Source organism: Janthinobacterium sp. TB1-E2, from assembly GCF_036885605.1.
GTDB lineage: Bacteria > Pseudomonadota > Gammaproteobacteria > Burkholderiales > Burkholderiaceae_D > Janthinobacterium > Janthinobacterium aestuarii.
In genome coordinates this window covers 115,343-173,013 of the sequence record NZ_CP142523.1, presented here as the reverse complement: position 1 = coordinate 173,013, position 57,671 = coordinate 115,343, and the positions used below count along the sequence as shown (strand labels likewise).

Sequence of the window (57,671 nt, the reverse complement as noted above, 5' to 3'; positions counted from 1 at the left end):
GGGTGGCTGCCGGTTCATGGTGTTGCTATTCGGCAATAATTTTTCATTCAAGCAAGACATCGACTGCGTGCGCTGGCCACTGACTTCCACCTCCACGCAGCCCTTCTCCGGCGCGGGAGCCTTCACGACAACGGTGTGTTCGTCCGCCTGCGCGGGCAGGGCGGCGCAAGCGAATAAGCAAGCGAATAAAACAGTCAAGAACAGGCGTGCCATGGCGGCTCCCGGAACGGTGGAATCAGCGTCCAGCATAGCAAGGTCATGTGTCGCGGCGATGACACAGGCCGGGGTGCGGGCTGATGCCATGTCATGCAGTTGTCATTTTATGAAGCTACCATCTTGCCATTCTGCTTGATCTATTGCAGTCAAGACACTTCATGAGCAGGACTTTTCGTTGCGTCCCCTGGAAAATGACACTAAGCCACCGCCGCGCCGCAAAGGGCAATGCCCTGTCCGCCTGCTTGCTGATGACATTGATGACATTCATGACATTCGTGCGGCCGGCTGCGGGCGCGGACGGTGCTGACGCCGCCGCGCACGCAACCCTGCGCTTCGACTTGCCCGCCCAGCCGCTCGACGCGGCCCTGGTGGCGTTTGGCGAAGTGACCGGGTATTCCGTGCTCGTCAGCAGCCAGTTGGCGGCCGGCAGGGTGGCCTCGCCCGTGCGCGGTGACTACACGCCTGCCGAAGCGCTGCAGCGTTTGCTGGCCGGCACCCAGCTGGGCGCGCGCTTCAGCGGCAGCAATGCGTTCACCTTGCTGGCGCTGGCCGATGCACCCGTGACGCCGGCGCCCGTGCCGGCCGAAGCTGCCCCCGCCACCGCACCATTGCAAGGCTATGCGGCCGTCCTGCAGCGCTCGCTCACGCGCGCCCTGTGCCGTCTGCATCCGGACGCCTTCGGCCGCTACCGCCTGGCCTTCCAGCTGTGGCTCGACGAGCGGGGCAAGGTGCGCGCCGTGCACGTGCTCGAACCGAGCGGCGTGGAACAGCGCGACCGCGCCGTCCTGCAGCGCCTGCGCAGCCTGCTGATCGATGGCGCGCCGCCGGCCGGCTTGCCGCAGCCGCTGACGATTTTATTGACGCCGCGGCCCGATCCCGATGCCGATTGCGCGCCCTACCTCGTGGCCGGAGCGCCCTGACCATGTCGGATTTGCTGAAAGCCACTTTGCGCAAGCTGTTCCTGGAACGCTACGGACAGTTTCGCCGCCATTTGCAGCGCCGCCTGGGCTCGGAAGACCTGGCCAATGACGCGCTGCATGAAACGTATTTGCGGGTGGAGCGGATGACGGCGCCCGAGGCGATCAGCTACCCGTCCGCCTACCTGATGCGCATCGCCATCAACATTGCGGAAGATCAGCGCCGCGACAATGCGCGGCTGCTCAGCCTGCCCGATATCGACGATCTGTACGAGATGGCCGATGAGCTGGCCGACCCGGCCCGCACCTTCAGCGCGCGCGCCGAGCTCGAGGAACTGGAACGGGCCTTGCAGGAGTTGCCGAAACGCCGGCGCGCCATCGTCATCGCCGCCCGCGTCGACCAGTTGCCGCACCGCGATATCGCCGAGCGCTTCGGCATTTCCGCCCGCACCGTGGAGAAGGAATTGCGCGCGGGACTCGAACATTGCTGCGAACGCATGGGACGCGATTTCATCCAGCGCTTCGGTCCCGGCGCGGGAAAAACGTCTAAACATCATGATTGAACAAACGGAAGACGACATGGGTGTCATCCAGAAGGAAGCGCAGGCGTGGGTCGTGCGCCTGGCCTCGGGCCAGGTCAGCGAGCGCGACGCGCAAGTGTTCCGTCACTGGTGCGCGCGCAGCCGCAGGCATGCGACGGCGTTTGCCGAAGCGCGCGCCGTGTGGGGCGCCATGGTGCCGGCCGCGCGCGCCGTCAAGCGGGCGCAGGCGCCTGTCAACGTGGCGCGGCGCGCCTGGCTCGGCGGCGCCGTCGCTGCCTCGCTGGGCTTGCTGGTATTGCGCCCGCCGACGGACCTGTGGCCGGCCGTGGCGGGTCTGGCCGCCGACTATGCCACGGGCACGGGCGAGCAGCGCGAAGTGGCGCTCGATGGCGGCGTGCTGGTGCAGATGAATACGCAGACGCGGCTCGATGCGGCGCCCGTGCAGGACGGCGCCGCGTCGCTGGTGCTGCTGGCGGGCGAGGCGGAATTCCAGGCCGGCTTGCGCGGCGCGGCAAGCGTGCGCGTGCAGGCGGGCGACGGCACCGTGTCGGCCGGCAGCGCGCGTTTCAATATCCGCCTGTTCGGCCAGGAAGTGTGCGTGACGTGCCTGGCGGGCCGCTTGCGCGTGGCGCAAGCCGGCAACGATGCGGAACTGGCCGCCGGCCAGCAGCTGCGTTACCGGCCCGAGCATTTTGGCATCGCCCGCGCCGTGACCAGGGGCGACGTCAGCGCGTGGCGCCAGCGCCTGCTGGTCTTCAAACAAAGCACCCTGGCCGAGGTGGTGGACGAGGTGAACCGCTACCGTCCCGGCAAGCTGATCCTTAATGGCGACACATTGAAACACACGCGTGTGCAAGCGAGCTTTTCGCTCGACCGCCTCGACGACGTGATCGCCCTGATCCAGGACGCGTATGGCGCACGCGTGACGCGTTTGCCTGGCGGTATCGTGCTGTTTGGTTGAGCGCAAAGGCCTGGCGCCAATTATGACATTTTCATGACCTTTTGCAGTCCCGGACCTTGTTCCCTGTCAATGCTGCTGGAAGCCGCGAATCAGTGCCTGCCGCCCGCCCCGTGCGTGCCGCGCGCCGCCTCGCGATATCGGTCAGCAACGGAACATGAAAAGGGAATGTCGCCATGCAGCGAAGCAAGTCGGTCACGAAACACGCATCCTCCTCCGCCATGGCGGGCAGCCACAACGCTCGCCCGGTGCGCTTGAAACCGCTGGCGCTGGCCATCGCCATGCTGCTGCAGGCGGGGGGCGCGCAGGCGCAGCAGCCGTTCAGCGGCGCCTGGTTCGCGGGCAAGGGCGCGCAGCAGGGCACGGCCGCCGCCACGGGACGCTTGCCAAATGGCCAGCCGGCCACAGCGCTGAACAATCCTTTGCTGCAGCAGCAAAAGGCCGAAGGCAAGCTGCAGCAATCGCTGAACAATCTTTTGCTGGCCGCGCGCGGCATCGCCGCCGAACAGGCGGTGCAGGCGGCCGCGCGCCAGGCGGCGCTGGCGGCCGGTGGCGCGCCCGATGGCCTCGTCAAGGGCGGCTTGCAGGTCGACAGCAACAGCCTGACGGCGGGCTGGCTCAACGCCCAGGGCCCCGTGCAGAGCCAGGCCGATGGCAAGACCGTCGTGAAGGTCGTGCAGACGGACGACAAGGCCATCCTGAACTGGGAAAGTTTTAACGTCGGCAAGAACACCACCTTGCAGTTCGACCAGAAATCGCATTGGTCCGTGTTGAACCGCGTCAACGATCCGCTGGCGCGCCCCAGCCAGATCCAGGGCCAGATCAAGGCCGACGGCACGGTGATGATCGTCAACCGCAACGGCATCGTATTTACGGGCAGCAGCCAGGTCGATACGCGCAGCCTGGCGGCGGCCGCCATGGGCATGAGCGACAGCCAGTTCAAGAGCGGCTTGTATGGCAAGGCGCAGGGCACGGGCGCCGTGCCGACCTTCGCGAATGATTTGTTGCTGGACCAGAATACCTTTACGCATGCGGCGGCCGAGGCGGACGTCGTCGTCGCCGCCGGCGCGCGCATCGACACGCGCAAGCCGCAGACGGTAACGGAAGGCGGCGGCTACGTGCTGCTGGCCGGCCGCGCCGTCGAGAATGCGGGCGCCATCACCACGCCGAACGGCCAGACCACCCTGGCGGCCGGCGACGCCATCGTCGTGCGTCAGGGCATGGGTACGGACAAGAACCAGTATTCGAGCACGCGCGGCAATGAAGTCGAGATGCTGCGCGTGGCCGACAGCGGCGCCGGCAGCGTCGTCAACAACGGCCTGATCCAGGCGGCCACGGGCGACATCACGCTCAGCGGCAATAGCGTGCGCCAGGATGGCGTGCTGTTGTCGAGCACGACCGTCAATGGCCGCGGCACGATCCACCTGGCGGCGGCGGGCGAGAATGCCGGCGTGACCCTGGCGCGCGGCAGCGTCAGCGCCATTGTCATCGATGACAACGGCGCCACGGCGCTCGACGTGCAGCGCGATACCTTGCTGAAAGACACGGGCAAGGGTACGGACACGCCGCAGGACCGGCGCGACCAGTCGCTGGTGCGCATCGTTTCCGCCGGCAACATCGAGTTCGAAGGCGATTCGCTGACCCTGGCCACGGGTGGCCAGGTGCTGGCCGATGCGGCCCGCCGCAGCCACGTGGCGCGCGGCGCCGCCATCGACGTCTCCGGCGCCGTCGGCGTGAAGGTCGACATGAGCAGCAACAATGTGCTGATCAACGTGCAGGGCAACGAACAGCGCGACGCACCGGGCAGCCGCGACGCCAAATACCTGAACAACAGCGACGTGTGGGTCGACCGCCGCGACCTGGTGCTGGTGCCGGCCGGCACCAACGGCTACGCCACGGACCGCTGGTACACGGCGGGCGGCTTGCTGGAAGTGAGCGGCTACCTCAATACCAGCGGCCACGGCATCGGCGAATGGGCGGCCCAGGGCGGCACCGTCGGCTTTGGCGGCGGCGAAGTGGTGACGCAGGCCGGTTCGCGCATCAACATCGCCGGCGGTTCGCTGGACGTGCAGACGGGCATGGTCAAGCAGACGTGGCTGAAGGGCGCCGATGGCGCGATGTACAAGCTCAGCACGGCCCCTGGCGACAATCTGTACACGGGCTTGTACCGCGGCTATGAAAGCACGCATGCGCGCTGGGGTGCCAACACGACGGAAACCCATGCGAATGCCTTGATCGGTCCGCGCGAGCGCCTGGAAAACGGCTATACGGTGGGCCGCGATGCGGGCCGCCTGATCGTTTCCACGGGCGCTGCCGTGCTCGAAGGCGATATCGACACGTCCGTGTTCCAGGGCGAGCGCCAGCAGCGCAAGCGCGATGACGGCGTCGATAGCTACAAGCAGGCGCAGACGTCGGCCGCGCGCGCCGGTCAATTGATCGTCGGCAAAATGACGCCCGTCTTCGATACGAAGGCGGGCCAGCTGCGCGACAGCCCGCAAGCCGTGCTGGAAAACGTCGAGATCGGCAAGGTGGCACCCGTCGCCGATGGCCAGCTGCTCAGTGAAGCCTTGCCGGCCGCGCGCAGCAAGACCTTGCAGCTCGATGCCGACTGGCTCAATGGGCTGGAACTGGGCGCCCTGAATATCTACGCCTACGACAAGCTCGACGTCAACGCGGACGTGCGCGTGGCCGATGGCGGCGACATTGCCCTGCACGCCACCGACGTGGCCATCAAGGCGAACGTGAGCGCGCGCAGCGGCAGCATCGCCGCCGGTGACATCATCTCGCGCTACCTGGCGAACGCGGGCGCCGTGTGGGTGGAAGGGACCGTGTTGCCGGAAGGGCGCGCCGCGGGCTCAGCCGGCGTGCGCGTGGCGCCGGGCGTGCGTCTCGATACGCGGGGCCTGTGGAGCAACCTGGAACTGGACCCGGGAGCGGTCGCCGGCCTGCCGTACGTGAATGGCGGCAAGGTCACATTGAAGAGTTCGGGCGGCATCGAGCTGGCCGGCGGCAGCGTCATCGACGTTTCGTCGGGCGCTGCTTTGATGAGCAATGGCAGCCTGCAGGGCGGGCGCGGCGGCGACATCGCCCTGGCCGTCGACTTGCCACGTGAAAAAACGCCGACGGGCGCCTTGCTCAAGCTTGACGGCGAGTTGCGCGGCCATGGCGTGAAGGGCGGCGGACGCCTGACGATCGACAGCGGCACGGCCGTCAGCATCGGCGGCAAGCTGCAGGACGGCGACGTGCTGCCAGGAGGAAGCAGCGCCCCCGTCGGCTTGCGCCTGGCCGATGAATTTTTGATTGCCAAGGGCGAGAAGATTCCCTTCGATTTCGCGCTCAGCACCAGCGTGATCAAGCCGGGCCAGACCTTGAGCATGCCCGTGACGGTGGACGTGTCGGCGCAGAAACCGTTGGTGCTGGGGAGTGATTTGCTGGTGCCGCCGGGCGCGAGCTTCTTCATCGACGGCACGACGTATGTCTGGAGTGGTTCCATCGTTCCCGCAGGCAGCGTGGTGACGGCCATCAATGGCCTCGCTACAGGCTTCGAGGTTTCGGCGGCGGCTTTTCCGAATGGCTTGCCCATCGTGCCGATAACGACCCAGTATGCGGCCGGCAGCATCGCCGCCGACGACGTGCGCGCGCCACGCGGCGTGCTGCTGCCGACCGGCACCATGCTAGGCCGTGACGTTGCCGTCCAGCCCATGCTGGCGCTGGACGCCAGCCTGTTCCAGAGCGGCTTTGCCGACTACGCCGTCACGGGCCGCGACGGCGTCGTGGTGGTCAAGGATGCGCGGATCGATGTGAAGATGCCCGTGCTGCGCTTCAATCCCGCCACCGGCCACACGGTGGCGAGTGGCACCGATCCGGCTGCCGCGCTGGAAGTGTGGACGCCGGAGCTGTACCAGGAAGATGCGCGCAAGGGCCGCTTGACTCAGCGCGCCGGCGCCGACCTGACGCTGACGGCCGGCAGCCCGTACGTGAAGGGCGCCCTGGCCGTGGCGCAAGGCGCCGTCGTCACGGTCGATCCGGGCCGCCAGATCAGCATAACGAGCAATGGCCAGGTCAGTATCGACGGCCGACTCGACGCCTGGGGCGGCAAGATCGCCATCCTGCCCGGCACGTTGGGTACGGGCAGCGATGCCGATGTGCCGAACGGCAAGGGACAAGCCACGTCGATCTGGATCGGCGAACACGCGGTGCTTGACGTCGCCGGCCGCGCCACCGTCGCCACCGATATGCGCGGCGGCCGCTATGGCCGTGCCGACAAGGGCGGCAGCATCGAAATCGGCGCCCGCTACAAGGCCGATGCGGCCAGCGTCGACGCGGCCGACGCCTTTGTCGTCGTGCGTCCGGGCGCGCTGCTCGACGCCAGCGGCGCGCAAGCCACGCTGGACTTGCCGAACCAGGGCGCCGTCAACGTGGCCGGCAGCGGCGGCTTGATTTCGCTCAGTTCGTACAACGGCATCTTTGCCGACGGCACGCTGCGCGCGGTGGCCGGTGGCGCCGGGGCGGCCGGCGGCACCCTGGCGATGGCGCTCGACACGCCCAATTACGGCCAGGTGAACCGCCAGACGCTGGAAGGCGATAGCGTCGACAATGCGGTGCGAGTACCGCGCGAATTCGTGCTGGCGCAAGTGCAGGGCGACAGCGTCTTGCCGGTTGATTTGCGCGCCGGCCAGCAGGATGAGGCCTTGCGCTACGGCAGTGCGCGCCTGGGCGCCGACCGTGTGAAGGCCGGTGGCTTCGATAACCTGGCCATGCATGTGAACGGCATGCTCAGCGTCGATGGCGACGTCAGCCTGGCGCTGGGCCAGAGCCTGCGCCTGAGCGCCAGTTCGCTGGGGCTGGCGCAGCAGCCGCCGCAGACGCCGCCGCCCGATGCGGACGGCCAGGACAAGGTGCCTAGCCTTGCCAGCCAGGTGCGCCTGGCGGCGCCGTATGTGCGCCTGGGAACGGCCGCGCGCGCGCAGAAAGACAATTACATCGTGCCCAATGCCGTGAAGGGCTCGAAAAACTCGGGCAAGGGGCGCGGCATGCTGGGCGTGCCGCTGGTGGCCGACGGCTCGCTGCTGCAGATCGATGCGGGCATGCTCGATCTCGCGGGCGAGGTCAACATGGGTACGCGCGGCGAGATCGTGCAGAGCAGCGGCACGCCGCTGGCCGTCGAACGCGATGCCTTCGAACAGCTGACCCTGAACAGCCGCGGCGACTTGCGCATGTCGAACAACGCCGCCCTGTACCAGCCGGGCAACGCGACCCTGGTCGCCGCGCAAATCTACCCGGCCACGGGCGACAGCGGCATGGTCACGGTGGGCCAGAGCAGCCGGGTCGATGAATACGGCAATATCCGCGTCACGCTCGATCCGCTGCGCACGCTCACTGTTGAGCGCAGCGCCGGCAGCGCCACGCCGAACCAGCCGTTTTCCGTGTTCGGCAGCCTGAGCCTGATTGCACCCACCATCAATCAGCATGGCGTGCTGCGCGCGCCGCTGGGCCAGATCACCCTGGGGGCCGAAGGCTTTGAAGCCAATACGGGCCATGTCAATCTGTTGCCGGGCAGCCTGACGTCCGTCAGCGCGAAAAGCTTGACGATGCCGTACGGCGGCACGCTCGATGGCCTCAGCTACCTGTATGACGGCAACGACGTCGTCTTCAAGGGCGTGGGCAACGGTCCCGAGATCGCCTTGGTCGGCGCCGCCGTCGACGTGCAAGCCGGCGCCGTGCTCGACCTGTCGGGCGGCGGCACCTTGACGGGCGCGGCCTTCCTGGCCGGACGGGGCGGCTCCACCGATGCGCGCCTCAATCCGCTGGTGCAGATGAAGCCGAATGGCGGCTTTACCTTGCCCGGCCTGAATACCAACCCCGTGTACGCCATCATTCCCGGCGTGCAGCCGGACGTGGCGCCGTTGACGGCCGAGCAGGGCGCGGGCAAGCCGGCCGTGGGACGCCAGATCACCATCGCCGCGGGCGTGCCCGGCCTGGCGGCCGGTACCTACACCTTGCTGCCATCGAATTTCGCTTTGCTGCCGGGCGCCTTCCGCGTGGAGCTGAATGGCCTGGCCGGCGCCGTCGAGGCGGGCGGCATGGTGGCCATGCGCAATGGTTCGTATGCGACGGCGGCGCAGACGGGCATCGCCGGCACGGCCATCCGCGACGCCGTGCCGAGCCAGGCCATCCTGACGCCGGCCGACGTGCTGCGTACCTACTCGCAATACAATGAAACGGGCTATGCCGCCTTTGCCGTGGCGCAAGCCACGCGCGACGGCGTGCCGCGCGCCACGCTGGAACGCGACGCCAAGGGCGTGCGGGTGCAACTGATCGCCCCGTCCCTGCACAGCGTCGAAAATAACCACACGCCATTGATGATGGATGGCAGCGCCCTGTACACGCCGGCCGAGGGCGGCTTTGGCGGCTCGCTGCTGCTGGGCACGGGCGGCCATGCGGGTACCCGCTATCAAGTGCTGGCCGACGGTACGGCAGCGCAGGCGGAATTCGATGGCGTCTCCGTGCACGCTTCGCAGATCAACGCCTTCGGCGCCCAGCGCCTGGGTATCGGCGGCTTGCCGCGCGTCACCTACAGCGATTTCGCCACGGGTACCAATCAGCGCGCCAATATCGCCGCCATCAACGAATCGGCGGGCGGCATCGTGCTGCGCGACGGTGCCGTGCTGAAGGCGGCCGAAGTGTTCCTGGTGACCACGAAAACCGACGACGGCATCTTCCTCGAGCAAGGTTCCGGCATCAATACGCTGGGCCGCGGCAAGGCGGCCTGGGATTCGCGCGACGGCTTTGTGTACCAGCCCATGGGCAGCGTGCTGGCCGTCTCGAACGGCTGGCTGGACATGCTGCCGGCCGTGCGCACGCCGTCCGATTCGGGTGGCCCCGGCATCATCGACATCGGCACGTGCGCCAAGGCGGGCGGCGCCTGCACGGGCACCACCTCGCTGTATTCGGAAGGCACCATCGCCGCCGTCACGGAGCGCGCGTTTACCCTGCGCGACAACGTGCGCTACGGCACGCGCAATCTGGTGCTGGGGATGGGTTCGATCAATATCGGCAGCGCAGCCTCGCTGGCCGATGCCAGCGCCCGCGGCGCCCTGCCGGACGGCTTGGCGCTGAACCAGGACGTGCTCGACCGCCTGCTGCGCGGCGATACGAGCACGGGCGCACCGGCACTGGAAAGCCTGGGCTTGACGGCGCGCAATTCCTTCAACTTCTACGATTCGTCGCAGCTGTCGACCATCGATGCGGCGACGGGCAAGTCGTCGCTGTCGCGCCTGGTGCTCAACACGCCCGCCATCTACGGCTATGGCGGCACGGACGCGCTGGCGCGCATCCACACGGACACCCTCGTGTGGCAGGGCGCGACGAATGCGCCCGGCGCCGTCGTTGCCAACGGCCCCGGCACGGGCAGCGGCCGCTTGCAGATCGACGCCAAGCGCATCGAGTTCGGCTTCACGCCGGACAGCCGTCCCGACACCATCCACAACCTCGACCGTTTGATACTGGGCTTCGGCCAGGTGGCGCTCAATGCCAGCGAGCAGCTGACCGCCAACAACAAGGGCAGCCTGTCCGTCTACCAGTCGCAAAGCGCGTGGGATACGGCCACCAATGGCTACCGCTACAGCGGCGGCGATCTGCTGATCAACACGCCGCTGCTGACGGGCGCGGCCGGTTCCGTCAACCGCATCACGGCGGGCGGCGACCTCAAGGTGAGCGCGCCGGCCGGCGCTACCCCCGCCACACCGACGAACGCGGCGCTGGCCGGCGCCCTGGGCGCCGAAGTGGCGCTGAACGGCAATAGTGTCAGCGTGGATACATCCGTGGTTCTGCCAAGCGGAAAACTGACCCTGTCGGCCGAGCGCGATGTGCTGCTGGGCGACAAGGCCAAGCTGGACCTGGCGGGCCGCAAGATCGATTTCTACGACACCAGCAAGTACAGCTGGGGCGGCGACGTGATCCTCGACAGCCGCGCAGGCGACGTGCGCCAGGCGGGCGCTTCCGTGATCGACCTGTCGGCCGTGAACAACCGCGCCGGCAAGCTGAGCGTGATCGCCACGGGCGACGCGGCCGGTACTGCCGACTTGCGCGGCAGCTTGCTGGGCGGCGCCAGCGGCCATTATGACGCAGGCGGCACCCTGGTGCCGTACGCGGCCGGCGGCGTGGAGGTGCGCGCCCAGCAGATCGGCGACTTCGCCGGCCTGAACCAGCGCCTGAACACGGGCAAGGTATTCGGCAGCCGCAGCTTCCAGCTCAAGCAGGGCAATTTGACCATCGGCGACGAGGTCAAGGCGCGCGAAGTGAGCGTCTCCGTCGATGGCGGCAGCTTGACCGTGAGCGGCCGCATCGACGCCAGCGGCGAGCAGGTGGGCAGCATCCGTCTGGCCGGGCGCGATGGCGTCACCATCCAATCGGGCGCCGTGCTCGACGCGCATGGCACGGTGCTGCGCACGGACAGCTACGGGCAAGCGATCGAGGCGCCGAACCGCGCCGTCATCGAACTGGCCGCGCCTGGTGGACGCCTGAGCCTGGAAAATGGCGCGCGGTTCGACTTGCGCAGCGGAGACAAGGGCGGCAACTACGGCAGCATCGACCTGAACGCGCGGCGCCTCGGTGGCGCCACGGGCGACGATGTCGACATCGATGCGGCTGGCGCGCTGAACATCGCCGGCGCGCGCACCATCAACGTCAACGCTTTCTGGCAATACAAGGATGCCCCGGCCGGTACCGGCAAGGATGCGGACGGCCGCAGCTACCAGGGCATCAACCAGGCCTATCTGGACGAGAAACACGGGGACAGCCAGCTCTTCATGGCCCACGCGCTGGCCAACGGCAACTTGATGGACAGCAAATTGCGCGGCTTGCGCGGCGATGCCAACGCTTTCCACCTGCGCCCTGGCGTCGAGATCGTCAGCGCCACGCCGGGCGGCGACTTGCACATCGATGGCGACATCGACCTGTCCGGCCACCGCTACGACGGCGTCAATCCGCTGGCGCGCCTGAGCGGCGTGTACGGCTCGGGCGAGGCGGGCGCGCTGGTCGTGCGCGCTGGCGGCAAGCTCAGCGTCTTTGGCAGTATCACGGATGGCTTCGATACCCGCACCTTGCCCGTCACGTCGGACGACAAGGGCTGGCAACTGGTGAAGGGCCGCCTGCCATGGGGTGGCGAGGTCGTTGTGCCGCAAGCGGGTCTGGTGACCCTGGCCGAAGACACGTATTTCCAATCGGGCACGAGCGTCAATTTCGCCGTGCCGATGAAGGCCATGCAGCTGCGCGGCGGCACCTTGCTGGCGGCGCGCGCCACCCTGACGGCGGAGTTGAACCTGCCTGCCGGTAGTGTGCTGGGCGGCGCCGTGCGCGATGCCGCCGGCAAGGTGCTGTACGCGGCCGGCACGGTCTTGCCGAAGGCGCTGGCCTTATCGAGCGGCATGCAGCTCGATCCCGGCCTGCGCCTGCCCGGCGCGGCCAGCGTGGCGGCCATGCTGTGGCCGGCGAATGTGGCTTTGCCTTTCCCCGAAGGCAAGCCGCGGGACACGGGCGATAGCGTCAATCCCGTCAACGGCGTGGTGCTGGCGGCGGCGCTGGCGCTGGACAAGGGCAGCGTGCTGCCGGCCGGCACGCTGGTCAAGCTGCCTGGCGACGCGACCATGGTGGCGCTGCGCGCCGAGGATGGCGCGGGCCGCCAGGGCCGCAACCTGGCGCTGGCGCCCATGCTGGCCCAGGGTTCGCAAGCGTGGTCGCTGCGCCTGGTGGGCGGCGCCGATACGGCCGCCGCCGATACGCGCGCGCTGCGCCCGCATGCGAAGGACGCCCATCTGATGCTGGCCGATACGCATTACGGCATGGAGGAACGGACGTCGGTCAAGCCGGGCACGGGCTTGCCAGGCACCTATATTTTCAACGAGTACGCCACCATGTTGGGGTTCCCGGAAGGCGAGGTCGATATCACAATGTGGTTTGGTACCGAAGCGAACATGCTGGAGAGTTATGCGGATCTGGTGACCAAGATTGCCGACGGCACGCCGCCCGAAATGGTGACCAAGGATGAGCCGGCGCGCCAGCTTCTGTTCAGCGTGCTGCGCACGGGCATGGGCGACCTCGATTTGCTCGCCGCCGGCGATTTCGACATGCGTTCGCTGTATGGCGTCTACACGGCGGGCACGCAGTCGGCCTCGCCGCTGGTCGATGGCAAGGATCTGTTCAACCTGCCGCGCGGCCTGAACGCCAAGGGCAAGCTGCTCGGCGCGCTGGGCGACGACAAGTTGACGCGTTTCGTCGATGGCGGCAGCGAGAGCCTGTACCGCGCCTGGTATCCCGAGCACGGCGGCAACCTGCTGCTGCGCGCCCAGGGCGACGTCAAGGGCGACACCGTGGGCACCGCCCTGCAGCGCCGCGAGGATGCCATCGGCACCCTGAGCGCGCAGCAGGACACCAGCGACATCGGCGCCTGGTTGTGGCGCCAGGGCAGCGGCAGCACGGGGGCGGGCGTGCCGACGGCATGGTGGATCAATTTCGGCACCTATGTCGCGCGTCCCGAAGGCGGCGACCTGTTTGCGGGTCTGCCGGTCGTGTCGGGCTTTACGGGCATCGGCACCCTCGGCGGCGGCAATGTGCTGCTGCAGGCGGGCGGCAACGCCGGCATGCTGACCTCGCGCGCCGATCCGGGCGGCGTGTTCGCGCCGCGCAGCCAGGGCCTGAACGTGGCCGTGGGCAGCACGGGCAGGGTGACGCCGGACGGCAAGCTGCTGCTGACGGGCGGTGGCGACCTCGATATCCGCATCGGCGGCGGGCTCAACCCTGTCGCCGAGGTGCGCAGCTTCGATGCCAACAGCGATGCCCCGAATGCCGACACGCGCTTCGAGCGCCAGTATCCGACACTCAACAGCACCTTCACCAATCTGCGCGGCGCGCTGCGCATGGAGGCGGGCGCCGTGGGCGGCGTAGAACTGCGCTTCGACCGCGCCGATCCGAAGGAATCGCGGCCGTATGAAACCTATGCGGCGGGCACGGCCATTGCCAGCGGCGGGCCCATCCTCGTGCCGGGCGACAGCGGCGTGCGCATCGATGCGCGCGGCGATCTGGTGCTGGGCGGTACGGCCGATGCGGGCCGCGTCAAGCAGTTGGGCAATGGTTCGCCGTTCAACTACCAGGGCGTCGAGCGCCAAGGCGAGGGCTGGAGCTGGTTCTCGCTGTGGACGCCGGCCACCACCATCGACCTGTTCAGCGCGGGCGGCAATCTGACGCCGACGTCCGCCTGGATACAATCGGACATGGGCGATAACCACGCGCCAACGGATGCACGTTTCGTCATGCCATCCGTGTTGCGCGCCGTGGCCGCCAGCGGCAGCCTGTATTACGGCAATGCCAGCCTGGGCAGGCTGGGCGAGGGCGGCAAGGTCGACATGCCGCAAAACGGCATTATCCTGGCGCCGTCGCCGGTGGCGCCGCAATTTGTCAAGACGGGCACGGGCCAGCTGGAAATGCTGGCGGCCGACTCCATCCATGCGGCCGGCTATCCGATCACCGCATCGGGCGCCGATCCGCGCCTGTTGCCAAGTCCATTCAACCCGGGCTTCGTCGGCGCCCTGGACCCGGTCTGGTTCGGCCTGCTGCCCTTGCATAACGTCAGCGCCAACGGGCTGGCGCCCGGCGCGCTGAAATGGTTCGGTTCGTCGTCGAATGGCGCCAGCGATGCCTCGCAGCAACTGTATCCGCTGTTCAGCATGACGGCGCCGACGGTGTCGGACTACGTGCCGGTGGGTCAGCAGCCCGCGCATTTCTATGCCAACAGCGGCGACATCGTTGGCTTGCGCACGGGCGGCATCGTGTACCGGGGAACACTGAAGGGCGAAACGGGCCCGCTGGGCGTGTGGTACGAAGGCGGCGGCGCCGTGGCCGTGCGGGCCGGACGCGACATCGTCAATTCCGGCACGCCGCTCGGCAGCGTCGAAGGCGTGCCGGAAGGCGCGGCCGGATGGACCAGCCAGGGCTTCGTCGGCCGGCCCGATTTTCCGGACAAGCCGGTCATCTCCGGCGCCTCGTCCACGCGCGGCAACCTGTTCGTGCACCGCCATGCCGACGACGTCTCCGTCGTCAGCGCCGGACGCGACATCCGCTACAGCACTTTCTATGTGGCGGGACCGGGCCAGCTGAACGTGAGCGCCGGGCGCGACCTGTACATGGCCGACAAGGCGGAATTGCGCAGCCTCGGCGCCATCGTCAACACGGGCCCCGGCGAGCGCGGCAATGGCGCCGGCATCAGCGTGGCGGCCGGCGTGGGCCGCAATGGTCCCGACTATGCGGCTTTCGCGGCGCGCTACCTGGACCCGGCCAAGCTGGCCGATCCGGCCAAGCCGCTGGCCGACCAGGCCGGCAGCGCCGTGTACGTCTACGGCGGCAAGCTGACCCTGGCCGACTGGCTGCGCGGCCAGTTCGCCTACAGCGGCGACGAGGCGGGCGCGTCCGCCTTCCTCGGCACGAAGCAGGCGGAACTGGAAAAGGCCGGCCAGGCATCGGGCGCCGTGCGGCGCGACCTGGCGCGCGAGTATGCGCAGGTCAGCCAGCTGCACCTGGTGAACTGGCTGACGACGCGCTTTGGCGGCGACAGCGGCCTGGGCATCCGCTACGACCCGGCCACCGATGCGCGCAGCTTCTTTGCCGCCTTGCCGAAGGAACAGCAGCAGGTCTACCTGAGCAATGTCTACTTTGCCGAACTGAAGGCGGCCGGGCGCGAGTACAACGATCCGGACGGCATGCGCCGCGGCAGCTACCTGCGCGGCCGCGAAGCCATCGCCACCCTGTTCCCGGCGCAGGACAAGGCGGGCCAGAAGATCGAGTACAAGGGCGACCTGACGATGTTCAGCAGCGCGCTGTACACGGTCAACGACTATGACGGCGTTTATACGAAGCGGCCGGTGGCGGGCGTGCGCTACCTGAGTCCGCAGGAGTGGGCCGAAGCGGGCCGTCCGACGGTCAACGTGCCGCACGTGATCGTCAACGACGCGGGCATCCATACGGATGTCGGCGGCGATATCGGCATCACGGTGCCGGGCGGACGGGCGCTGATCGGCGTCGATGGCGGCTATGCGCCGGGCGAAGGCTCGGGCGTGCTGACGCAGGGCGCGGGCGAGATCCAGATGTATGCGAAGGACAGCATCCTGCTGGGCCAGAGCCGCATCTTTACCACCTTCGGCGGCAACATCCTGGCCTGGTCGGCAACGGGCGACATCAATGCGGGCCGTGGCACCAAGTCCACCGTCGTCTACACACCGCAGCGCCGCACCTACGACAGCATCGGCCTCGTCAGCCTGTCGCCGAGCACGCCGGCCACGGGCGCCGGCATCGCCACCCTGAACCCGATCCCGGAGGTGCCGCCCGGCGACATCGACCTGATCGCCCCGCTGGGCAGCATCGACGCGGGCGAGGCGGGTATCCGCGTCTCGGGCAACGTCAACCTGGCGGCCTTGCAGGTGATCAATGCGGAAAACGTCCAGGTGCAGGGCAAGTCGGCGGGCCTGCCCGTGATCGCTACCGTGAACGTGGGCGCGCTCAGCAATGCCAGCGCGGCCGCCACGCAAGCCGTCACGGCGGCGCAAGACGTGCTGCAACGCGAACGGGCCGCCACGCGCCAGGCGCTGCCGTCGCTGTTCACGGTGAAGGTACTGGGCTTTGGCAACGAGCAGGCGGACGACGCCGGTGTTGGCAAGGGCAACGGCGGCGAGCCGCAGGCGTCCAGCTACCAGCCGGCCGGCGTGGTGCAGGTGCTGGGCGCGGGACCGTTGACGGCGCCGCAGCTGCAGGCGCTCACGCCGAATGAGCGGCGCGGCTTGCAGCCTTGAGCGGAGTTTTATGAACATTTGATGACATTCGGCAGTCGCCGCGCGCGGCGGCTGTCTAGGCATCAGTAGATCAGCATTAACAGAAAAAACGCCGGCCCAGCGCCGCAACACAGGGCAACCGTTTGATTTTAAGGTGAATGGAAGATGCGTGAAATGAAAAAACAGGGCAAGGGGGCAGCACCCGCGGCACCCGCGACCGCCTTGACGATGCTGTGTCTGGCCATGCTGGCGCTGCCCGGCATGGCGCGCGCGCAGGACGCTGTGCCGGCCGCCGCCCCCGTGGCCGCCCCGGAACGGCAGGTGACGATCGAGGAATACCTGGTGCGCGGCAATACCGTGCTCGACGCGCGTGCCATCGAAGAAGCGGTCACGCCCTTCCTGGGGCCGGGCCGCACCCTGAAGGACGTGGAAGGGGCGCGCGACGCCCTCGTTGCTGCATATCAAGCGCGCGGCTACCAGTCCGTCTACGTGGACTTGCCGGAGCAGCAGGTGGAGCAGGGCGTGGTGGTGCTGCAGGTGAGCGAAACAAAGGTGGGGCGCTTGCGCGTGGTCGGTGCGCAATACAACTCGCCGCTCGACGTGCGCCAGCAAGTGCCGGCCCTGACGGAAGGCAAGGTGCCCGATTTTACCCAGGCGCAAGTGGAATTGACGGCCCTGAACCGGGGTCCCAAGCGTCAGGTGATGCCCTTGGTCAAGCAGGGCAGCCTGCCCGGCACCATGGACGTGGACTTGAAAGTGGAAGACAGCAGCCCGTGGCGCGCCAGCGTCGGCTTGAACAACGATTACAGCGCCGATACCAAGAAGCTACGCAGCAGCATCTCGCTCGGTCACGACAACCTGTGGCAGATGGGGCATAGCGCCACCATCAGCTTTTTCGGCACGCCGGGCGACTTGAACCAGACCAAGGTGTGGTCGGCCTCGTACGTGGCGCCGATCGGCACGCAGGGCTGGAGCGTGGAAGCGACCGGCTATCAGTCGAACAGCAACGTGGCCAGCACGGGCGGCACCAGCGTGCTGGGCAAGGGCCATGCGCTGGGCATGAAACTCAATTACACGGTACCCAACAGCGGCATCTGGTGGCACAGCTTTAGCGGCGGCATCGATTTCAAGGATAACCAGGAAGCGTTGCAGCTGAATGGCGCCGGCTCCAGCGTTCCTCTGAAATACGTGCCGCTCAGCGTGGCCTACAACGGCTTTGCGCAGACGGAGACGGCGACGTATGGCCTGGGCCTGTCGCTGGTGGCCGGCACGCGCGCCGCGTTCGGCTATGGCAGCAACAGCGCCGCCTACGACAACAAACGCTACAAGGCTTCGCCCAGCTTTCTCGTGCTGAAGGGCGACGCCAACGCCACCACCACCCTGGGCAGCGGCGCGCAGCTGTACGGCAAGCTGGCGGGCCAGCTGGCTGACGCGGCGCTCGTGTCTGGCGAGCAGATGGCCGCCGGCGGCGCCAATTCCGTGCGCGGCTACCTGTCGGCCGAAGCGACGGGCGACTACGGTGTTTCAGGCACCGTCGAATGGCGCACGCCCCAGCTGACGTATTTCAGCCGCCTGGAAAACTGGCGTCTGTTTGCCTTTGCCGATGGCGCGCGCCTGCGTCTGCGCGACCCGCTGCCGGAACAGAAAGACCTGTTCGGCCTGGCTTCGGTGGGCGTGGGCAGCAGCTTCCAGTTCCTGCGCTACCTGAATGGCCGCATCGATTTCGCCTACCCGCTGCGCGATGGCCCGCGCACGCACAAGCACGTGCGCCGCATCAATTTCAACCTGTCGGCCAGCTACTGACGGGCCAGCTCACCAGCACCGCACTTTTTTAGACTTTTCTTCGGAGAATCACTGTCATGCAACGTCTTTTTTTCCTGCTCACGATCCTGGGCACGCTTGTTCCCGGCCTGGCGCATGCCTGGTGGCAGCCCGACTGGGCTTACCGCAAACCCGTCACCGTCGACGCCGGCCCGAAGGCGGGCGCCGTGGGCGGCGATCCCGGCCGCATTCCAGTGCTGCTGCGCTTGCATTCGGGTAACTTCAATTTCGAAGGCGTCAGCGACAACGGCGCCGACCTGCGCTTCGTGGCGGGCGACGATAAAACGGTGCTGAACCACCAGATCGAGCAATTCAATCCGCTCTTGGGCATCGCCCTGATCTGGGTCGACGTGCCGGCCCTGACGGCTGGTACGCCGCAGCAACTGTGGATGTACTACGGCAATCCAAAGGCGCCCGCTTCCGGCAATGGCCAGCGTACTTTTGATCCCGACTACAGCCTCGTGTACCACTTCACCGAGCCTGGCGTGCCCTCGCGCGACAGCACCGCCTATGGCAACCATGCGCAGACGGCAGTGCCGGCGCTGGACGGTTCCGTCATCGGCGCCGGCGCCCGCCTGGGCTCCATGCCGTTGATGCTGCCCGCCTCGCCATCGCTGGCGCTGGCCGCCGGTGCGCCGTTCACGTTTTCCGCCTGGGTGCGTCCCGACAGCCTGGGCGCGCAGCAAGTGCTGTATGCGCGCCGCGATGGCGCCAATGAATTGCTGATCGGCATAGACCAGGGCGTGCCCTTCGTGCAGGTGAATGGCCAGCGCAGCAAGCCGGGCCAGCCGATCCAGGCCGCGCAATGGTCGCACCTGGCCGTCAAGGCCGACAAAGCCAACGTGGCCCTGTACGTGGGCGGCCGTCCGGCCGTGTCGCTGGCCACCGCGCTGCCAGCCTTTACGACGGCCGCTTCGGTGGGCGCCGATGCGCCGCCGGTCGCTTCCGGTACCGCCACCCTGGCCAACTTCACGGGCGCCATCGACGAGCTGCGCCTGTCGCGCACGGCCCGTCCCGACGCCCTGCTGCTGGCCGACGCCGTCTCGCAAGGTTCCGAATCGCGCCTGGCCGTGTTTGGCGCCGATGAACAGCAAGCGGGTAAAAGCCATTTCGGTTTCATCATCGCCGCCATGCCGCTCGACGCCTGGATCGTCGTCGGCGTGCTGGGCCTGATGATGGTCTTGTCGTGGATCATCATGATCGGCAAGGGCCGCAGCTATGGCGCCATCTCGCGCGCCAATGCGCAATTCATGCAGTCGTTCCACGAAGCGGCCGGCGCGCCGCTCGACCACTTGTCGCGCAACGGCAAGCTCAGCGCTTCCGTGAAGGCCGATTCCTCGCTGTGGCGTCTGTATGACGTAGCCATCGACGAGATGCGCCGCCGCCACGACCGCGGCTACGACCTGAACGCCGTCTCGAACGCGACCATCGGCGCCATCCGCGCCGCCATGGATGGCGTGATGGTGCGCGAAAGCGAACGCATGTCGAAACGCATGATCTGGCTGTCGACCACCATCGAAGGTGCGCCGTACGTCGGTCTGTTCGGCACCGTGATCGGCATCATGCTGGTGTTCGTCGTGGCGGCCATGGCCGGCGCCGTGGACATCAACTCGGTGGCGCCGGGCATGGCTGCCGCGCTGCTGTGTACGGCAGCCGGCCTGGGCGTGGCCATCCCCGCCCTGTTCGGCTACAACTGGCTGTCCTCGCGTTCGGATGCCATCGTTGCCGACATGGCCGTCTTCGTCGATGAATTCGCCACGCGCCTGGCTGAAGAGCAGGGCGACGGACGCCAGATGCGTCCCGTGCTGCAGCAGGCGTGAGGGGCGCATAACCATGGCCACCTCCGCCAAGTTTACCCCCCGCAAGCGTAGCGGCGGCATCAACATCACGCCCTTCGTCGACGTGCTGCTGGTGGTGCTGGTGATCTTCATCTTGACCAGCAACGCCAGCATTCCCGGCATCAAGGTCGACCTACCCAAGGCCAGTTCGGCCATGGCGCTGGAAAAACCGAAGACCAAGGCCATCACCATCGACAACGCGGGCCAGGTCTTTCTCGACGCCTATCCCGTCACCCTGCCCGAGCTGGAAGAGCGCTTGCGCACGGAAAAGGCCCTGACGCCCGACTTTCCCGTGATCGTGCGCGGAGATGCCGCCGTGCAGTACGCGAAAGTGGTCGAAGTGCTCGATTTGCTGCGCCGCATCGACCTGAACCAGGTGGGCCTGGTGACCGGCAAGCCGGCATGAGGAGCGCAAGGTGAAGCGTGACGACATGATGAAGATGGCCGCGCCGGAATCGTCGGGCGCGGCGCAGTGGTGGCGCCGCTGGGGCGGCGTGGCCGGCGGCGTGCTGCTGGCCGCTGCGCTGGCCGCGCTGGTCTGGTATTTGCTGTCGGACACGGCCGCCACCAAGCGCGAAGTGGCGGCCCCGCCGATGCTGATGCTGCCCCCTCCGCCGCCACCGCCGCCGGAACCGGAAAAACTGCCGGAACCGACACCGGACAAGGTGGTGCCGGAAGTGTCGGAGCCGGAACCGACGCCGGCCGACAAGCCCATGGATGACGCGCCGGAAAGTCCGTCGCCGGACAAGGGCGACCCCGTCACGATCGACGGTGCGGCGCAGGCCGGCAGCGACGCCTTCGGCATCCAGGCCGGACGCGGCGGCGGCATGACGGGCGGCGGTGGTGGCGGCGGACTCGGCGCGGGATCGTATGGCCGCTATGTGGCCAACGCGCTGCAGCTCGCCTTTGCCCGCGATCCGCGCACGCGCCAGCTGGCGTTTAGCGATATCCGCGTTGACCTGTGGCTCGATGCGGAAGGCAGGACGACGAAAGTGCAGCTGGTGCAGGGCACGGGCAATGCGCAGACGGATGAACAAGTGCTGGCCATGGTGCGCGATTTCCGTGCCGATGAACGGCCACCGGCATCCCTGCGGTTCCCTGCCCGCGTTTCCATTAAAGGTCGGCGCCCGTAAGCGCATGAACTAATTCCTCATTTACCGAAAGAAGCGATGAATTCCTTATTTTCTTCCCCACAGCGTGCGCGCCGCCTTCCGCTGGCGCTGGCTGCCCTTGCCCTGAGTGTGGCGGCAGGCGCGGTACAAGCTCAGACGGCACCGGCCGACAGCACCATGGTCAAGCTGATCCGCGGCCTGATTCAGAGCGGCGCCCTGAACAAGGATGCCGGCGAAGCGCTGCTGGCGCAGGCGCAGAGCGAAGCGCTGGCACAAGCGCAGGCCCGTCCGGCAGCCGCGCCGGCCGCCCTGGCGCAGGTGCAGCCGGGCGACGTGCGCGTGCCGTATATTTCGCAAACCGTGCGCGAACAGATCCGTGACGAAATCAAGGGCCAGGTCATGGCCGAGGCAAAAGCGGGCGGCTGGGCGGCGCCGAATGAAACGCCGGCCTGGACCAAGCGCATCCGCCTGGAAGGTGATGTGCGTGCGCGCTACGAATCGCGCTATTACGACATGGCCAACAGCAATATCGAGATCGACTGGCGCTCGCTCAACAGCGGCAGCGGCTACGACGTCAATTCGAACACCAACCTGGCCCTGCCGGCGTTGCTGAACACACGCGAAGACCGCAAGCACTTGCTGCGCGCGCGTGCCCGCCTGGGTATCCTGGCCGATATTTCCGAGACCACGCAAGCGGGCATCCGCCTGGCCAGCGGCAACGACGACAGCCCCGTGTCCACCACGCAAACCCTCGGTGGCGGCCTGGGCAAGAAAAACATCTGGCTGGACCAGGCCTGGTTGTCCTACCAGCCCGCTTCCTGGCTGAAACTGACGGCGGGCCGCTTCGACAATCCATTCGTGTCTGGCGACGAACTGTTTTCCAGCGAACTCAATTTCGACGGTATCGCCGCCAAGGTGCAGCAACCGGTCGGCGAGAGCAAGGACGTCACCGTCTTCGGTACCCTGGGCCTGATTCCGCTCGAGTATTCGTCCGACAATGCGCCTAGCCGCAGCCAGGCAAAAATGGCCAGCGAAAACAAATGGCTGCTGGGCGCGCAAGTGGGCGCGTCGTGGAAGATCAATAGCGACCATCAGCTGCGTGGCGCCTTGGCCTACTACAACTTCCGCAACATCAGTGGAGAATATTCGCAGCCGTGCGCGCTGTACGCGGGCGCCGATGGCTGCAGCACGGACTGGTCGCGCCCATCGAGCATGCAAAAAGGCAATAGCTTGATGCTGCTGCGCAATATCGCCTTGAACCCGCTGGACCCGGCCAATACCCCGCAGCCGCAATTCGTGGGTTTGGCGTCGAAATTCCGCCTGGCCAACCTGAATGCGCGCTGGGATAGCAAGGTGGCCGGCGGCACGGACTTGCGCATCGAAGGCGATTATGTGCGCAACATGGCTTACGACAAGAACGAAATGTGGGCGCGCGCCAAGGGCGGCATCATGAACAACTTCGGCGGCACGGGCGGCGTCTCGCAAGCCGATTTCAAGAGCGGCGGCAATGCCTACATGCTGCAAGCGACCCTGGGCAAGGCCAGCCCGGCCGCGCGCGGCGACTGGAACGTCTTGCTTGGCTACAAGCGCATCGAACCCGATGCCTTGCCTGACGCCTACAACGATTCGACTTTCCACCTGGGCGGCACGAATGCGCGCGGCTACTACCTGGGCGGCGCGTATGCGCTCGACAAGAATACCTGGCTGAACGGCCGCTGGACGTCGAGCCGCGAAGTGTTCGGTTCGGCACTGTCGATCGACACCTTGCAAATCGAATTGAACGCGCGTTTTTAAGGAGCCATGATGTTGATATCCAACAAAATGCGCCTGCCTTTATTGCTGCTGAGCTTGCTGGCCGCCAGCACGGCCCAGGCGCAGGCGCAAAAGGGGCAAAGCATGGAAGAGCGCTTGCGCGCAGAACTGCGCAACGTGACGGCGCAATTGCAGCAGACACGCGGCGAGCTGGAAGTACTCAAAGCCAAGGGCGTGCCTGCCGCGAAGGCGGCGCCCGTTGCGGCCGCGCCCGCCAGCGATGGCTTGAAAAAGGAGCTGGCGCGCAGCCAGTCGCAACTGGCGCAAGAGCGCGCGCAGCGGGAAAAACTGGGCGAGCAGCAACAGCGCAGCACGGCCGCCGCGCAAGAGGCGGCCGCCAGCCTGGCGCAGTACCGCCAGGCCAGCGAGCAATTGACTGCCACGGGCAAGCGGCTGGAAGCGGAGCGCGCGCGTCTCGACGGCGAAGTGACGGCCCAGCGCGGTGCCCTGGCGCGCTGCGAAAGCAAGAATGCCCAGCTGTATGCGGCTGGGCAGGACATCCTGCAAGCGTATGAAGGTCTCGGCGTGCTGGACGTCATGAAGGCGCGCCAGCCGTTCGCCGCGCAGAGCAGGGTGAAACTCGAGCAAATCGCGCAGCAGTATGGCGACCAGCTGTACCAAGGCCGCTTTGATGCACGCCAAACAGAAACGCCAGCCCCCCAATAATTTTTTGAAATGAATGGAATGACGATGGAAAACACGAATACGAACTTGCTGACTACCCTGAATGCGGAACAAACGGCCGAGGCCATCAAGGCGGCCGGCTGCGCCGTGACCAGTATCGAACACGACGGCGTCGTGCGCCTGCACAGCGCCAGCCATGGCATCGGCTTTCAGGTGCTGTGGGGCAATGAAGCCGCGCCTGGCCAGTACGCGGATCTGACCCTGAGCTGCCCGCTGCGCGTGCAAGGCGGCGACTTGCCGGCCGGCTTGCTGGCCGAATGGCACCGCAGCAAGCGTTTTGCCCGCGTGGCCCAGCATGGCGATTTCGTCGTGCTGGAGATGGATGTGCTGGTCGCCGGCGGCGTCAGCACGGAGTACCTGAATATCAATCTGCAACTGTGGACGCAGATGATGGGCCAGTTCTTCTTGTTTTTGCGCAACTTTACGCCGGCCGATACGAGCACCGCACCGGTAGTCGAGGCCGCCAGCGTGGCAGAAGAAGAAACTGTGCCGGCCTGATAAGCCGTCCAGTGGAGGAAAAGTGGCCCGCGACGGGCCATTTTTGCCATCTGCGGGTCTCAAGTGTCGTATTAAATACTTATTTTTTAGGCATCGCGCATTAAAACTGCTCAAAGAGCGTGTGTGAATCAAGCCAGCAACGGCTGTATGGCGGATAATATTGCCTGTTGCCGATTTGGATACGACCTTTACACAAAAATGCGCCCCATGGATTTTACCCGCGACGAAACCAGTGAAACCCCAGTTGCCCCGGCCAGCGCGCCGGGAGCGCCTTTGCCGTATGCCGTCGCCACCTGGCTGCAGCGGGTGGAGGCTGCCGCCCATCCGAAGGCCGTGCTGACGATTGCCGAGCCTGATCCCAAACTCAACCAGCACCGATTGATCTACGTGCTGGCGCCCACCAGCGGCGGCCGCCACGTGGCCCTGTGCCTGTACAAGGCGCGGCTGCGGCCGAACGGCGACGTGGCGGCGGCGTCGCCCATCAGCGAAATCTTCTCGCTGCTGTCGGCGCCCCCCACGTTTTTGACGCCGGCCGACGAAGACCTCGTGCGTTTCTTCGTGGCCATGCGCAGCGGACAGAATTCGCAGACGGGCAGCGCCACGGAGCCGAAGGGCAAGGTGGGCGCGGCCCTGCTGAAAATGCTGGCCGAACAGGATAAATTGTTGTGGGCCAATTCCTGGGCCGATGTCGGCAATGGCCTCGTGTACCCGTTGAAGGAAGGTCCCGTGCGTCCCGCGCGCCTGTTCTGGCGCGACGAGGGCAAGACCATGCGCCTGGGCTGGCAAGTGGACCCGCCGGAAGGCGCGAAGCACCATGGCGCCGACCAGATCGACTACATGCTGCCCACCGATCCCCCGTGGTACATCGACAATCTGTCGTGCGGCGTGCTGGAACTGAACCAGGGCGGCTCCGACATTTCCCTGGCCGACTTGCAGGCGCTGGTGGCGCAGGCGCCGCCGTTGAACGCGAACGACAAGGTGCGCGTGTCGCAACTGCTGCTGGCGCAAGGCTTGCAGCATTTGATGCCGCTGCCGCAGCCGTTGCCGCAGCGCTTGCGCAAGGACGTGCCGGCGCAACCGGTCTTGCTGCTCGATAGCGCCATGCTGGCCGATGGCAGCATCCAGCGCTGGAGCGACTTCGCCGTGCTGTCCTACGACTACGATGGCGAGCGCGTCTCGTTCGATCCGTCGCAGCGCGTGGTGCGGCAAGTGGGCGACGTGACGGAAATCATCCAGAGAAACACGGTCGACGAAGCGCGCGCGCTGGCCACCCTGGCCGAGCTGCAATTCAAGAAGCCGGGCTCGGCCCCCTTGAGCGGCTTGAAGGGCGCCTTGCAGCTGCCTTCCCAGGCGGAATGGCTGCGTTTTGCCGAGTCCGGCATCGACGCCTTGCTGGAGCAGGGCTGGATCGTGGAAAAGACGGCCAAGTACCGCTACGACGTGAGCGACGTGGGCGACTGGTATGCGGAAATCGACGACCAGGACCCGGACAGCGGCAACGCCTGGTTCGAGCTGGAACTGGGCATCGTCGTCAATCACGAACGAGTGCCGCTCTTGCCCGTGCTGGTACAGCTGATCCGCAACGCGCCCAACGATTTCAATCCGAAAGTCATCGAAGCGCACGCGGACGATGACCAGATGCTGGCAACCTTGCCGGACGGCACGCGCGTGGCCCTGCCGTGGGGCCGCGTGCGCCCCATCTTGAACACCTTGGGCGAACTGTATTTCAGCGACAAGATCAAACATGCCGTGCGCATGTCGACCTTGGACGCGGCGCGCCTGGAAGAGCTGGCACGGGGCCTGGAGATGCAATGGACGGGCGGCGAGCAGCTGCGCGCCATGGGCCGCAAGCTGAGCCAGTTCGGTTCCGTGCAAAAAGTGGCGGCACCAGCCGGCCTGCAGGCGACCTTGCGCGACTACCAGGCCGATGGCCTGGCATGGATGCAATTCCTGCGCGACCATGACCTGGCGGGCATCCTGGCCGATGACATGGGCTTAGGTAAAACCGTGCAAACCCTGGCGCATATCCTGGTGGAAAAGGAAGCGGGCCGTCTCACGCATCCGGCCCTGGTGATTGCACCGACGAGTTTGATGGGCAACTGGCAGGACGAGGCGGCCAAGTTCGCGCCTTCGCTGAAAGTGCTGCTGCTGCAAGGCAAGGACCGCGCCCAGCAATTCGACCAGATCGATCAATGCGACCTGGTGCTGACGACCTACGCCTTGCTGCCGCGCGATGAGGAAACTTTGCGCGAGCACGATTTCCATCTGGTCATCCTCGACGAATCACATTACATCAAGAATACGCGCAGCAAGGCGGCGCAAAGCGCGGGCCTGCTGCGCGCGCGCCACCGCCTGTGTTTGTCCGGCACGCCGCTGGAAAACCATCTGGGCGAACTGTGGTCGCAATTCCACTTCCTGTTGCCGGGCTTGCTCGGCGACGAGAAGACCTTCAACACCCAGTTCCGCCATCCGATCGAGCGCCAGGACGATCCGCTGCGCCGCATGCTGCTGAACCGCCGCATCAAGCCTTTCCTGCTGCGCCGCACGAAGGACAATGTGGCCAAGGAACTGCCGCCGAAAACGGAAATGGTGCGCAAGGTGGAATTGACGGGGCCGCAGCGCGACCTGTATGAAACCGTGCGTCTGGCGATGGATCAAAAGGTGCGCGAAGAAATCGACAAGAAGGGCGTGGCGCGCAGCCAGATCGTCATCCTCGAAGCGCTGCTGAAGTTGCGGCAAGTCTGCTGCGATCCGCGTCTCGTGAAATCCTTGCCGGCGAAGAAGCAGTCGGCCGGCTCGGCCAAGCTGCTCGACCTGATGCAGATGGTGGAAGACTTGCTCGACGAAGGGCGCAAGATCCTCGTGTTCTCGCAATTTACCAGCATGCTGGAATTGATCGAGGAAGAGCTCGAATCGCGCGACATCCCGTACGCCTTGCTGACGGGCGAGACAAAGGACCGGGGCGCGCAAGTGGCGGCCTTCCAGCAGGGCGCCGTGCCGATTTTCCTGATCAGCCTGAAAGCGGGCGGCGTGGGCTTGAACCTGACGGCGGCCGACACGGTGATCCACTACGACCCGTGGTGGAACCCGGCGGCGGAAAACCAGGCCACGGACCGCGCCTGGCGCATCGGCCAGGACAAGCCCGTGTTCGTCTACAAGCTGATCGCGAAGGGCACGCTGGAAGAGAAAATCCAGCTGCTGCAGCAAAAGAAATCGGAACTGGCGCAATCGATCCTGGCCGAAGGCGAATCGCAGAAGATGGCCCTCACGCAGGAAGACTTGCAGCAGATTTTTGCCCCGCTGGAAGATTAACGCTGCCGCACGCTTATACTTGGCGATTCTTTCTTGCCAGGTATAACGCATGCTGCCCATTTTCTTACTGCTGCTTGCCGGCGCCATCCTCATGGCGCTGCGTTTCGTCCAGTTGCGCCGCGCCCTGCTGCGCGCGCGGGCGGGCGAAGCGCAGTTCCGCCTGCTGGCCGAGCACGGGCGCGACGCGGCCTTCCTGCTCGACGCCACTACCCTGGAATTGCTCTACATCAGCCCCGCCGCGCAGCGCCTGACGGGCCATGACATGCCTGCCTTGCGCGAGCATGCGGCGCGTTTGGCGGCCGATGTGCCGGCCCGTCTGCAGCGCTGGCGCGATGGCGACACCAGCCGTTTGACCCTGCTGCGCGAAGTGGAATTGCCGCACGCGGACGGCCACCTGCTGGCGCTGGAAATCAGTTCGACCATCGTGCCCGCAGCGGCAGGGAAGGGCGTGACCTTGGCGGGCACGGTGCGCGACGTCAGCGAGCTCCAGGCGCAGGAAGCGGAACGGGAAAAGGAGCAAAAGCGCTTCGCCTCGATGCTGTCGCATGAATTCCGTACGCCGCTGGCCACCATCGACGGCGCCATCCAGCGCCTCGTCTCGACATCGAAAGATGCCGACGAGGCCACGCGCAAGCGCTACGTAAAAATCCAGACGGCCGTCGACCGCCTGCTGGCCATGATCGACGACTATCTGTCGCCCGAACGCATGGCGGCCATCGGCCGCGAGCGGGCCGCCGACGGCATCGCGCCGCTGGCCTTGCTGCAGCAGGCGGCCGCCACCGTGCCTGCCAGCCACCCGGTGCAGCTGGAACTCGACGAAGACTTGCCGGCCCGGCTGCGCTGCGACGTGCCCGGCATGGCCCTGTGCCTGAAAATCTTGTTAGATAACGCCGTCAAGTTCAGCCCGCCGGGCAGCGCCATCACTGTGTCGGCCAGGCTGGTGCCCGAAGGCGGTGTGGCGCTGTGCGTGCGTGATGCGGGGCCTGGCTTGCGGGAAGAAGAACTGGCCCGGCTGTTCGAAAAAGGTTTCCGAGGAATCGAGGCCACGCATCCCGGCGCGGGCCTGGGCCTGTACATGGCGCGCGCCGTCGTCGACGTGCATGGCGGGAGTTTGCAGGGGCATAATCTGCCCGAAGGCGGGGCACTTTTCCGGATTTGGCTGCCGCTTCCTGGCTAGACTAGAAAAAAGTTGCTTCCGCTGAAGGCAACCGTGATAATTCCTTGACGTAAACCTATTGTGCCGTCCATCATGGTGTAGAAGTGAATGGCATGGTTTGCCCACGGTAGCTCACTAACGGAAGAATGGCGTTGCAATGACGAAAATACTGATCGTCGAAGACAATCTGGACTACGCCGAGGACATGGCGGAGTTTCTCGTTGAGCTCGAACACGAAGTTCATATCACCAGCTCTGCTGGCGGGATGTGGACGGCGTTGAGCCATGGCAATGTTGGAGTGGTCGTGCTGGACCTGGGCTTGCCCGATGAGGATGGCTTCAACGTCATCCCCCGCATGCGCCAGCTGTATCCGCAAATCGGCGTGCTGGTGCTGACGGGGCGCGTCGCCTTCGACAGCCGCATTCTGGGCTTGCGCCTGGGTGCCGACCACTATCTGACCAAGCCGATCAAATTCCCCGAACTGGCCGCCCACATCGAAGCGCTCGACCGCCGCGTCGGCCCGCAAGACCCCGTGCCCGAGCCGGGCAAGTGGACCTTGAAAGTAAGCGCTCGCCAACTGGAACTGATGGGGGCCGTCATCGCCCTGACGGAAAAGGAATTCAACTTCCTGCACCTGTTGACCATCAATACCCGCCCCGTGCCGCGCGATGTCATCGTGGCCGGCATGGGCGGCGAAGATCCCGACGCGGGCCGCCGGGTCGACATGCTCGTGTACCGCCTGCGCAAGAAAGCCAAGACAGGTCTGGGCCAGGACTTGCCGCTGCGCAGCGCGTATGGCGAGGGCTACAGCCTGTCGGCCAGTTTTAATCTGTCCTGATACCCGATGCCAGCCGCCCGCACGAGGTGGCGGCATAAAAGGGACAGAGTCATCCGTTTTTTTCAGCATGTCAAATAAAACAGGGTCAGAGTCACGTCTTGTGCGTACAAGTGTGTAAAATCAAGGCCTTAGCCTATCTTTACCGACTCTTGCCATGGCCCGTTTGCCCCGCCTTATCATTCCAGCACTGCCCCATTACGTGATCCAGCGCGGCAGCAACCGCCAGCCCGTGTTCGAGGACGCGGCAGATTACGCGCAATTCCTCTCCTGGCTGAAAACAGGCGCGAAAATGTTCAAGGTGGCCATCCACGCCTACGTTTTATTGCCTGATCAGCTACATTTACTGGCCACGCCCAGCGATGCGACGGGTCTGGGGCAGCTGATGCAGTGGCTGGGACGCTATTACGTGCCCTATTTCAACCAAAAATACGGCCGTGTAGGGGCATTGTGGCAGGGACGCTACAAAACTTCCGTCATCGATCCCGACAATTTCTTCCTCACTTGCTGCCGCTACCTCGAATGCGTGCCCGTGCAAACGGGGCTGGTGGCACATGCCCTCGACCATGCGTGGTCGAGCTATGCCCACCATGCCGGCGTGCGGCCCGATCCCGTCATCACCGACCACGCGCTGTACTGGGCGCTGGGCAACACGCCGTTCGACCGCGAGGCGGCGTATCTGCGCTTGTTCGAGCAAGGCCTGGGTAGCAGCCAGGTCAAAACCCTGGAACAGGCTGTATTGAAGGGCTGGCCGCTGGGTTCCGACGCTTTCAAGCACGCGCTGGAGCAGAAAATGCAGCGGCAAGTGCTGCCTGCCAAGCGCGGCCGTCCCCGAAAAATCGTGGCCGAAGCGGACGCCAATTGAAAACCATTCGCATTTAAAACAAAAAATGACTCCTTTCTGACGTTTTATTGAAATCGCCTCGACTATGTCCCTATTAAATTTTCAGGGCGACAGAATCAGATTTAATTCGACTCCGACCCTAATTGTTCTGGTTGAGTTTTTTGTTGCGTTGCACTACTCTAGTTTTTCGATAGTCATATGCAGCGGAGAAGCCCATGAAAGCGCAAGGCCTGTACGACCCAGCCAATGAACACGATGCCTGCGGCGTCGGTTTCGTCGCCCATATCAAGGGCAACAAGACCCATTCGATCGTCGAACAGGGTTTGCTGATACTGAAAAACCTCGATCACCGGGGCGCCGTGGGCGCCGATGCGCTGATGGGCGATGGCGCCGGCATCCTGATCCAGATTCCCGACCAGTACTACCGCGAAGAAATGGCCAAGCAGGGCGTGGAATTGCCGCCGCCTGGCGAATACGGCGTGGGCATGGTTTTCCTGCCGAAGGAACACGCATCGCGCATCGCTTGCGAACAGGAAATCGAACGCGCCGTGCGCATCGAGGGACAAGTCGTACTGGGCTGGCGTAACGTGCCCATCGATACGGACATGCCGATGTCGCCTACCGTGCGCGCCAAGGAACCCGTCATCCGCCAGATCTTCATCGGCCGCGGCCCGGACATCATGGTCACCGACGCGCTCGAGCGCAAACTGTATGTGATCCGCAAATCGTCGGGCCACGCCATCCAGGCCTTGAAACTGCTGCACGGCAAGGAATTCTTCGTGCCGTCGATGTCGGCGCGCACCATCGTCTATAAAGGCTTGCTGCTGGCCGACCAGGTGGGCGTGTACTACAAGGACTTGCAGGATGCGCGCTGCATCTCGGCCCTGGCCCTCGTGCACCAGCGTTTCTCGACGAATACCTTCCCGGAATGGCCGCTGGCCCACCCGTACCGCTTGATCGCGCACAATGGCGAGATCAACACCGTCAAAGGCAACTTCAACTGGATGCGCGCGCGCGAAGGCGTGATGAAGTCGGCCGTGCTGGGCGACGACCTGCAAAAGCTGTTCCCCCTGATCTATGAAGGCCAGTCCGACACGGCGTGTTTCGACAATGCGCTCGAATTGCTGCTGATGGCCGGCTATCCGATCGCCCAGGCGATGATGATGATGATTCCGGAAGCGTGGGAAAACCACACGACGATGGATGACAACCGCCGCGCCTTCTATGAATACCACGCCGCCATGATGGAACCGTGGGACGGCCCGGCCGCCATGGCGTTTACGGACGGCCGCCACATCGGCGGCACCCTGGACCGCAACGGCTTGCGTCCAGCCCGCTACATCGTCACGGATGACGACCTCGTGGTGATGGCGTCGGAATCGGGCGTGCTGCCGATTCCCGAGTCGAAAATCATCCAGAAATGGCGCTTGCAGCCTGGCAAAATGTTCCTGATCGACCTGGAAGCGGGCCGCATCATCGACGACCAGGAATTGAAAAACACCTACGCCAACGCCAAGCCGTATAAAGCGTGGATCAACTCGGTGCGCATCAAGCTCGACGAGATCAAGCTGGCCGAAGGCCAAGCGAAACAGGACCGCGCGCAGGGCGAAAAAGCCCAGCCGTCCTTGCTCGACCGCCAGCAGGCGTTCGGCTATACGCAGGAAGATTTGAAATTCCTCATGGCGCCGATGGCCGTGGCCGGCGAAGAGGCGACGGGCTCGATGGGCAATGACTCGCCGCTGGCCGTCATGTCGAACAAACTGAAGCCTTTGTATAACTACTTCAAGCAGCTGTTCGCGCAAGTGACGAATCCGCCGATCGACCCGATCCGCGAAGCGATGGTGATGTCGCTCGTGTCCTTCATCGGCCCGAAACCGAACTTGCTCGATACGAACAACGTCAACCCGCCGATGCGCCTGGAAGTGGCGCAGCCCGTGCTGGGCTTTGACGACATGGCCCGTCTGCGCAACATCAGCGCCCACACGGGCGGCAAGTTCAAGTCGTATGAACTCGATATCTGCTACCCGCTGGCTTGGGGCAAGGAAGGCGTGGAAGCCTGCCTGGCCTCGCTGTGCGCGGAAGCCGTCGATGCCGTGAAATCCGGCCATAACATCCTGATCGTCTCGGACCGCGCCATTTGCGCCGACCAGGTGGCGATCCCTGCGCTCTTGGCCACGTCCACCGTGCACCAGCACCTGGTGAGCAAGGGCTTGCGCGCCTCCACCGGCCTCGTCGTAGAAACGGGCTCGGCCCGAGAAACCCACCACTTCGCCTTGCTCGCTGGCTATGGCGCGGAAGCCGTCCACCCGTACCTGGCCATGGAAACCCTGGCCGATATGGCGCATGGCTTGCCGGGCGATTTGTCGGGCGACAAAGCCATCTATAACTACACCAAGGCTGTCGGCAAGGGCTTAATGAAGGTCATGTCGAAGATGGGTATTTCGACCTACATGTCCTACTGCGGCGCGCAAATCTTCGAAGCCATCGGCTTGAACAAATCGCTGGTGGACAAATACTTCAAGGGCACGGCCTCGAACGTGGAAGGCATCGGCGTGTTTGAAGTGGCGGAAGAAGCGCTGCGTCTGCACGCGCTGGCCTTCGGCAACGATCCCGTGCTGGTGGACAAGCTCGACGCGGGCGGCGAGTATGCGTTCCGCGTGCGCGGCGAAGACCATATGTGGACGCCGGACGCGATTGCCAAGCTGCAGCATTCCACGCGTAGCAACAATTTCTCCAGCTATAAAGAGTACGCGCAAATCATCAACGACCAGAGCCGTCGCCATCTGACCCTGCGCGGCCTGTTCGAGTTCAAGCTCGACCCGACCAAGGCCATCCCGCTCGATGAAGTGGAACCGGCCAAGGAAATCGTCAAGCGTTTTGCCACGGGCGCCATGTCGCTCGGTTCGATCAGCACGGAAGCGCACGCAACGCTTGCGGTCGCCATGAACCGTATCGGCGGCAAGTCGAACACGGGCGAGGGCGGCGAAGATCCGAACCGCTACACGCAGGAATTGAAGGGCATCCCGATCCGCCAGGGCGACACCATGGCGTCCATCGTGGGCGCCGAGCAGATCGTCGTCGACATTCCGCTGCAGGAAGGCGATTCCATGCGTTCGCGCATCAAGCAGGTGGCGTCCGGACGTTTCGGCGTCACGGCCGCCTACCTGAACTCGGCCGACCAGATCCAGATCAAGATGGCGCAGGGCGCGAAGCCGGGCGAAGGTGGCCAGTTGCCAGGGCATAAAGTGTCGGAATACATCGCCAGCCTGCGCTTTTCCGTGCCGGGCGTAGGCTTGATTTCGCCGCCGCCGCACCATGACATCTATTCGATCGAAGATCTGGCACAGCTGATCCATGACTTGAAGAATGCCAACCCGCGCGCGTCGATTTCCGTGAAGCTGGTGTCGGAAGTGGGTATCGGCACGGTCGCCGCCGGCGTCACCAAGGCGAAAGCCGACCACGTGGTCGTTGCCGGCCATGACGGCGGCACGGGCGCGTCGCCACTGTCGTCCGTGAAACATGCGGGCACGCCATGGGAGCTGGGTCTGGCTGAAACGCAACAAACGCTGGTGTTGAACGGCTTGCGCAGCCGCATCCGCGTGCAGGCCGACGGCCAGATGAAGACGGGCCGCGACGTGGTCATCGCCGCCCTGCTGGGCGCCGACGAGATCGGTTTCGCCACGGCGCCGCTGGTGGTCGAAGGCTGCATCATGATGCGCAAATGCCACTTGAACACCTGCCCGGTGGGCGTGGCCACGCAAGATCCGGTGCTGCGCGCCAAGTTCTCGGGCAAGCCCGAGTATGTCGTCAATTACTTCTTCTTCGTTGCCGAAGAAGCCCGTCAATTGATGGCACAGCTGGGCATCCGCACGTATGACGAACTGATCGGCCGTGTCGACTTGCTCGACAAATCGAAGGCGATTTCGCACTGGAAGGCGCAGGGCCTGGACTTCTCGGCCATCTTCCACAAGCCGGAAACGCCAGATGGCCAAGCTTGCCGCCATGTGGAGTTCCAGGACCATGCGCTGGAAAAGGCGCTCGACCACAAGCTGATCGCGCAAGCGCGCGCGGCGCTGGAAAAGGGCGAGCGCGTCTCGTTCATCTCGCCCGTACGCAACCTGAACCGCACGGTGGGCACCATGCTGTCCGGCGAAGTGGCGAAGAAATATGGCCATGCCGGCTTGCCAGATGACACCATCCACATCCAGCTGCAAGGCACGGCGGGCCAGTCGGCCTGCGCCTTCCTGGCGCACGGCATCACCATCGACCTGGTGGGTGAAGGCAACGATTACGTCGGTAAAGGCTTGTCGGGCGGACGCATCATCGTGCGGCCCAATACCGAGTTCCGCGGCTGGGCCGTGGACAACATCATCATCGGCAACACGGTGCTGTACGGCGCCATCGCCGGCGAAGCGTTCTTCAATGGCGTGGCAGGCGAACGCTTTGCCGTGCGCAACTCGGGCGCCACCACGGTGGTCGAGGGCCTGGGCGACCATGGCTGCGAATACATGACGGGCGGCACGGTGGTGGTGCTGGGCAACACGGGACGCAACTTCGCGGCCGGCATGTCGGGCGGCATCGCCTATGTGTATGACCCGGCCGGCGACTTTGCCAGCAAGTGCAACACGGCCATGGTCAGCCTGGACAAGGTCGTGTCGGCAGCGGAACAGCATGTCGACCGCGATGCCTGGCATACGCAGCACCGCGATGGCGTGCCGGAAGCGGACGAGGTCATCCTCAAGCGCCTGATCGAGCGTCACTTCAAGCACACGGGCAGCACCCGCGCCCGCGTCTTGCTCGACGACTGGGCCGCGGCGCGCGGCAAGTTCGTGAAAGTCTTCCCGAACGAATACAAGCGCGCGCTGATTGAAATGGCAGCCGACGCCGCCATGGAAGTCCAAGCCGTCGCCGCCTGAGCCAGCCAAGCTCATTGCCAAATGAATGACCAGGGAGCGGCCCGGCCGCTCCCCGCCAGCCAAATACAAAGGAACTATCGTGGGTAAAATTACCGGCTTCATGGAATTCAAGCGCCAGGACGAACACTATCTGGAGCCTGCCGCGCGCCTGAAGAACTACAAGGAATTCGTCTTGCACCTGTCGGATGCGCAAGCGACCGTGCAAGGCGCGCGCTGCATGGATTGCGGCATCCCGTTCTGCACCACGGGTTGTCCCGTGAACAACATCATTCCCGACTGGAATGACCTGGTGTACCGCGGTAACTACCGCGAAGCGCTCGACGTCTTGCATTCGACGAATAACTTCCCGGAATTTACGGGCCGCATCTGCCCGGCGCCGTGCGAATCGGCCTGTACCCTGGGCATCCACGAAGACCCGGTCGGCATCAAGTCGATCGAGCATAAAATCATCGACATGGGCTGGGAGCACGGCTGGGTTACGCCGCAGCCGGCGGGATTCAGCACGGGCAAGAAAGTAGCCATCGTCGGTTCCGGTCCTGCCGGCCTGGCGGCGGCGCAGCAGCTGGCGCGCGCCGGCCACGCCGTCACCGTGTTTGAAAAGAGCGACCGGGTCGGTGGCTTGCTGCGTTACGGCATCCCCGACTTCAAGATGGAAAAATCGCACATCGACTTGCGCGTGAAACAGATGGAAGCCGAAGGTGTCGTCTTCCGTACCAGTGTGCTGGTGGGCAAGGATTTCCCTGCCCACGTGAATAACTGGGCCAAGGAAACCATTTTCCCCGAAGACCTGGAAAAAGAATTTGACGCCGTCATCATGGCCGGCGGCGCCGAGCAGCCGCGCGACTTGCCCGTACCGGGCCGCGAACTGAAAGGCGTGCATTTCGCCATGGATTTCCTGCCGCTGCAAAACAAGGTCAACGCGGGCGACAAGCTCAAGGACCAGATCAAGGCCACGGGCAAGCACGTGGTGGTGATCGGCGGTGGCGACACGGGTTCCGACTGCGTCGGCACGTCGAACCGCCATGGCGCCGCCTCGGTGGCCCAGTTCGAACTGATGCCGCAGCCGCCGGAACAGGAAAACAAGCCGCTCGTCTGGCCGTACTGGCCGACCAAGCTGCGTACCTCGTCCTCGCACGAGGAAGGCTGCGAGCGCGACTGGGCCGTGGCCACCAAGCGTTTCGAAGGCAAGGGCGGCAAGGTGGAAAAGCTGATCGCCTGCCGAGTCGAGTGGAAAGACGGCAAGATGAGCGAAGTGCCGAACTCGGAATTCGAGATGAAGGCCGACCTGGTCTTCCTGGCCATGGGTTTTGTTTCACCAGTACAACAAGTGCTGGAAGCGTTCGGCGTCGATACGGATGCGCGCGGCAATGTCAAGGCGACAACGGATGGCGCCGGCTGCTACCAGACCTCGGTGCCGAAAGTCTTTGCGGCCGGCGACATGCGCCGCGGCCAGTCGCTGGTGGTGTGGGCCATCCGGGAAGGGCGCCAGTGCGCGCGCGCCGTCGATGAGTTCCTGATGGGGGCATCGCTGCTGCCGCGCTAAAAAACGAGCAATTGTTCGTTTTTTGCCAGGGCCACGGCGCGGATCGCGACGTGGCTTTTGTTATTTTTACTGGTCAAGTCAACAGGCGTGAACGTCATCGGGCAGGGACGCGATGTGGCGGCTGAATTTCCACTACAATATCTGACTTTCGATTCATTAGTGTTGTATTCTTCCCCTGTCCCGGGCTGTAAGCAGGGGTGTCTCAGCAGAGGTTGGCGTTTCTGCACTACAATACGCCATTAAAATAGTGAGCTTCGTCGTGCCAAATCTTGTTGAGATCCGTGATTTACACTTTGCCTATGGAGAACGTTCGATTTTATCGGGCCTTCAAATGGATTTCCCACGTGGAAAAGTTGTGGCCGTCATGGGTGGCTCCGGCAGTGGCAAGACGACCGTACTGCGTCTGATCGGCGGGCAGTTGCGCCCCAGTTCCGGTTCCGTGAATGTGGACGGCCAGATCGTGCATACGCTGGGCACCGACGAGTTATACCAGCTGCGCCGCAAGATGGGCATGCTGTTCCAGCACGGCGCGCTGTTTACCGACTTGACGGCGTTCGAGAATGTGGCGTTCCCGCTGCGCGAACACACGGACTTGAATGAAGAGCTGATCCGCACTCTGGTGCTGATGAAGCTGCACGCCGTGGGACTGCGCAATGCGGCGCAATTGAAGCCGGCCGAGATCTCGGGCGGCATGGGCCGCCGCGTCGCGCTGGCACGCGCCATCGCGCTCGACCCCGAACTGATCATGTATGACGAGCCGTTCGCGGGCCTGGACCCGATTTCCATGGGCGTGACGGCCAATTTGATCCGCAATCTGAACGATGCGCTGGGCTCCACGTCTATCCTGGTATCGCACGATGTGAAGGAGTGTTTCGCCATCGCTGATTACGTCTATTTTCTGTCATCGGGCAAGATCGTGGCGCACGGCACGCCGGCCGAGATGGCTGTGTCGACGCATCCCTACGTCAAGCAGTTCGTCAATGCCGAGGCCGATGGCCCCGTCCCGTTCCATTATCCGGGCAAGTCGCTGGCCGACGACCTGGGTCTGCAGGCGGGGGGCGGCCGATGATCGCGCGTTTCCTGGCGGCGATCGGAGCGTGGTTGCGTCGTTCGGTACAAGACCTCGGCTTTGCCGTGCGTTCGTTTTTTATCATCATCGCCTCGTCGGGCGGCCTGTGGCGCCGTCCGCGCCTGGTGATTGAGCAACTGTTTTTTATCGGTAACCGCTCGCTGGTGATTACCGCCGTCTCCGGCCTGTTTGTCGGCATGGTACTGGGCTTGCAAGGGTATTACACCCTGACCACGTATGGCGCCGAGCAGTCGCTGGGCTTGCTGGTGGCGCTGTCACTGACGCGTGAACTGGGCCCCGTCGTGACAGCGCTGCTGTTCGCGGGCCGCGCCGGCACGTCGCTGACGGCGGAAATCGGCCTGATGAAGGCGGGCGAGCAATTGTCGGCCATGGAAATGATGGCCGTGAACCCGATCCAGCGCGTGCTGGCGCCCCGTTTCTGGGCCGGCGTGATCGCCATGCCGATCCTGGGCGCCATCTTCACGGCCGTCGGCATCATCGGCAGCTACCTGGTCGGCGTGGTGCTGATCGGCGTCGATGAAGGCTCGTTCTGGTCGCAGATGCAAGGCGGCGTGGATGTCTGGAAAGAAGTGGGCAATGGCACCATCAAGAGCCTGGTGTTCGGCATCGCGGTGACGTTCATTGCGCTGTTCCAGGGGTACCAGGCACAGCCGACGCCGGAAGACGTGTCCGGCGCCACCACGCGCACGGTGGTCATTTCGTCGTTGATGGTGTGGTGGCTCGATTTCATGATGACGGCTTTGATGTTTAGCAAGTAATTGCCGATAGGCGACAAAATTATCGGCCTGGGCAGTGTTCTGCGCAGGTGGCGGCAAGTAAAAATTATTTAGGATTGTTTATGCAACGTAAATCTTTGGATGTCTGGGTCGGCTTGTTCGTCTTGCTGGGTGTGGCGGCATTGATGTTTCTGGCGCTCAAGGCCGGCAATATGAGCTCGCTGTCTTTCAGCAAGACGTATACCATTAGTGCCAAGTTCGACAATATTGGCGGCCTCAAGCCGCAGGCGCCCGTCAAGGGCGCTGGCGTAGTGGTGGGCCGGGTCTCGGAAATCGTCTTTGACGACAAGACCTACCAGGCGCTGGTGAAACTCGACATCGAAGATGGCTACAAATTTCCGAAAGACAGCTCGGCCAAGATTTTGACGGCCGGTTTGCTGGGTGAGCAATATATCGGCCTGGAAGCAGGCGGCGATCTGGCGAACCTGGCGGAGGGCGACAAGATCGCCCGTACTCAATCGGCCACAGTGCTGGAAGACCTGATCAATCAGTTCATCTACAGCAAGGCAGCGGAAGGAAAGGACAGCAAATGAGCGAGTCGACCAAACAATCCCAAGGCAGCCTGGCGCGTATCGGCCTGGCCCTGGCCATCGCCGCCAGCGTGAGCGCTTGCGCCACCGGCACCAATCCGCGCGACCCGCTGGAAGGGTACAACCGCGCCATGTTCAAGTTCAACGACACGGTTGACCAGGTGGCCTTGAAGCCGGTCGCCACGGCCTACAAGAAGGTCACGCCATCGTTCGTGCAAACGGGCGTGGGCAACTTCTTCGGCAACTTGTCCGATGTGTGGAGCGCCATGAACAACTTGCTGCAAGGCAAGGGCGAAGCGGGCTTGCAAGACGTCGTGCGCGTCAGCATGAACTCGACTTTCGGTATCTTCGGTCTGATCGACATCGCCTCGCAGGCCGGCATTCCCAAGCATAACGAAGACTTTGGCCAGACCCTGGGCTGGTATGGCGTCCAGTCCGGTCCGTACGTGATGCTGCCGCTGCTGGGCCCATCGACCGTGCGCGACACGGCGGCCCTGCCGCTCGATATCGCGGGCGACCCATGGCGCTACAAGGATCCGGCGTATGTGCGCAATATCGGCACGGTGACGCGCGTGGTTGACAAGCGCGCCGCGCTGCTCGACGCGACCAACCTGATGGAAGCGGCCGCGCTGGACCGTTATGAGTTCATCCGCGACGGCTTCCTGCAGGCGCGCGAAAGCAAGGTTTTCGATGGCGATACGGACCGCCGCGACCGCAAAGTGCCAAAAAACGACACCAGCGATTACGAGCCGGAGTACGAGGCAAAACCGCAGCCTGCCAATGATGCGCCTGCGGTCACGGCCACCGCCGATGTGGCGCCAGCGGACCTCGTAACATCTGGTAGCAATACCGTTGCTTCCCAGGCCAGGCCGCAGGAGTAAACTGGACGCAAGAACACCACGGCTGCGATCAACGCCAGCCGGTGCATAGCAACACCATGAAAGGTAAAACCATGAAATTGATGAAACAACTGCTGGCGATGGCCACCATCGCCTTTGCCACCGCCGCCCAGGCCGCCCCCGCTGTCGAAGCGCCGGACGTCCTCGTCAAACGCATCAGCCAGGACGTGATCGACACGGCCAAGGCCGACAAGGCCATCCAGGCTGGCGATATCAAGCGCGTCACCGAATTGGTGGAAAGCAAGATCCTGCCGTACGTGGATTTCCAGCGCATGACGTCGCTGGCCGCCGGCCGCCACTGGCGCGATGCCACGCCCGACCAGCAAAAGCAGCTGGCTGCGGAATTCCGCACCTTGCTGATCTACACGTACTCGGGCGCCCTGTCGCAGATCAAGAACGAAACCGTGGAATTCAAGCCGCTGCGCGCCGACCCGGCCGACACGGAAGTGGAAGTACGTTCGCAAGTGAACGTGGCGCGCGGCGAACCCGTGCCCCTGAACTACCGCGTGGCGAAAACCCCGTCCGGCTGGAAGATCTATGACATCAACGTGCTGGGCGCGTGGCTGGTGGAAACGTACAAAAGCAGCTTCGCCAGCGAGATCAGCAAGGGCGGCATCGATGGCCTGATCAAGACCTTGCAGGCAAAAAACAAGGCTCTGGCCAGCCGTCCCGCTGCCAAAGCCAAATAATCGGCTATCATATAGCTCCTGACCCAGCTCCAGACCAGCGCAGCCCGACGCCATGCCCGACTCTCTCGACACCTTGCAGTCCCTGACTTCCCTGACCGTGCACAATGCCACTTCGGCATTGGAGCAGGGTCTGGACGCCATCCGCTCGGGTCAGACGAAGTTCGACTTGCGCAACGTCAAGGCTGTCGATTCGGCCGCCGTTTCCGTCATGCTGACGTGGCAGCGCGCCGCGCAGGATGCCGGCGCCGTGCTGGAGCTGAAAAACCTGCCGAACAACCTGAAAAACCTCACCAAGCTGTATGGCGTCTGCTCGCTCGTCTCGAGCACGCTGACGGCCGACGACTGCGCCAGCGCCGGCGGCCACGCCGAACGCAGCCCGTCCGATCTGCATCATCATTGATCCTGTCCCACTCCCCGCATCAGCAGTAGCTTTCAAGCCGGCAGGCCAGCAGCGCCGCCGGATTGATCTCCAAGTGTTCCACGAATTTTCCAACTATAATTGACTGTTGCGCCGTCCTCGCCTGAAGGTGGCGCCCTGCACCGGCCTGCCGGCCTCGATGTCTCCGGCAACTGGCGCATCACACCAGACGCATTACACTTGAAACAAGCACATGACCGCAATTCAAATAACGAATGTAGAAAAGAGCTATAAATCGCTCAAGGCGCTGGGCGGCGTGTCGCTGGCCATCGAAGAAGGCGAGTTTTTCGGCCTGCTCGGTCCCAATGGTGCCGGCAAGACCACCCTCATTTCCATCATCGCCGGCCTGATACGCCCCGACGCGGGCACCGTCAAGATCCATGGCCACGACGTGGTCAAGGACTTCCGCAACGCGCGCCGCAACCTGGGCGTGGTGCCGCAGGAACTGGTGTTCGATCCGTTTTTCACCGTGCGCGAAACCTTGCGCCTGCAGTCCGGCTATTTCGGCCTGCCGAACAACGACAAGTGGATCGACGAGGTCATGGAAAACCTCGACCTCACCGGCAAGGCCGACACGAACATGCGCGCGCTGTCCGGCGGCATGAAGCGTCGCGTGCTCGTGGCCCAGGCGCTGGTGCACAAGCCGCCCGTCATCGTGCTCGATGAGCCGACGGCCGGCGTCGACGTGGAACTGCGCCAGACCTTGTGGAAGTTCATCTCGCGCCTGAACCGCGAAGGCGGCCACACGGTCGTCTTGACCACCCACTACCTGGAAGAGGCGCAAGCCATGTGCCAGCGCGTGGCCATGCTGAAGACGGGCAAGGTGGTGGCGCTCGACACCATGTCGGCCCTGATCCGCCGCATCGCCGGCTCGCAGCTGCAGCTGCACCTGAAAAACGGCAGCCTGCCGGACGATCTGCGGCACCTGGTGCTGCATGCGGAAGAACAGCAGGCGCCGAACAAGTTCAGCCTGCGCGTCAACGAATACAGCGAAGTCGAAAAAATCCTCGCCCGCCTGCGCGAAGCGGGTGCCGAGATCGATGAAATGCAATTGCAACAAGCCGACCTGGAAGATATCTTCTTGCAGATCATGGATAAAGGTACCGTATGATTTCGACAGGATTTCGCACCCTCGTCTACAAAGAGACGCTGCGCTTCTGGAAAGTGGCGACGCAAACCGTGGCCGCGCCCGTGCTCACGTCGATGCTGTACCTGCTGGTGTTCGGCCATGTGCTCGACGGCCGCGTCGAGCCGAGTCCCGGCGTCAGCTACACGGCCTTTCTGATTCCCGGCCTGGTGATGATGAGCGTGCTGCAAAACGCGTTCGCCAATTCCTCGTCCTCGCTGATCCAGTCCAAGATCACGGGCAACCTGGTGTTCGTGCTGCTCACTCCCCTGTCGCACTGGGAAATCTTCTCGGCGTATGTACTCGCTTCCGTCGCGCGCGGCCTGGCCGTGGGCTTTGGCGTGTTCGCCATCACGTGCTGGTTCGCCGACCTGTCGTTCGTCGCGCCGCTGTGGATCGTCGTCTTCGCGTTTCTCGGCGCCGCCATGCTGGGCACCATGGGCCTGATCGCCGGCATCTGGGCCGAGAAATTCGACCAGCTGGCCGCCTTCCAGAACTTCCTGATCATGCCGGCCACTTTCCTGTCGGGCGTGTTCTATTCGATCCACTCGCTGCCCGCCTTCTGGCAGACGGTATCGCATTTGAACCCCTTCTTCTACATGATCGACGGCTTCCGCTACGGCTTCTTCGGCGTGTCCGACGTCAGCCCGTGGCTCAGTCTTTCCATCGTCGCCGGCTTCCTCGTGATCCTGGCGCTCGCATCGATCCGCCTGCTGAAAAGCGGCTACCGACTGCGACACTAATTGCGCCGTTGATTGCGGCATATCACATCACTACATTATTCAATATCAAGGACTTATCGTGACCACCACTCCAGAACTGATCCACGGCTATCTGTCGGCCGGCCTCGAATGCACGCACCTCGAAGTGGAGGGCGATGGCCAGCACTTCCAGGCCGTGATCGTCTCGCCCGCATTTGCCGGCAAGCGCCTGATCCAGCGCCACCAGATCGTCTACGCGGCGCTGGGCGACCGCATGCGCGAGGAAATCCACGCGCTGTCGATGAAAACCCTGACACCTGAAGAATTCCAAGGATAAGCACATGGACAAGCTCCTCATCAACGGCGGCAACCGCCTGAACGGCGACATCGCCATCTCCGGCGCGAAAAACGCCGCCCTGCCCATCCTGTGCGCGGGTCTCCTGACCGCCGGCGACCTGGACCTGACCAACGTGCCGCATCTGCACGACGTGGCCACCATGCTGAAACTGCTGGGCCAGACGGGCTTGAAAGTGCGGCAGGACGGCGACCGCGTGGTGCTCAACGGCAGCGCCATCGACACCCTGGAAGCGCCGTATGAACTGGTGAAAACCATGCGCGCCTCGATCCTCGTGCTGGGCCCCATGCTGGCGCGCTTCGGCGAAGCCAAGGTCTCGCTGCCGGGCGGCTGCGCCATCGGTTCGCGCCCCGTCGACCAGCACATCAAGGGGCTGGAGGCGCTGGGCGCCGAGATCCGCATCGAAGCGGGCTACATCTACGCCAAGTGCGCCAAGCTCAAAGGCGCGCGCATCGTCACCGACATGATCACCGTCACCGGCACCGAGAATTTGCTGATGGCCGCGACCCTGGCCGAAGGCGAGACCATCCTGGAAAACGCCGCCTGCGAACCGGAAGTGACCGACCTGGCCCACCTGCTGGTGGCCATGGGCGCGAAGATCGACGGCATCGGCACCAGCCGCCTGGTGATCCAGGGCGTGGACGCGCTGCACGGCGCCTCGCACGCGGTGATCGCCGACCGTATCGAAACGGGCACCTTCCTGTGCGCCGTGGCGGCCACCGGCGGCGATATCACCCTGCGCAACGTGCGCACCGATATCCTCGACTCTGCGCTCGACAAGCTGCGCGCCATGGGCCTGACGATGACCTTCGGCGCCGACTGGATCCGCGCCGAGATGTCGGCCCGCCCGAACCCCGTCAGCTTCCGCACGACGGAATACCCGGGCTTCCCGACCGACATGCAGGCGCAGTTCATGGCCGTGAACACGATCGCCAATGGCGCCAGCCGCGTCACCGAAACGATCTTCGAGAACCGCTTCATGCACGTGCAGGAAATGAACCGCCTGGGCGCCGACATCACCATCGAAGGCAACACGGCCATCATCGCCGGCGTCAAGCAGTTGCGCGGCGCGCCCGTGATGGCGACCGACCTGCGCGCGTCGGCGTCGCTGGTGATCGCGGCCCTGGCCGCCGATGGCGAAACGCTGATCGACCGCATCTATCACCTCGACCGCGGTTACGACCGCATGGAAGTGAAGCTGTCGGCCGTCGGCGCGAATATCGTACGCATCAAATAACAAGGAACGAGCATGAACGGATCGAACAACGGTGACAGCTCCCAGCTGATCCTGGCGCTGTCGAAAGGCCGCATTTTTGAGGACACCATGCCGCTGCTGGAAGCGGCCGGCATCAAGGTGCTGGAAAACCCGGAGACCTCGCGCAAGCTGATTTTGGCCACCAACGATCCGAACGTGCGCGTCATCATCGTGCGCGCCAGCGACGTGCCGACCTACGTGCAGTACGGCGCGGCCGATTTCGGCGTGGCGGGCAAGGATGTCTTGCTCGAACACGGCGGCGAAGGCCTGTACCAGCCGATCGACCTGAATATCGCTTCTTGCCGCATGTCGGTGGCGGTGCAGGCCGGTTTTGACTACGAAAAGGCCGTGCACCAGGGCGCGCGATTGCGCGTGGCCACCAAGTTCGTGCACACGGCGCGCGAGCACTTCGCCGCCAAGGGCGTGCACGTCGACCTGATCAAGCTGTATGGCTCGATGGAGCTGGCGCCTTTGGTCGGTTTGTCCGACGCCATCGTCGACCTGGTCAGCACGGGCAGCACCCTGCGCGCGAACAACCTCGTCGAAGTCGAGCACATCATGGAAATTTCGTCGCGCCTGGTGGTCAACCAGGCCGCGCTCAAGCTCAAGCGCGAGCGCTTGCAGCCGATTATCGAGGCGTTTGAACGCGCCTCGCAAGCCTAGACACCTTCAGTAGCAGAAAGCCGATTATGCCGATACAGATACGCAAGCTCGATTCAAGCCAGGATGGTTTCCAACAATCGCTCGACACCTTGCTGGCGTTCGAGGCGGGTACCGATGCAGCGATTGAAACGTCGGTCGCAAAAATCCTGGCCGACGTGAAAACGCGCGGCGACGCCGCCGTACTGGAATACACGAACCGTTTCGACCGCATCCCGCATGGCGGCGCGGCGGAAATGGCGGCCTTCGATATTTCGCAAGCCGAATTGCAGGCGGCCCTGAACGGCTTGCCGTCGGCGCAGCGCGAAGCGCTGCAGATCGCCGCCCAGCGCATCCGTGCCTTCCACGAACGCCAGCGCGAAGAACTGCGCGGCTTTACCTACACCGAGCCCGATGGCACGGTGCTGGGGCAGAAAATAACGCCGCTGGACCGGGTCGGCATCTACGTCCCGGGCGGCAAGGCCGCGTATCCGTCGTCCGTGCTGATGAACGCCATTCCCGCGCACGTGGCGGGCGTGGGCGAAATCATCATGGTGGTGCCGACGCCTGATGGCGTGAAAAACCAGATGGTGCTGGCCGCCGCCGCGATCGCGGGCGTGACGCGCGTGATCACGATCGGCGGTGCGCAAGCCGTCGGCGCACTGGCGTATGGAACACAGAGCATCACCGCCGTCGATAAAATCGTCGGCCCCGGCAATGCCTACGTGGCCGCCGCCAAGCGCCGCGTGTTCGGCATCGTCGGCATCGACATGATCGCGGGGCCTTCCGAAATCCTCGTGCTGTGCGATGGCACGACGGACCCGGACTGGGTCGCGATGGACCTGTTTTCCCAGGCCGAGCACGACGAACTGGCGCAGGCGATTCTGCTGTGCCCGGACGCCGCTTACATCGCGAAAGTCGAAGAGAGCATCGCCAAGCTGCTGCCGACGATGCCGCGCCAGGCCACCATCAGCACCTCGCTGGCGGACCGCGGCGCGCTGATCAAGGTGCGCAGCATGGAAGAGGCGTGCGAGATCGCCAATGCCATCGCTGCGGAACACCTGGAAATCTCGGCGGAGAATCCGCAGCAGTGGGCCGAGCGGATCCGCCACGCGGGCGCCATGTTCCTCGGGCGCTTCTCGTCCGAATCGCTGGGCGACTATTGCTGCGGTCCCAACCACGTGCTGCCGACGTCGCGCACGGCGCGCTTTTCGTCGCCGCTGGGCGTGTACGACTTCCAGAAGCGCTCGTCCATCATTCACGTGAGTGAAGCGGGCGCGCAAACCCTGGGCCGTGTCGCCGCCACCCTGGCGTACGGTGAAGGCTTGCAGGCGCACGCGCGCAGCGCCGAACTGCGCCTGAAGCCGCAGCCATGACGAAGTTGGCGGAGCAGCCGGACTGGGTCAACCGGGTCTATTGCGAAGATGCGCTGGCGGGGCTGGCGCGCATTCCCGATGGCTCGGTGGACCTGATCCTGACGGATCCGCCGTACAACCTGGGCAAGGATTACGGCAATGCCTCGGACCAGCAGTCGGTGGCCGACTACCTGCGCTGGACGGAACAGTGGATCGATGCGGCGCTGCCCAAGCTGAAAGCCAACGGCAGCCTGTATATCTTCCTCACCTGGCGCTATTCGCCGGAGATCTTCGTCATGCTGAAGCAGCGCATGGCGATGATGAATGAAATCATCTGGGACCGCCGCGTGCCGTCCATGGGCGGCAGCGTGCGCAGCTTTTCATCGGTGCACGACACCATCGGCTTCTTCGTCAAGCGCAAGGATTACTACTTCGACCTTGACGCGGTGCGCATCGCCTACGACGCGGCCACCAAGAAAGCCCGTTCGCGCTCGATCTTCATCGGCGCCAAATGGCTGGAAGTGGGCTACAACCCGAAAGACTTGTGGAGCGTATCGCGCCTGCACAAGGAACACCCGGAACGGGCCGACCACCCGACGCAAAAGCCGCTCGAAATCATCGAGCGCATGGTCAAGGCGTCGTGCCCGCCCGGCGGAGTGGTGCTCGACCTGTTCATGGGCAGCGGCACCACGGCCCTGGCGGCCAAGCGCTGCGGGCGCGATTTCGTCGGCTTTGAATTGAACGCCGACTACTGCGCCATCATCGAACAGCGATTGGCGGCGCTGACGCAGGAGCTGGCAGCACCGCCCGCGACCAAGCCCGCCAAGGCGGCAGCGAAGAAACCGGCGGCGGCCAAAAAGCCGGCCGCCGTGAAGAAACCGCCCGCCGTGAAAAAAGCGCCGGCCCGCAAGGCGCGCAGCGCCGCCGTGCCGGAAGACGTATCCATTTAATTCCATCAGGAGTGTTTGCAGCATGTCTTTCCTCGATCAGTTAATCAGCAACACCGTGCGCGCCGATGTGCGGGCCGTCAAAAGCTACCAGGTAGCCGATGCCAGCGGTTACATCAAACTCGATGCGATGGAAAACCCGTATCCGCTGCCGCCGCATCTGCGCGAGGAACTGGGCGCGCGCCTGGCCGGCGTGGTATTGAACCGCTATCCGCCGTCGTACGCCAGCCTGCAGGCGGCTATCTGCGCCAAGCTCGGCGTGCCCGCCGGCTACGACGTCATGCTGGGCAACGGCTCCGATGAACTGATTTCCATCCTGGCCATGGCGTGCGCGCATCAGGAGCCGGGCAAGTGCGCCGTGCTGCTGGCGCCCGTTCCCGCCTTCGTCATGTATGCACGCTCGGCGCAGTTTGCCGGCATGGATTTCGTCGGCGTGCCTCTGCAGGCCGATTTCAGCCTGGACATGCCGGCCATGCTGGCGGCCATCGAAGAACACCGCCCGGCGCTGGTGTTCCTCGCCTATCCGAACAACCCGACGGGCAACCTGTTTGCCAGCGCCGATATCGAGCGCATCCTCGCGGCGCTCGGCGACACGGGCATCGCCGTCGTCGACGAAGCCTACGAGCCGTTCGCGCAGCACAGCTTCATGGGCCGCCTGCCCGAGTTCGAGAACCTGGTGGTGATGCGCACCGTGTCGAAACTGGGCCTGGCCGGCATCCGCCTCGGCTACATGTCGGCCGCGCCGGCCCTGCTGGCGCAATTCGAGAAAGTGCGCCCGCCGTACAATGTGAACGTGCTGACGCAGGCGGCGGCTGAATTCGCGCTCGATCACCTCGACGTATTGAATGCCCAGGCGGCCCTGCTCAACAGCGCGCGCGACGACCTGGCGCTGCGCCTGGCGCAGTTGCCCGGCGTGACGGTATTTCCCTCGAAGGCAAATTTTCTTCTGATTCGTGTGGCTGATTCCGACGATGTTTGCGCAAAACTGCTTGCCCGCCGGGTTTTAATTAAAAATATGAGTAAAATGCATGCTGCGCTGGCCAATTGCCTGCGCATCAGCGTCAGCACCCCGGAAGAAAATTCCCTTTTTTACGATGCCTTCAAGGCATCCCTCGTTTAGCCTACCGCCAGAGCCTCCCATGAACCGCACCGCAGAAATCACGCGCAACACCAATGAGACGCAAGTTCGCGTCGCCCTCAACCTCGATGGCACCGGCCAGCAAAAGCTGAACACTGGCGTGCCCTTCCTCGACCATATGCTGGACCAGATCGCCCGCCACGGCTTGATCGACCTCGATATCGAAGCGACGGGCGACGTGCATATCGACAACCACCATACGGTGGAAGACGTGGGCATCACCTTGGGCATGGCCGTGGCCAAGGCCATCGGTGACAAGAAGGGTATCCGCCGCTACGGCCATGCGTACGTGCCGCTGGACGAGGCGCTGTCGCGCGTGGTGCTCGATTTCTCGGGCCGCCCGGGCATCGAATACCACATCCCGTTTACGCGCGCCATGATCGCCGGCTTCGATGTCGACCTGACCTTGGAATTTTTCCGCGGCTTCGTCAACCATGCGGGCGTGACCTTGCATATCGACAACCTGCGCGGTACGAATGCCCACCATCAATGCGAAACCGTGTTCAAGGCCTTTGGCCGCGCGCTGCGCATGGCTGCCGAGCTCGATGAGCGCGCGGCCGGCATCATTCCATCGACCAAGGGCAGCCTGTAAGCGCCCGCGAACCACTGTAGATTCCGAGATCAAACATGAATAAAATTGTGGTGGTGGATTACGGCATGGGCAATTTGCGCTCGGTGGCGCAAGCGCTGCGCGCCGTGGCGCCCGAAGCCGACGTGCGCATTTCCGGGTTGGCGCAAGACATCGACAGCGCCGACCGCATCGTCTTGCCGGGCCAGGGCGCCATGCCCGACTGCATGCGCAGCCTGCGCGAATCGGGCGTGCTCGAAGCGCTGCTGCGCGCCGCCGACAGCAAGCCCGTGCTGGGCGTGTGCATCGGTGAGCAAATGCTGTTCGACGGCAGCGAAGAGGGCGACGCGGCCGGTCTGGGCTTGCTGCCCGGCAAAGTCGTGCGTTTCCAGCTCGACGGCCAGGTGCAGGAAGACGGTTCGCGCTTCAAGGTGCCGCAAATGGGCTGGAACCAAGTGCGGCAAACGGCGTCCCATGTCATGTGGGATGGTATCGCCGACAACGCCTATTTTTACTTTGTGCACAGCTATTTTGCTCAACCTCAAGAGGCGTTGCACACGGTGGGCGAGACTGTCTATGGTGCGCCGTTCGCTTGCGCCGTCGCCCGTGATAATATTTTCGCCACACAGTTCCACCCTGAAAAAAGTGCTGCCGCTGGCTTGCAGCTGTACAAGAACTTCGTTCACTGGCAACCTTAACGTTAGCTCTCCGGCTTTTTTTCCGCCTATCACTCACTTTTAAATCACACTGACCATGCTGCTCATTCCCGCCATCGACCTGAAAGACGGTCACTGCGTACGCCTGAAACAAGGCGATATGGAACTTGCCACCGTATTTTCCGAAGACCCGGCCGACATGGCCCGCCATTGGCTGATGCAAGGCGCGCGCCGGCTGCACCTGGTCGACCTGAACGGCGCTTTTGCCGGCAAGCCGAAGAACGAGGGCGCCGTCAAGGCCATCCTGAAGGCCGTGCAGGATTTCGCCGTGGAAAACGACATCGAGGAAATCCCCGTGCAGCTGGGCGGCGGTATCCGCGACCTCGACACCATCGAGCGCTACCTTGACGCCGGCATCACCTACATCATCATCGGCACGGCGGCCGTGAAAAGCCCCGGCTTCCTGCACGATGCCTGCAGCGCTTTCCCCGGCCACATCATCGTCGGTCTCGATGCCAAGGATGGTAAAGTGGCAACGGATGGCTGGAGCAAGATGTCGGGCCACGAAGTGATCGATCTGGCGAAAAAATTCGAAGCCTACGGCGTCGAATCGATCATCTACACGGACATCGGCCGCGACGGCATGATGGGCGGCATCAATATCGACGCCACCGTCAAGCTGGCGCAAGCCGTCAAGATCCCCGTCATCGCTTCGGGCGGCCTGCACAATATCGGCGACGTGGAAGCGCTGTGCGCGGTACAGGCCGAAGGCATCGAAGGCGTGATCTGCGGCCGTTCCATCTATGAAGGCACGATCGACCTGGCGCAGGCGCAAGAACGCGCCGACGACCTGACCGACGCCGCCGTTTAAGCCTGCCCGGCCGGGAGCGTGCATGCGCACGCCCTGGCCTGGCGACAATCTGGATACCATCATGCTTGCAAAACGTATCATCCCCTGCCTCGACGTGACCAATGGCCGTGTCGTCAAAGGCGTCAATTTCACGGAATTGCGCGACGCCGGCGACCCGGTGGAAATCGCCCGCCGCTATGACGAGCAGGGCGCCGATGAAATCACTTTCCTCGACATTACCGCGTCCAGCGACAACCGCGGCCTGATCTTCGACATCATCGAAGCCGTGGCGTCGCAAGTGTTCATTCCGCTGACGGTGGGCGGCGGCGTGCGCGTGGTGGAAGACGTGCGCCGGCTGCTCAACGCGGGCGCCGACAAGGTCAGCATCAACACCTCGGCCGTGACGAATCCCCAGCTCGTGTACGAGGCGTCGCAGAAGCACGGCTCGCAGTGCATCGTCGTCGCCATCGACGCCAAGCAGGTGTCACCCGGCAAGTGGGAAGTGTTTACCCATGGCGGACGCACCGCCACGGGCCTGGACGCGTTCGAATGGGCGCGTAAAATGGAAAGCCTGGGCGCCGGCGAAATCTTGCTTACCAGCATGGACCGCGACGGCACCAAGGTCGGCTTCGACCTGGGCCTGACGCGCGGCGTGTCCGACGCCGTCAGCATTCCCGTCATCGCCTCGGGCGGCGTGGGCGGCTTGCAAGACCTGGTCGATGGCATCAAGGTGGGCCGCGCGGATGCCGTGCTGGCCGCCAGCATCTTCCATTATGGCCAGCACACGGTGCAGGAAGCCAAGCGTTTCATGGCGCAGCAGGGCATCCCCATGCGTCTGGCGTAAAATCAGCAGGATAGAAGAACATGCAAAACGGAACCATCGTAGCAAGCAATGCCAAGTGGCTGAAAAAGGTCAAATGGGACGAGCACGGCCTCGTGCCCGTGATCGCGCAGGAAGCGGGCAGCAACGACGTGCTGATGTTCGCCTGGATGAACCGGGATGCGCTGGCGCGCACGGTGGAGCTGGGCGAAGCCGTGTACTGGAGCCGTTCGCGCAAGAAACTGTGGCACAAGGGCGAAGAGTCGGGCCACACGCAAAAGGTGCTGGAAATCCGCCTCGATTGCGACGAAGACGTGGTCTTGCTGAAAATCGAGCAGGCGGGCGGCATCGCCTGCCATACGGGCCGCCATTCGTGTTTCTTCCAGAAATTCGAAGGCGACGAAAAAACGGGCGAATGGCAAGTCACCGACCCCGTCCTGAAAGACCCTGAGACGATTTACGCGGAAAGCAAGAGCAAATGAGCGAAACCCTGAAGCGCCTGGCCGCCGTGATCGAATCGCGCAAGCTGGCCAATGGCGGCGACCCAGCCACGTCGTACGTCGCGCGCCTGTTTGCCAAGGGCGATGACGCGATTTTGAAAAAAATCGGCGAAGAGGCCACGGAAACCGTGATGGCCGCCAAGGATGCGCGCCGCGACAACGACCCGTCGAAGGTGCTGTATGAATGCGCCGACCTGTGGTTCCACTCGCTGGTGATGCTGGCGCAGTTCGACCTGACGCCGCAGCAGGTACTCGACGAGCTGGCGCGCCGCGAAGGCCTGTCCGGCCTGGAAGAAAAGGCGGCACGCAAGGATGAGCTGCGCGACGCCGGCGAAACAGACAAACACTGACCTATTGGAGCGTGCGTGGATAACTGTATTTTCTGCAAGATTGCCGCAAAACAAATTCCCTCGAGCATCGTGTATGAAGACGAGGACTTGCTGGCCTTCAAGGATATCAATCCGGCCGCCCCCGTGCATCTGCTGCTGATCCCGAAGCGCCACGTGGCCAGCCTGTCCGATTGCGACGACAGCCATACGGACATGCTGGGCAAGCTGCTGCGCCTGGCGCCGAAACTTGCTGCCGAGTTCGGTTGCGCCGTCACGTATGACGCCGATGGCGCGCCCGCCGGCGGCTTCAAGACCATGATCAACAGCGGCCCGAACGGCGGGCAAGAGGTGTATCACCTGCACATGCATGTGTACGGCGGTCCCCGTCCCTGGCGCGGTCAACACTGATTTCGCTGCGCGCCGGGTTCACGTGTATACTACCGGCATTGGTTGACGCTATTCGGGCACCGTCCCGCAAGGAGAATGTGATGGGTTCATTGAGTATTTGGCACTGGGTGATCGTTCTGGTCATTGTGATGCTGGTCTTCGGCACCAAGAAACTGGGCAATATCGGCGGTGATATCGGCAAGGCCGTCAAAGGCTTCAAGGATGGCGTCAAGGGCGAAGATGACGCCCCGGCAGCCAATACCCCTCCTGCTGCGCCATCGCAAGTGGCCGACAAAAGCACCATCGACGTCGAGACGAAAGAGAAAAGCAAGTCCTGATAGCGTGGCGGGGCGCTTGCCTCGTCCGGTAACGGCCCTTGTCCGCTTATGATCGATCTCGGTCTCTCTAAAATCGCCATCATCGGCGTGGTTGCGTTGATAGTCATCGGCCCTGAAAAGTTGCCGAGAGTGGCGCGCATGGCCGGTACCCTGTATGGCCGCGCGCAACGCTACCTGAACCAGGTGAAATCCGAAGTCTCGCGCGAAATTGAAATGGAAGAGCTGAAAAGCCTGCAGAAGGAAGTGCAGGATGCGGCCCATTCCGTCAAGCAAAGCGTGGAGAAATCCATGCATGGCGTGGAAAACTCGATCTCGGGCAACCTGGCCGAGGTGGAAAACGCCTGGCGTGGCGATGCCAGTGCGTATGACGGGCATCACGATGCCCATGAAGCCATGCTGCGCGCCACCAATGAAGACCTGGCCCGCAAGGCGCGCGAATTCCGCCGCAAGAAGCTGGTGCGCAATTCCGCCATCCCTGGCTGGTACAAGCAGCGCCATGGCGGCAAGCTGCACGTGCAGTCGGCGGCCGCCCGCGTGGCGCGCTTCCGTCCGCGCGCCAGTTCCTCCTCCTTTTACTCATGAGTAGCAAATCCCCGGTGGAAGAAACTTTTATCTCGCATCTGGTCGAGCTGCGCAACCGCCTGGTCAAGGCGTCGATCGGCATCGCCGTCGTCTGCGCGGTACTGTTCTATTGGCCCGGCCCCTCGCAGATCTACGATTTTATTGCGGCCCCGATGATCGCCTCGCTGCCGGCCGGTTCGAAAATGATCGCCACCGGCGTCATTTCACCGTTCCTGGTGCCGATGAAAGTGACCTTGGTGATCGCCTTTATCGTCGCCTTGCCCTGGGTGCTGTACCAGATGTGGGCGTTTATCGCCCCCGGCCTGTACACGCATGAAAAGCGCCTGATCGCGCCGCTGGTCATCTCGTCTTCCCTGCTGTTCATGGCCGGCGTGGCCTTCTGTTATTTCTTTGTGTTTGGCCGCGTCTTCCACTTCATCAGCGACTTTTCGCCATCGTCGATCGCCGTCACGCCCGATATCGAAAACTACCTCGATTTCGTCATGTCGATGTGCCTGGCCTTTGGCGCCACGTTCGAAGTGCCCGTAGTGGTGGTGATCCTCGTGCGCATGGGCATTGTTTCTATTGCGAAACTCAAGGAAGTGCGTCCCTACATCATCGTCGGCGCCTTCGTGATTGCCGCCATCGTCACGCCGCCGGACGTCGTCAGCCAGTTCTCGCTGGCCATCCCGATGTGTCTGCTGTTCGAGCTGGGCCTGCTGGTAGCGCCCATCTTCGTCAAGGCCACGCAGGCGCCGGAAGAAGCGTCCTAGACGGTTTGCAAGACGCGCAAGCAAAAGCCGCTGGCCTCCTTCGGGAGCAGCGGCTTTTTTATTGCCAGATCAGTTAGCAGGTGCTTACTGCAGCATCAGTTTGCTGAGGATGCCCAGATTGAGCAGGATCAGGGTGCTCATCATCCAGTACACGTGTTTCATGTCCGCGCCATGGCGCAAGTCCAGGCGTTCCAGGCGGGCGTCGAATTTGTGTTCCAAGGCGTCGAATTTAGTATCGAATTTGTGCTCCAGCGCATCGATCCTCGTATCGAGTTTCAGGTCCAGTGCATCGATCCGGGTATCGAGTCTGAGCTCCAGTGCATCGATCTTCAACTCCAGGGCGCCCACCTTGGCATCGACGTTGTGCGACACCAGCTTGATTTCCCCCAGCAGATTGCGCTCCAGCGCCGCCAGTTCGCCATGCACGACGACGGCCGAACCCAGTACGTCGCCCAGCGCCGTCGCATGGGCTTCCGCCTGCTGCGTGGGCACGCCGGCCGAGGCAAGGCGTTTGGCGTAATCGAAGGTGTCGAACTGGATGGGCATATGCATGGACGCTCCTGTATCCAGCCTAGCAGGAAAATCGGCAATTGCCAGTGAGGAGTGCGGTGGCGCCTGCCTTCCCGTCAGCGTAATGGACAGGCACGCCGGCGGTTTGCGGTGGCGCAAACGCATGCAAAAAGGGCGCCGCGGCGCCCTTTGCAAGGAGAGGAGGCGTACGAGTTAATTCATCAGTTCCTTGATGACTTTCACGGGCGCGCTGCCGTAGCTGAGGAATTGCTCGTGGAAATCCTTCAGCACGAATTTGCTGCCCAGCGCTTGCTTGCGCTGTTCGCGCAAGTCCATGATTTCGCTGTAGCCGCTGAAATAGCTGGTCAGTTGCACCGAGCTCAGCTGCACACGGCGCCATTTTTCCTTGGCTTCACGCTGGGTCTGGAAGGCCTGGCGCGTCAGCAGGTCGAGCGCTTGCGCTTCCGTCATGCCCAGCACGTGCACGCTGTAATCGAGGATGGTGTTGGTGACGCTGCGCAAGTTCCACTTCGAATACATCAGCCACATTTCCGGCGCGTTGTTGCCATAGCCTGATTCGAGCATCATGCGCTCGCCATACACGGCCCAGCCTTCGATCATGGCGCCGTTGCCGAAGATCGACTTGACCAGGGACGGCGATTTGTTGGCATACACGAGCTGCGTGTAGTGGCCGGGGATGGCTTCGTGGATATTCAGGATCTGCAAGATCCAGTGGTTGTATTCGCGCAAGCTGCTTTCCGCCTGTTCCGGCGTTTCGCCATCGAGCGGCGTCACGTTGTAATAGGTGCGGTCTTGCGGGCGGTACGGGCCGGGCGCCTCGATGCTGGCGCCAGCCACGCCGCGCTGGTAAGCGGGCGTTTCACGCACGACCAGGGGTTTTTTCGGGTCCATCGTCAGCAGGTTGTGGCTGGTGACCCATTCCTGCAGCTCGGGGATCTGGCGGCGGATTTCCGGCACGAAGTCGGCGGCCGCCACGTGGTTGCTGGAGAGCTTGTCGATCACCATGCCGATCTTTGCCGTGCGGTCCGCCGGCTTGGCCGTGGCGCCCATGGTTTTTACCCACAGCTCGTCGGACAGGCTATCCATGTGCTCGAGCAGCTTTTCGCGCGCGGCCAGGGCTTTCTGGTACATCTGCTCGGCGCTCACGCTGGCCTGGATATCGTAGGCGAATTTCTGTTCGTACAAATCCTTGCCGATGCGGAAGGAGCGCGCGTTGCCGTTCTGCGCCAGCGCCGCATCCTGTTCCGTCAGCCAGGCCGCATAGCCTTGCACGGCCGTGCGGGCCGCAGCGATGCGCGCGTTGTATAGCTGTTTTTCCGCCGGCGTCAGGATGGAACCCTGTGCCGTCTTGTTCAAGTCGTCAAGCACGCTGAGCACGCCTGCGCTCTGTGCGATGGCCAGCTGCGTGTGTTCGCGCGTGGGGTTGACGATGCTGGCGCGCGCGGCCGCATAGTATTGCGGCACGGTGGCTATGCGCTTGAGCAAGGTGCGCAGGCGCTGCGGCTGGGCCGCATATTCCGTGTTCAGGATGAAGTCGATGGAACCGGCCACGTTGTACTGGGCGGGATTCCATTCGAATTCGCGGAAGGTGGTCAGATACCAGCGGTCCGATTGCAGTTTATTCGTCAGCAAGGCCAGGTCGGTACGTTGCTTGTCCGACATTTTGCCGGCATTGAGCTTGCCGAACTTGCCCAGCCATTCTTCGATGAAGGCCAGTTGCTTCTGGCGGCTGGCCGCGTCGGGAATGCTCAGGTTGGCGGCGCCATCGTACTTGCCGACGGAAATCGCGCTTTCCGGGTCCAGGCGCCACAGGGCCGTGAGGAACTGGCCGCTCAGGTTATTCATGGAGCGGTCGCTGCTGTTCTCGCTGGCGACGGCCGCGACCGTGGCTGCCGTTGCCGCCGTGACGACGGCTGCTTTCTTGGCGACGGTTTTCTTCTTGCTGCTGGTGCTGGCCTTGCCGTTTTTCTGCGGCTTTTTCGCGGCGCTGGCCGGTGTCAGGGTAAAAGCCATCATCAATGCGGCGAGCGCAACTTTATTTTTTATCAGCATAGTTTATCTCTTGAATATTTTGTCGTTTGCCCTCATCAGAAAATAATAAACTGATAATATAAGTAACAAACAACTATTGAAAGGTTGGCCTTGCTTGTCTGGGCGGCCCAAAGATTAGCACTAATTGCCCCTGCGGCGCTAGACGACGATGGCGCTGCCGTGCAGCAGCTCCTGGTGGCGCGCATTGATGGCCGCCACAGCATCCTTGCCGCGCGCCATGCCGGTGGCGTGGATTTCTGTTTCCTGCGTGTAGCGCTGGCTGACGCGCACCGTGTAGGACTGGAACAGCCAGCTCCAGAAGTTCGTTTCATAGACGGCTTCATCCATGTCGCGCCATTTGACGCCCGTCAGTTTCTTTTTCCACGGCAAGATACCGGACGCCAGCCACACGCCCTCCTCATCGTAGTACAGCTGATAGCTGCGTATCGTCAGCAGGCGGTAGCCGACGATCAGGGCCGAACCGACCAGCACGATGAAGGCGGCGCGCGTGTTGTACTTGAAGGCCAGCGGCAGGGCGGCAAAAAACAGCAGCACGGCAATGAGGAAGGTGCTGACGTAGGCGGTCCA

The 57,671-nt window shown here is 63.9% G+C and carries 45 protein-coding genes (2 of these 45 running past the window's edge); 41 read left to right on the top strand and 4 right to left on the bottom strand.

Going from position 1 to position 57,671, the window contains the following annotated elements; genetic code table 11:
• Positions 1–213, bottom strand: partial view of a hypothetical protein gene (locus tag OPV09_RS00690; RefSeq protein ID WP_331778957.1) — the 5' portion only. It extends 165 nt beyond the left edge of the window; the window shows 213 of its 378 coding nt (coding positions 1–213); its start codon is at positions 211–213; the stop codon falls past the left edge of the window.
• A 260-nt stretch (positions 214–473) separates the two neighbouring features.
• Here OPV09_RS00690 and OPV09_RS00685 point away from each other — a divergent pair, with 260 nt between their 5' ends.
• The 41 genes from OPV09_RS00685 to tatC all read left to right on the top strand — a co-directional run bounded on the left by OPV09_RS00685 (position 474) and on the right by tatC (position 54,521).
• Positions 474–1,136, top strand: a complete 663-nt coding sequence (locus OPV09_RS00685) for a secretin and TonB N-terminal domain-containing protein (protein ID WP_338680160.1) — start codon at positions 474–476, stop codon at positions 1,134–1,136.
• 2 nt (positions 1,137–1,138) lie between these two features.
• Positions 1,139–1,696: an RNA polymerase sigma factor gene (locus OPV09_RS00680; RefSeq protein WP_034753775.1), complete on the top strand. Its 558-nt coding sequence runs from the start codon at positions 1,139–1,141 to the stop codon at positions 1,694–1,696.
• Entirely contained in the window at positions 1,689–2,636 is a 948-nt protein-coding gene (locus tag OPV09_RS00675; RefSeq protein WP_338680159.1) for a FecR family protein, read from the top strand. The genes OPV09_RS00680 and OPV09_RS00675 overlap by 8 nt, the downstream gene beginning before the upstream one ends.
• Before the next feature lie 173 nt (positions 2,637–2,809).
• Positions 2,810–16,471, top strand: a complete 13,662-nt coding sequence (locus tag OPV09_RS00670) for a filamentous haemagglutinin family protein (protein ID WP_338680158.1) — start codon at positions 2,810–2,812, stop codon at positions 16,469–16,471.
• 144 nt (positions 16,472–16,615) lie between these two features.
• On the top strand, positions 16,616–18,253 hold the full coding sequence (locus tag OPV09_RS00665) for a ShlB/FhaC/HecB family hemolysin secretion/activation protein (protein WP_081368398.1): 1,638 nt from the start codon (positions 16,616–16,618) through the stop codon (positions 18,251–18,253).
• A gap of 56 nt (positions 18,254–18,309) precedes the next feature.
• On the top strand, positions 18,310–20,091 hold the full coding sequence (locus tag OPV09_RS00660) for a DUF2341 domain-containing protein (RefSeq protein WP_338680157.1): 1,782 nt from the start codon (positions 18,310–18,312) through the stop codon (positions 20,089–20,091).
• Between the two features lie 13 nt (positions 20,092–20,104).
• Complete coding sequence (locus OPV09_RS00655) at positions 20,105–20,515, top strand: ExbD/TolR family protein (RefSeq protein ID WP_034753784.1); 411 nt, start codon at positions 20,105–20,107, stop codon at positions 20,513–20,515.
• Between the two features lie 10 nt (positions 20,516–20,525).
• The gene (locus tag OPV09_RS00650) at positions 20,526–21,242 is read left to right on the top strand and encodes an energy transducer TonB family protein (RefSeq protein ID WP_235194266.1); all 717 of its coding nucleotides are present in this window, start codon (positions 20,526–20,528) and stop codon (positions 21,240–21,242) included.
• 36 nt (positions 21,243–21,278) lie between these two features.
• Positions 21,279–23,015: a putative porin gene (locus tag OPV09_RS00645; RefSeq protein ID WP_338680156.1), complete on the top strand. Its 1,737-nt coding sequence runs from the start codon at positions 21,279–21,281 to the stop codon at positions 23,013–23,015.
• Between the two features lie 9 nt (positions 23,016–23,024).
• On the top strand, positions 23,025–23,699 hold the full coding sequence (locus OPV09_RS00640) for a hypothetical protein (RefSeq protein ID WP_338680155.1): 675 nt from the start codon (positions 23,025–23,027) through the stop codon (positions 23,697–23,699).
• Between the two features lie 24 nt (positions 23,700–23,723).
• Positions 23,724–24,215, top strand: a complete 492-nt coding sequence (locus OPV09_RS00635; protein WP_052755691.1) for a YbjN domain-containing protein — start codon at positions 23,724–23,726, stop codon at positions 24,213–24,215.
• 207 nt (positions 24,216–24,422) lie between these two features.
• Positions 24,423–27,527 (top strand): DEAD/DEAH box helicase, encoded by a 3,105-nt coding sequence (locus tag OPV09_RS00630; RefSeq protein ID WP_070303719.1) that lies wholly within the window; start codon positions 24,423–24,425, stop codon positions 27,525–27,527.
• A gap of 49 nt (positions 27,528–27,576) precedes the next feature.
• Complete coding sequence (locus OPV09_RS00625; protein ID WP_338680154.1) at positions 27,577–28,704, top strand: PAS domain-containing sensor histidine kinase; 1,128 nt, start codon at positions 27,577–27,579, stop codon at positions 28,702–28,704.
• Positions 28,705–28,840: 136 nt separating this feature from the next.
• Positions 28,841–29,521 (top strand): response regulator transcription factor, encoded by a 681-nt coding sequence (locus tag OPV09_RS00620; RefSeq protein WP_034753797.1) that lies wholly within the window; start codon positions 28,841–28,843, stop codon positions 29,519–29,521.
• Positions 29,522–29,675: 154 nt separating this feature from the next.
• Positions 29,676–30,383: a transposase gene (locus OPV09_RS00615; RefSeq protein ID WP_070303721.1), complete on the top strand. Its 708-nt coding sequence runs from the start codon at positions 29,676–29,678 to the stop codon at positions 30,381–30,383.
• A 194-nt stretch (positions 30,384–30,577) separates the two neighbouring features.
• Entirely contained in the window at positions 30,578–35,278 is a 4,701-nt protein-coding gene (locus tag OPV09_RS00610) for a glutamate synthase-related protein (protein ID WP_338680153.1), read from the top strand.
• A gap of 79 nt (positions 35,279–35,357) precedes the next feature.
• The gene (locus OPV09_RS00605; protein ID WP_072457449.1) at positions 35,358–36,821 is read left to right on the top strand and encodes a glutamate synthase subunit beta; all 1,464 of its coding nucleotides are present in this window, start codon (positions 35,358–35,360) and stop codon (positions 36,819–36,821) included.
• A 259-nt stretch (positions 36,822–37,080) separates the two neighbouring features.
• Positions 37,081–37,890, top strand: a complete 810-nt coding sequence (locus tag OPV09_RS00600) for an ABC transporter ATP-binding protein (protein WP_034753922.1) — start codon at positions 37,081–37,083, stop codon at positions 37,888–37,890.
• Positions 37,887–38,669 carry a lipid asymmetry maintenance ABC transporter permease subunit MlaE gene (gene mlaE, locus OPV09_RS00595; RefSeq protein WP_034753807.1) on the top strand — a complete coding sequence of 261 codons (783 nt, stop codon included), beginning with the start codon at positions 37,887–37,889 and terminating at the stop codon, positions 38,667–38,669. Before OPV09_RS00600 ends, mlaE begins: the two co-directional genes overlap by 4 nt.
• A gap of 80 nt (positions 38,670–38,749) precedes the next feature.
• Positions 38,750–39,220 carry an outer membrane lipid asymmetry maintenance protein MlaD gene (mlaD, locus tag OPV09_RS00590; protein ID WP_034753810.1) on the top strand — a complete coding sequence of 157 codons (471 nt, stop codon included), beginning with the start codon at positions 38,750–38,752 and terminating at the stop codon, positions 39,218–39,220.
• On the top strand, positions 39,217–40,098 hold the full coding sequence (locus OPV09_RS00585) for a VacJ family lipoprotein (RefSeq protein WP_338680151.1): 882 nt from the start codon (positions 39,217–39,219) through the stop codon (positions 40,096–40,098). The genes mlaD and OPV09_RS00585 overlap by 4 nt, the downstream gene beginning before the upstream one ends.
• Positions 40,099–40,169: 71 nt before the next feature.
• The gene (locus tag OPV09_RS00580) at positions 40,170–40,805 is read left to right on the top strand and encodes an MlaC/ttg2D family ABC transporter substrate-binding protein (RefSeq protein WP_034753816.1); all 636 of its coding nucleotides are present in this window, start codon (positions 40,170–40,172) and stop codon (positions 40,803–40,805) included.
• Between the two features lie 52 nt (positions 40,806–40,857).
• Positions 40,858–41,205, top strand: coding sequence for an STAS domain-containing protein (locus tag OPV09_RS00575; protein ID WP_034753819.1), 348 nt, complete (start codon positions 40,858–40,860; stop codon positions 41,203–41,205).
• Between the two features lie 211 nt (positions 41,206–41,416).
• Positions 41,417–42,334, top strand: coding sequence for an ABC transporter ATP-binding protein (locus tag OPV09_RS00570; protein ID WP_070303724.1), 918 nt, complete (start codon positions 41,417–41,419; stop codon positions 42,332–42,334).
• Positions 42,331–43,092 carry an ABC transporter permease gene (locus OPV09_RS00565; RefSeq protein WP_034753822.1) on the top strand — a complete coding sequence of 254 codons (762 nt, stop codon included), beginning with the start codon at positions 42,331–42,333 and terminating at the stop codon, positions 43,090–43,092. The genes OPV09_RS00570 and OPV09_RS00565 overlap by 4 nt, the downstream gene beginning before the upstream one ends.
• Positions 43,093–43,150: 58 nt before the next feature.
• The gene (locus OPV09_RS00560) at positions 43,151–43,387 is read left to right on the top strand and encodes a BolA family protein (protein ID WP_034753824.1); all 237 of its coding nucleotides are present in this window, start codon (positions 43,151–43,153) and stop codon (positions 43,385–43,387) included.
• A 4-nt stretch (positions 43,388–43,391) separates the two neighbouring features.
• On the top strand, positions 43,392–44,642 hold the full coding sequence (murA, locus tag OPV09_RS00555; RefSeq protein WP_034753826.1) for a UDP-N-acetylglucosamine 1-carboxyvinyltransferase: 1,251 nt from the start codon (positions 43,392–43,394) through the stop codon (positions 44,640–44,642).
• 12 nt (positions 44,643–44,654) lie between these two features.
• Entirely contained in the window at positions 44,655–45,323 is a 669-nt protein-coding gene (gene hisG / locus OPV09_RS00550) for an ATP phosphoribosyltransferase (RefSeq protein WP_070219646.1), read from the top strand.
• Between the two features lie 26 nt (positions 45,324–45,349).
• Positions 45,350–46,675, top strand: coding sequence for a histidinol dehydrogenase (hisD, locus tag OPV09_RS00545; RefSeq protein WP_338680150.1), 1,326 nt, complete (start codon positions 45,350–45,352; stop codon positions 46,673–46,675).
• Positions 46,672–47,604 carry a site-specific DNA-methyltransferase gene (locus OPV09_RS00540; protein ID WP_338680148.1) on the top strand — a complete coding sequence of 311 codons (933 nt, stop codon included), beginning with the start codon at positions 46,672–46,674 and terminating at the stop codon, positions 47,602–47,604. The genes hisD and OPV09_RS00540 overlap by 4 nt, the downstream gene beginning before the upstream one ends.
• A gap of 22 nt (positions 47,605–47,626) precedes the next feature.
• Positions 47,627–48,721 (top strand): histidinol-phosphate transaminase, encoded by a 1,095-nt coding sequence (gene hisC, locus OPV09_RS00535; protein ID WP_338680147.1) that lies wholly within the window; start codon positions 47,627–47,629, stop codon positions 48,719–48,721.
• Positions 48,722–48,740: 19 nt separating this feature from the next.
• On the top strand, positions 48,741–49,331 hold the full coding sequence (hisB, locus tag OPV09_RS00530) for an imidazoleglycerol-phosphate dehydratase HisB (protein ID WP_010402123.1): 591 nt from the start codon (positions 48,741–48,743) through the stop codon (positions 49,329–49,331).
• Positions 49,332–49,366: 35 nt separating this feature from the next.
• The gene (hisH, locus tag OPV09_RS00525; RefSeq protein WP_072457435.1) at positions 49,367–50,005 is read left to right on the top strand and encodes an imidazole glycerol phosphate synthase subunit HisH; all 639 of its coding nucleotides are present in this window, start codon (positions 49,367–49,369) and stop codon (positions 50,003–50,005) included.
• A 55-nt stretch (positions 50,006–50,060) separates the two neighbouring features.
• Positions 50,061–50,834 (top strand): 1-(5-phosphoribosyl)-5-[(5-phosphoribosylamino)methylideneamino]imidazole-4-carboxamide isomerase, encoded by a 774-nt coding sequence (gene hisA, locus OPV09_RS00520; protein ID WP_070303731.1) that lies wholly within the window; start codon positions 50,061–50,063, stop codon positions 50,832–50,834.
• A gap of 61 nt (positions 50,835–50,895) precedes the next feature.
• Positions 50,896–51,657 (top strand): imidazole glycerol phosphate synthase subunit HisF, encoded by a 762-nt coding sequence (gene hisF / locus OPV09_RS00515; RefSeq protein ID WP_034753845.1) that lies wholly within the window; start codon positions 50,896–50,898, stop codon positions 51,655–51,657.
• 20 nt (positions 51,658–51,677) lie between these two features.
• Positions 51,678–52,115: a phosphoribosyl-AMP cyclohydrolase gene (gene hisI, locus OPV09_RS00510; RefSeq protein ID WP_034753847.1), complete on the top strand. Its 438-nt coding sequence runs from the start codon at positions 51,678–51,680 to the stop codon at positions 52,113–52,115.
• Complete coding sequence (locus OPV09_RS00505) at positions 52,112–52,483, top strand: phosphoribosyl-ATP diphosphatase (RefSeq protein WP_034753849.1); 372 nt, start codon at positions 52,112–52,114, stop codon at positions 52,481–52,483. Before hisI ends, OPV09_RS00505 begins: the two co-directional genes overlap by 4 nt.
• A 15-nt stretch (positions 52,484–52,498) precedes the next feature.
• The gene (locus OPV09_RS00500; protein ID WP_072457432.1) at positions 52,499–52,870 is read left to right on the top strand and encodes a histidine triad nucleotide-binding protein; all 372 of its coding nucleotides are present in this window, start codon (positions 52,499–52,501) and stop codon (positions 52,868–52,870) included.
• A gap of 80 nt (positions 52,871–52,950) precedes the next feature.
• Positions 52,951–53,187 (top strand): Sec-independent protein translocase subunit TatA, encoded by a 237-nt coding sequence (gene tatA, locus OPV09_RS00495; RefSeq protein WP_034753854.1) that lies wholly within the window; start codon positions 52,951–52,953, stop codon positions 53,185–53,187.
• Between the two features lie 48 nt (positions 53,188–53,235).
• Positions 53,236–53,769 (top strand): Sec-independent protein translocase protein TatB, encoded by a 534-nt coding sequence (gene tatB / locus OPV09_RS00490; protein WP_338680144.1) that lies wholly within the window; start codon positions 53,236–53,238, stop codon positions 53,767–53,769.
• Positions 53,766–54,521 carry a twin-arginine translocase subunit TatC gene (gene tatC / locus OPV09_RS00485; RefSeq protein ID WP_034753858.1) on the top strand — a complete coding sequence of 252 codons (756 nt, stop codon included), beginning with the start codon at positions 53,766–53,768 and terminating at the stop codon, positions 54,519–54,521. The genes tatB and tatC overlap by 4 nt, the downstream gene beginning before the upstream one ends.
• Before the next feature lie 84 nt (positions 54,522–54,605).
• Here tatC and OPV09_RS00480 read toward each other — a convergent pair whose 3' ends face one another.
• The 3 genes from OPV09_RS00480 to OPV09_RS00470 all read right to left on the bottom strand — a co-directional run.
• Positions 54,606–55,073, bottom strand: coding sequence for a hypothetical protein (locus OPV09_RS00480; protein WP_338680142.1), 468 nt, complete (start codon positions 55,071–55,073; stop codon positions 54,606–54,608).
• A 171-nt stretch (positions 55,074–55,244) separates the two neighbouring features.
• Positions 55,245–57,101, bottom strand: a complete 1,857-nt coding sequence (locus OPV09_RS00475) for a DUF885 domain-containing protein (RefSeq protein WP_338682413.1) — start codon at positions 57,099–57,101, stop codon at positions 55,245–55,247.
• Between the two features lie 141 nt (positions 57,102–57,242).
• On the bottom strand, positions 57,243–57,671 hold the 3' portion of the coding sequence (locus tag OPV09_RS00470) for a hypothetical protein (RefSeq protein ID WP_338680141.1). It continues 60 nt past the right edge of the window; 429 of the gene's 489 nt are visible here — the last part of the coding sequence; its start codon lies beyond the right edge, outside the window — the gene reads right to left on this strand; its stop codon occupies positions 57,243–57,245.

Bases quoted from the DNA above. Each gene is read 5' to 3' on its own strand.
- mlaD (WP_034753810.1), top strand. From the start codon at position 38,750: ATGCAACGTAAATCTTTGGATGTCTGGGTCGGCTTGTTCGTCTTGCTG.
- OPV09_RS00685 (WP_338680160.1), top strand. From the start codon at position 474: ATGACATTCATGACATTCGTGCGGCCGGCTGCGGGCGCGGACGGTGCT.
- hisD (WP_338680150.1), top strand. From the start codon at position 45,350: ATGCCGATACAGATACGCAAGCTCGATTCAAGCCAGGATGGTTTCCAA.
- OPV09_RS00665 (WP_081368398.1), top strand. From the start codon at position 16,616: ATGCGTGAAATGAAAAAACAGGGCAAGGGGGCAGCACCCGCGGCACCC.
- OPV09_RS00625 (WP_338680154.1), top strand. From the start codon at position 27,577: ATGCTGCCCATTTTCTTACTGCTGCTTGCCGGCGCCATCCTCATGGCG.
- hisH (WP_072457435.1), top strand. From the start codon at position 49,367: ATGAATAAAATTGTGGTGGTGGATTACGGCATGGGCAATTTGCGCTCG.
- OPV09_RS00615 (WP_070303721.1), top strand. From the start codon at position 29,676: ATGGCCCGTTTGCCCCGCCTTATCATTCCAGCACTGCCCCATTACGTG.
- OPV09_RS00585 (WP_338680151.1), top strand. From the start codon at position 39,217: ATGAGCGAGTCGACCAAACAATCCCAAGGCAGCCTGGCGCGTATCGGC.
- OPV09_RS00480 (WP_338680142.1), bottom strand. From the start codon at position 55,073: ATGCATATGCCCATCCAGTTCGACACCTTCGATTACGCCAAACGCCTT.
- hisF (WP_034753845.1), top strand. From the start codon at position 50,896: ATGCTTGCAAAACGTATCATCCCCTGCCTCGACGTGACCAATGGCCGT.
- OPV09_RS00505 (WP_034753849.1), top strand. From the start codon at position 52,112: ATGAGCGAAACCCTGAAGCGCCTGGCCGCCGTGATCGAATCGCGCAAG.
- tatC (WP_034753858.1), top strand. From the start codon at position 53,766: ATGAGTAGCAAATCCCCGGTGGAAGAAACTTTTATCTCGCATCTGGTC.
- tatA (WP_034753854.1), top strand. From the start codon at position 52,951: ATGGGTTCATTGAGTATTTGGCACTGGGTGATCGTTCTGGTCATTGTG.
- OPV09_RS00670 (WP_338680158.1), top strand. From the start codon at position 2,810: ATGCAGCGAAGCAAGTCGGTCACGAAACACGCATCCTCCTCCGCCATG.
- hisA (WP_070303731.1), top strand. From the start codon at position 50,061: ATGCTGCTCATTCCCGCCATCGACCTGAAAGACGGTCACTGCGTACGC.
- OPV09_RS00565 (WP_034753822.1), top strand. From the start codon at position 42,331: ATGATTTCGACAGGATTTCGCACCCTCGTCTACAAAGAGACGCTGCGC.
- tatB (WP_338680144.1), top strand. From the start codon at position 53,236: ATGATCGATCTCGGTCTCTCTAAAATCGCCATCATCGGCGTGGTTGCG.
- hisC (WP_338680147.1), top strand. From the start codon at position 47,627: ATGTCTTTCCTCGATCAGTTAATCAGCAACACCGTGCGCGCCGATGTG.
- OPV09_RS00660 (WP_338680157.1), top strand. From the start codon at position 18,310: ATGCAACGTCTTTTTTTCCTGCTCACGATCCTGGGCACGCTTGTTCCC.
- hisB (WP_010402123.1), top strand. From the start codon at position 48,741: ATGAACCGCACCGCAGAAATCACGCGCAACACCAATGAGACGCAAGTT.
- OPV09_RS00680 (WP_034753775.1), top strand. From the start codon at position 1,139: ATGTCGGATTTGCTGAAAGCCACTTTGCGCAAGCTGTTCCTGGAACGC.
- OPV09_RS00675 (WP_338680159.1), top strand. From the start codon at position 1,689: ATGATTGAACAAACGGAAGACGACATGGGTGTCATCCAGAAGGAAGCG.
- OPV09_RS00635 (WP_052755691.1), top strand. From the start codon at position 23,724: ATGGAAAACACGAATACGAACTTGCTGACTACCCTGAATGCGGAACAA.
- OPV09_RS00620 (WP_034753797.1), top strand. From the start codon at position 28,841: ATGACGAAAATACTGATCGTCGAAGACAATCTGGACTACGCCGAGGAC.
- murA (WP_034753826.1), top strand. From the start codon at position 43,392: ATGGACAAGCTCCTCATCAACGGCGGCAACCGCCTGAACGGCGACATC.
- mlaE (WP_034753807.1), top strand. From the start codon at position 37,887: ATGATCGCGCGTTTCCTGGCGGCGATCGGAGCGTGGTTGCGTCGTTCG.
- OPV09_RS00540 (WP_338680148.1), top strand. From the start codon at position 46,672: ATGACGAAGTTGGCGGAGCAGCCGGACTGGGTCAACCGGGTCTATTGC.
- OPV09_RS00580 (WP_034753816.1), top strand. From the start codon at position 40,170: ATGAAATTGATGAAACAACTGCTGGCGATGGCCACCATCGCCTTTGCC.
- OPV09_RS00630 (WP_070303719.1), top strand. From the start codon at position 24,423: ATGGATTTTACCCGCGACGAAACCAGTGAAACCCCAGTTGCCCCGGCC.
- OPV09_RS00645 (WP_338680156.1), top strand. From the start codon at position 21,279: ATGAATTCCTTATTTTCTTCCCCACAGCGTGCGCGCCGCCTTCCGCTG.
- OPV09_RS00655 (WP_034753784.1), top strand. From the start codon at position 20,105: ATGGCCACCTCCGCCAAGTTTACCCCCCGCAAGCGTAGCGGCGGCATC.
- OPV09_RS00610 (WP_338680153.1), top strand. From the start codon at position 30,578: ATGAAAGCGCAAGGCCTGTACGACCCAGCCAATGAACACGATGCCTGC.
- OPV09_RS00575 (WP_034753819.1), top strand. From the start codon at position 40,858: ATGCCCGACTCTCTCGACACCTTGCAGTCCCTGACTTCCCTGACCGTG.
- OPV09_RS00640 (WP_338680155.1), top strand. From the start codon at position 23,025: ATGTTGATATCCAACAAAATGCGCCTGCCTTTATTGCTGCTGAGCTTG.
- hisI (WP_034753847.1), top strand. From the start codon at position 51,678: ATGCAAAACGGAACCATCGTAGCAAGCAATGCCAAGTGGCTGAAAAAG.
- OPV09_RS00570 (WP_070303724.1), top strand. From the start codon at position 41,417: ATGACCGCAATTCAAATAACGAATGTAGAAAAGAGCTATAAATCGCTC.
- hisG (WP_070219646.1), top strand. From the start codon at position 44,655: ATGAACGGATCGAACAACGGTGACAGCTCCCAGCTGATCCTGGCGCTG.